Below are 57,099 nucleotides of genomic sequence, written 5' to 3' on the forward strand. Positions count from 1 at the left end.
GCTATTTTTCCTGATTATCGACCCGTGAAGCCGCGTCAGGCCTGAATCCGATGGCCGTTAAAATATCGCCGTCTTCTGCGGCATAATGAATTTCTTCACCGGTACTCAGCCACACGGACAGCGCTTCGCGCAGGTAATGCGCCGAACGGTCGAGAGCCTGGCCGGTCAGGAGTGCAGGGCGTTGAATAATCTCCATCAGTTCCAGATCAAGCGTGGCGGCCAGCTCAGCACCGTATACATGTATAAAGTCATTCAGACAGTTGCGGCTACTAATGCACTGCACCGCTTATGGGAGCAGATATAGAGCCCGGCAACCTGAGTCATCTCCCATTTTTTGACGTCGCTAATCTGGCGCAGTTCCTGCAATTGATCTCCTCCCTGAATTTGGGCCTGAGTCACCTGGAGTCGACGCACTTAATGATCCTAACCCCAATACACGGAGGAGATCATTAAATTAAATGTCCTTATCGCTGAGCCAGGGCATCAAAACTGCCATCACCGTTCAGAGATAGCTCCCCATGGACTTACTAGTACTCGATTATCCATGGCTCATAGCCCCGTTAAGAAAGTGGCTCGTCTTAATAAGATTTTCTATCCAGCCCCCCTGTTCAAACCATTAATCCAGTAATTTCATCTCCAGCGCTCGACTCATCGCTTGAGTGCGGCTATTCACTTTAAGCTTCGCGTAGATGTTTTTGATGTGCCATTTGACCGTCTCGGCAGAAATAGCGAGGGAGCGGGCGATTTCTTTGTTCATCTGACCTTCAGCGATCAGCTGTAATATCTGAAATTCTCGCTCGCTGAGTTCCCCATGAATATCGGGGCTTCCACTATTAAACGGTGTACTGTCTGCAGGCGCGCGCTTGTCTGCCCAGGGACCTTGCACTCCCCCTTCCTCTGTACAAGCCGAAGAGGTTTCATTCATACCGGCAAGCAAAGGTTGCAATGTATCGCCAGCGTCAAGAAAGAGGCCCTTGAGATGCTGTTGTTCAGCCAGCTGCAGCACTGGCTGAAATGTCATGCGCGCAGCGGCAGTTTTGCCGCTGTTCCACAAGGCTAATGACCAGAGCGTACGCAGACGCGCTGCGGTTAACCTGTCCCCCCGGCTTTCCTGATCGGAGACCATCTCAGCCAGTAAAATGCAGGCTTGCGGCGCCTGGCCTCTGGCGAGAAGAAGCCGGCTGCGGCTAAGAGATACAGACATAACAATGGCGCGTTGGCGGGGATGTTCGGCATCCATTCTGAAGCTGGCGGCCATTTGTTCAAGCTGCCGTTGCAGTTGCTCTGCGCCGGTGAAATTGCCGCGCTGCAAGCGCACCCTCACCTGCTCGGCTAACAACATGGCCTGGAGCCGTTGCCAGCCGCGAGACACCGCAAGGCGCTGCGCATGCTCCAGCAATCGCTCGGCCTCATAGGGCATATCGCTATCTAAGGCCTGATGCGCGAGATAGGTATAGCAACGACTCAGCGCGTCGGGTGGACTGAACCGGTCGATGAATTCGAGCCGGTCGGCTAACAGATGCTCGGGCGAGTCACCCCTCTGACATTCATATGCTATCTCCGCCAGCAGCGGCGCCAGCGTCGCACCACTGGTCGACTGGGTGCCGGTATAACATTCAGCCTGGCGCAACGTTTTCTCTGCGTACCACCCGGCTTTTCCCAGATCGCCCTGACAAAGATGGCACTGGGCAATGATAAACGCGCGATAAACCGAGACAAACAGATTATCTAAAGGACTTTCCGGAGAGGGCATATGCTGTTGAACCTCCAGCGCGTCGTGATAGCGCTGGTTAACAACATGGCAATAGCTGAGAATATTGCATATCAGACCATCAACCCAGGTGTCGCCGCAGGGCACTTCGGCCAGCAACGGCTGAACAATAGCCAGACTCTCCGGGATATTTTCAGCAAAGGCTTCGCAAATTGCCCGCACAACGCGCAATTTACACCAGGTACTGCGGGTTAAATCCTCACGATGATGAAGCACCATCTGATCGAGGTTATCAAGCAGCTGCCTCGACTCATCAAAGTGGAAATAATGCGCCAGTGCCCAGGCCAGGTTAATTTGCAGGTCAATGCGCGCAGGATCGGTGCTGGGCGGTAAATGATGCATCCATGAGATCAGGGTATCGATATCCCCTTCTTCCGCCAGTGACTGAGCGCTTGCGCCGTCCTGCCCGGGGCTATGCACCGGCTTGCCTGCGCTGAGCGCATGGCGTACCGCCTCAGACCACAGTTTCTGTTCGACGAACCAATGACTGGCTAATTCATGTAGCTGTTTGCGATCAATAGCGTTGTTCTGCTGCAGCATGGTCCGAAGATTTTCCTGCAACAGAGGATGGTAGCGGAACCAGTAGCCTTGTTCGTCAAGGGCTGACAAAAAAAGGTTGTGTCGCTCAATCCATGCCAGCATTGCTTGACTGTCATCTCGTCCTGTCACTGCATTGCATAGTTCGGCATTTAACCGACTGAGGAAGGACGTTTTCACCAGGAAATCAAGCACCTCTTCCGGCAGCGGGTCCAGGACCACCTCTTTAAGATAGCGGGCAATGGACCGTGTTCCTCCATGCATATTGCGCAACAGATGCTCGGGATCATGCTGTAATTCTGCCGACAAAGAAGCGATCTTCATCCCTGCGATCCAGCCCTCAGTCACGGACTGCAGCCGCTGTGCATGGTGGTTGCTGAGGGGTAGCGCAACCGTGCGGCTAAAATAGTGTTTCGTTTCTTCGAGCGTGAATTGCAGGTCTCGATCATAGATTTCCACCAGTTGGTCCTGGGCCTGCAGCTGGCTCAGCGCAAGATTGGGGTGGAAACGGCTGCCAATGACCAGATGCAAGGCGGCAGGCGCATGCTTGAGTAAATACCCCAGCGCTTCATAGACCCCACGATCGTTAATCACGTGAAAGTCGTCGATAATCAGGTATATGTCATGCGGGCAGTAGTGTAGCTGGTTAATGAGCCCGGCCAGCAGCTGCTCGGAGCTGGAGAGCTTTTGTTCTTCCATATCACGCCAGAAATCGGCGTCCCAGTCAGCATAGAGTGGACGCAATGCTTGCAGCAGGTAAGGAATAAACTGCCATACGTCATCATCATCCTCATCGAGGCTCAGCCAGGCGATACGTTCCCCCTGGGCGACCATCTGCTGATGCCATTGCGCCAACAGCGTGGTTTTGCCAAATCCAGCGCCAGCGCAAACGACGCCCAGCCGACACTGCTGAACGGGATTGAGAAGCTGAAGAAGCCGGGGGCGCTCCAGCAATTGTATCGAGGAGCGAGGCGGGACGAATTTGGTCAGGATTAGCGGCAAGCCTCGCGTCAGCCGCAATGGCCCGGAGACCAGTGATGGTGATTGGCGACTTTCAAAATCCGATGGCTTCATCCGTGGTTATCTACTCGCTTTGTTTTTTTTCAATTGTACGCCAGCCCCCGGGATGACATGGGGCCGCCAAACTTTATAGCTACACAAAATTTAGAAAGTTTGACCTCAAGCATGAAAACCCCCACCTACCCCCCCATGAAGGTGGCTTCGCACTCCCTATAACCGCTCGTAGATTCATTGCATGGGTGTGGCCAGGGTTATCCGCCCTGTCTGTTGGCCCCGCCTGGGTGACCTTTATTGAGGAGAATTAAATCATGCTCAGCAAACAGGCGTTATTGCAGGCTTACCGCAAGATGCGGGAGATCAGGACCTTTGAAGAGCGGTTGCATCAGGAAAATACCAGCGGTGATATTCCCGGCTTCATTCACCTTTACACCGGTGAGGAGGCCATCGCGGTGGGGGTCTGCGAAAATTTAACGAGCGCAGATTTTATTGGTTCAACACACCGTGGACATGGCCACTGTATTGCTAAAGGGTGCGACATTCACGGCATGATGGCCGAAATATTCGGTAAGGACAGCGGGTTATGTCGCGGTAAGGGTGGGTCGATGCACATTGCCGATCTGTCGAAAGGAATGCTGGGAGCGAACGCTATCGTTGGGGGAGCCCCTCCCCTGGCCATCGGCGCCGCGCTAACGGCAAAGACGCTAAAAACCGGCAACGTCGGTGTCTCTTTTACGGGCGATGGGGGTTCTAATCAGGGCCTGGTCTTTGAAGCCATCAATATGGCCGTCGTGCTCCAGCTTCCAGCGGTCTTTATTTTCGAGAACAACGGTTACGGCGAAGGGACCGGTCATGACTACGCCGTGGGTGGGCGTGATATCGCCCGACGCGCCGCTGGCTTCGGCCTGCCGGCAGTGACCGTTGATGGCACCGATTTCTTTGCCGTTTATGAGGCCACTTCAGAGGCAGTCAAACGTGCGCGAGAAGGCGGTGGCCCAAGCGTCATTGAGGCCAAAGCCTTCCGCTGGCACGGTCATTTTGAGGGGGATCCCGCGCTATACCGCGCGGAAGGTGAAGTGCAACGCCTGCGTGAACAACATGATCCGCTGAAGATTTTCACCGCTAAGGTCAAACAGCATATCACCCCGGAAGAACTGGCGGCGATTGACGAGGAAGTCGAAGCCCTTGTCAACGATGCGGTATTGAAGGCCCGCGCCGCTGCCTATCCGGCTCCGGAAGACCTGCTGACAGACGTTTATGTCTCATATTGAGGGTGATAACTATGGCGATTAAAACCTATCGTGAAGCGGTCAAGGAAGCCCTGGCTCAGGAAATGGAACGCGATGAACGCGTGGTGCTCATCGGTGAAGATTTGCGTGGCGGTCATGGCGGAAATGCGCCCGAAGAGGCGAAGATAGAAGCTTTTGGCGGTGTGCTCGGCGTCACTAAAGGGCTGTGGACGCAGTTCGGCTCCGATCGGGTGATCGACACGCCCATTACCGAGTCGGCCATCATCGGTATGGCGGCGGGCGCCGCAGCGACGGGTCTGCGGCCGGTCGCGGAATTGATGTTCATGGATTTTTTTGGCGTGAGTCACGATGCGCTGTACAACCAGGCGGCTAAGTTCCGCTACATGTTTGGTGGCAAAGCCAGAGCCCCGCTGGTGATGCGAGGTATGATCGGCGCGGGGTTTTCCGCCGCGGCCCAGCATTCACAGTCACCCTATAATATCTTTGCCACCACGCCAGGGCTGAAGGTGGTGGTGCCCTCGACGCCTTATGACGTCAAAGGTCTGTTAATCCAGTCAATTCGCGACGACGACCCGGTGGTTTTCTGCGAGCATAAAATGCTGTACGACCTCAAGGGCGAGGTACCGGACGAGAGCTATACCCTCCCGCTAGGTGTAGCCAACTATACCCGCGAAGGAGAAGACGTCACCATCATTGCGTTGTCGGCAATGGTGCATAAAGCCAATCAGGTGGCGGACAAACTGGCCAGAGAGGGGATCTCGGTCGAGGTGGTCGACCCGCGGACCATTTCGCCGCTGGATGAGGAAGGGATTCTGGAATCGGTGGCGTCCACGGGGCGGGTAGTGATTGTCGACGAATCCGCGGCACGCTTCGGTTTTGCTCATGATGTCGCGGCGCTGATCGCGTCCCAGGCATTCCATTTCCTCAAAGCGCCCGTTCTGCTGGTGACGCCGCCACACACGCCGGTCCCGTTCTCCCCTGCTCTCGAAAAACTCTGGATCCCTGGCGTAGAACGTATCGAAGCCGCCGTCCGTCAAGTGCTGGAGGATTAACCTATGAGCGAAATCAAGACGCTTGAAATGCCAAAGTGGGGGCTTTCCATGGAAGAAGGCTTGCTCGCTCGGTGGGCAATCCAGGAGGGTGACAGCTTCACCCCAGGGCAGGAAATCTGTGAGATTGAAACCAGTAAAATCGTCAATGTGCTGGAGGCCCCCTTTGCCGGTACGTTACGTCGGATACTCGCCCGAGAGGGTGAGACGCTTCAGGTAGGCGCCGTGCTGGCCCTGGTGGCTGACGCTTCGGTCAGCGATGCTGACCTGGACGAATTCGCTGCCACTCTGGCTACGGCGAAATCCGCAGCCCCTGGCACGGAGGCTGCCGCGCCGGACGTAGCGGCACAGGCGGGCGCTAAGCCACCTTCCGTTGTTTCGCCGCCATCCAACAGCCCCGAGCCCCCCGTTGGGCAGACCGACATCCCCGTCAGTCTGCAAGGCGTGACCGATGTGACTCAGGTTAATGCCACGCCCCATGCGTTACGACTCTCTGCCCGCTGGGGTGTCGACCTGAAAAAAGTCCGCGGCAGCGGGCGCGGGGATCGTATCTCTGTTTCTGATCTGGAAAGCGCGATCCTTGCCGCCGGCGGTCGCCTGGCCTCTCCGACGCCCCCTGTTCGTCGCAGCAAAGCGCCCCGCTCGCATGCCGATGACAGCCAGGTATCGGCCACCCCGCTGGCGCGCCGTCTGGCCAGCAAGCTGGGTATCAACTTGCATGACTGCCGAAGCAGCGGTTCACGCGGCCGGGTGAGTCGCGATGATGTGCTGGCCGCGGCGTTGTTACTCGACGAGCACCCGCAGACCAGCCCGGTACAGGAGAGTACCCCGGTACCCTTTGAGAGCATCCCCATGTCCGGTATGCGGCGGGCTATCGCCTCTCGCCTGCAAACGTCCAAGCAACAGTCTCCCCATTTCCGTTTGAGCGTCGATCTCGATCTGGAACGACTGTTAGCGCTACGTCAGGAAATTAACCGCGAAGTACCCGGCGTCAAGATTTCGGTTAATGACCTGCTGGTGAAGGCCTGCGCCCTGGCGCTGGTGGCCGTGCCTGACGTCAACATTCAGTTTGATGAAGCGACACAAAGTATCCGCCGCTTTGCGGATGCCGACATTTCGGTGGCCGTTGCGCTGCCTGCCGGGCTAATTACCCCTATTGTCCGCTCGGCGAACCGGAAATCGATTAGCGACATATCGAACGAAATTCACTCGCTGGTGACCAGGGCCAAAGCGGGCACGCTGAAGCCGGAAGAGTTCCAGGGGGGGACCTTTAGCGTGTCAAATCTGGGGATGCTTGGCGTCCGGCAGTTTGACGCCATCATCAATCCACCGCAAAGCGCAATCCTCGCCATTGGCGCCGGCGAAATGCGGGCGGTAGTACGCGACGGGCAAATCGTCGCGCGCCAGCAAATGACGGTATCGCTATCCTGCGATCACCGGGTTATCGATGGCGCGGCAGGTGCGGCTTTTCTCCGGGAACTCAGGCGACTGGCTGAAACCCCAACCTTGATGTTTATCCAGGAGACGAGCTATGCACGATAAATACGATGTGCTGATCATCGGCGGTGGTCCTGGGGGATATGTGGCCGCCATCCGTGCCGGCCAGCTAGGGCTTCGTACCGCATTAGTGGAAAAACAACATCTGGGCGGCATCTGCCTGAACTGGGGATGCATTCCAACCAAGGCGCTGTTGCATGGCGCTGAGGTCGCGCACAGTATCACCCATGCCAGTCAGCTGGGCATCAGCGTGGGTGAGGTGAACGTCGATCTGCAGAAACTGGTGCAGTTTAGCCGTACCGTATCGCAACAGCTCACCGGCGGGGTGGCGTACCTGTTGAAGAAAAATGGCGTGCAGGTCATTGATGGCACCGCGCGGCTGCGCGGCAAGGGGCAAATAACGGTCGAGGATGCCCGGGGGGAGATGCGCGATTACCGGGCCGATCACGTGATCCTGGCCACGGGCGCCCGACCACGCGCATTACCAGGCATCGCGCCAGATGGCGAATATATCTGGACCTATTTCGAGGCGCTGCGGCCTAAGCTATTGCCCAGGTCGCTATTAATCATCGGTTCAGGGGCGATTGGCGTCGAGTTCGCCAGCCTTTATAACGATCTGGGCTGTAAAGTGACGCTGGTCGAGCTAGCGTCGCAGATTTTGCCAGTGGAAGATGCCGAGGTGTCTGCAGCAGTGCGTAAGTCATTCGAAAAACGCGGTATTGAGGTCCATACCCAGACCCTGGTGACGCAAGTACAGCTCACCGGGACCGGGGTGCGCTGCACCATGAAAAACACCGGCGCCGAATATTCTCAGGACGTCGAACGCGTGCTGCTGGCGGTCGGCGTACAGCCGAATATTGAAGATCTGGGGCTGGAAACGCTGGGCGTCGAGTTAGACCGCGGTTTTATCAAGACGGACACCGCTTGTCGCACTAACGTATTCGGGCTTTATGCCATCGGCGATGTAGCCGGCCCGCCGTGCCTGGCGCACAAGGCCAGCCACGAAGGCGTGAACTGCGTTGAGACACTGGCTGGTGTCGAAGGCGCCCACCCGCTTGATCGCGACTATGTGCCCGGTTGCACATATGCCCGGCCCCAGGTTGCCAGTCTGGGCTTGACGGAATCGACGGCCCTGGCCAGGGGACGGCCCGTCAGGATCGGTAAGTTCTCCTGGCAGAATAATGGTAAGGCGCTGGCCAGCGGCGAGACAGAGGGCTTTGTGAAGACGATTTTCGATGCTGAAACCGGCGAGTTGCTGGGCGCGCATATGGTTGGCGCACAGGTCACGGAACTGATCCAGGGGTTTGGCATCGCCCGTCACCTGGAGGCCACAGATGAAAGTCTCCTGTCGATGATCTTCGCGCATCCAACACTTTCCGAAGCGATGCATGAATCCATCCTCGCGGCCTGCGATCAACCATTGCATCAATAAGAAATAAGGGAGGCGATAGCTGCGCGATACGGAGTACGTTGCCCGTTATCCCTCCCGCACGCCCCGGCAGAAGATCCACCAGAACGGTTACGGCAGGATCTATTGATCTGAAACGCTAAACGCCAGGCGTAAATTCTGTATGTTTAGTAGACAACTCAACGACAGGAGGAGCGCTCTATGACACAGCACGAACGGTTTTGCCAGGCCTGCGGAATGCCGATGTCCGCACCCGATGCGCAAGGGGCCAGCGATAAATATTGCGCGTATTGCAGCGACAGCGACGGTAATCTGAAATCCTGGGAAGAGGCCGTATCCGGTCTGGCGGCTTTTCTCGACTCCTGGCAAAAGGTGGGCGTAGCGGAATCACGGAAACGGGCAAAACGTTACCTGACGGCGATGCCTGCCTGGGCGCACAAAGCGGACGAGTAATTTGCCCGGGCGCCGGGAAGAAATCATTCCGGGGGACAGACCGCCATGCCGACAACGATGCTATAACGTTTTTGTACGCCATCCGGACGGGAATAAATGCGCGTTTGTGGATGGCGACCTGCAGGCAGGAGCATGCATGGATGGGTTCTTCATGCGGATGAAATAAACGCCTGGCGTTCTCCCTCTTGTCAGGATGCGTTATTGCATGGTTTTTTAAGGGTTCGGTTTCTGTATTTAACCCGGCACCTTTCACGTCATACAACATATTGATGTGATGAATCTCTCATTTCAACGACACCAACTGGACAGTAAGTTATCGCGTGTGTTAGTTATTTAATCACGCAAGAGAACAAATTTAATTTAAACAAAAGTTAAACCTTTCTCACTTTGCTAAAAAATTGCATTGATAATGCTTTGGATTCCCGAACCATTATCAAAAGGGTATGTGAACAGAAAGCCCTCAGAGACGCGAGTCTCTGAGGGCTTTTTTTTGTTTTTTATCTCAGGAGTAAATAAATGTCTAAAGAACGTCGTCTCTCAAGAATATTCGCAAAAGATGGTAAATCCGTGACCTTAGCGCTGGATGGCTACTATTTTTCCACGAAAACAAATGGTATTGATAATACGATAAATCAGCTCCCTGCTCTGGTGGAACACGGCCTGGATTGCGCGCTCGTCACGTACGGCATGTTGAAGAATTATCGTGAAGCGCTGAACAGCGTTCCCGTTGTGTTACGCGTCGACAGCACGGTCAGTATCTTTGACAATACCGTTCCCGATACTACCCCCGTTTTTTCCGTCGAAGATGCGCTTAAAGTCGCTGCCGAGGGAGTGGTCTGCATGACCTTCCCCGGCGCCTTCAATGAAGAAAAAACCCACATTATGGCGATGCAACTCGCGCAGGCAGCGGATCGCTGGAACGTACCGCTGATTGTCGAATCGCTCCCGTATGGTTATCCCGTCACCAGCGATGACTCTAACAATCCGGCCATCATCGCTGCATCGGCCCGCGCAGCGGTGGAGCTGGGCGCGGACGTCATCAAAACGCGTTTTACCGGTTCACCAGAGGACCGACTGATCGTTGAAGCTGCTGGCGTGCCGGTGCTTGCCTTAGGGGGGCCAAAAACCGGCATCGATGGTTACTTCAAATTTGTTCAGCACTGTATGCAGATGGGTGCGAAAGGCGTGGCTGTGGGACGAAACATTACCCAGGATCCGCAGCCGGCGAAAGTGGTAGCAGGTCTGAATGCCATCATCCATGAAAACGCAACAGCGGAAGATGCATACAGCCTCTACATGGCTAAATAACATCGGAAATTAATATGATTTTAAATAACACCATCATCCCTTCCATCAGGAAGTATAAATACTTTGAGAAAGCATTAACCTGCCAGTCAGAATATGTGCTGCTATCCGAAGCGAATATCGGCAACCTGCAGTCGCTGATTGGCAAATGCCATCAAAGCGGTAAGAAGGTCCTCGTTCACCTTGAATTACTGGGTGGTTTTAAACCGGATCAGGCGGGGATCAATCTACTGAAAAATTATTACAAGGTTGATGGTGTTATTTCTTCCAATCTCTCCGCGCTACGCTACGCCAAAAAAGAGGGATTGCTGACCGTATATCGGGTTTTACTTATCGATTCGCGATCGCTTGATCAGTCGCTCGATATTGTTAAACACAGTCCACCGGACGCAATTGAAATCTTACCTGCTGAATATGCCTGCCAGTGTCTGGAGTTGATTAGCCGAAATTTGAAAGGCTTTGATGTGGTATTCATCGCCGGAGGCTTTGTTAAGCGCAAATACCTTGTAGATAAAATATTCCATGCCGGATTTAAAGGGATAACCACCAGCGAGCCCGGCTTATGGTAACCAATAAGGAGTCCACGCGAATGAAAGATGAATACGTCATGGGCATCGACAATGGTGGAACCGTCACCAAGGCAGCCATCTATGACCGTAAAGGACAGGTGCTCGCGATCGCCTCAAAATCCACGCAGATGCTGACACCCCGGGAATTCCACACAGAGCGCAGTATCGATGAGCTGTGGGCCGCGAATGTCGAAGTGATTAAAAAAGCGATTGAGCAATCAGGTATCGATGCCAGCCAGATAAAAGGAGTGGCCGTCACCGGTCATGGTAACGGTCTGTATCTGGTTGACGAAGAAGGTCACCCGGTGCGTAACGGCATTATATCCACCGACAGCCGGGCAAAAGAGTACGTTGAGAGATGGCAACGCTCGCCAGAATTCCTTACCGACATTTTGCCAAAAACAATGCAGTCCATCTGGGCCGGACAACCTGTCGCCTTGCTGGCATGGCTGAAGGACTTCGAGCCCGAGACGCTGCAAAAAGCGCGTTATATTTTTATGGTCAAGGACCTGATCCGTTTTTACCTGACAGGAGAGGCTTTTCTTGAGCTGACCGATATCTCAGGCACCAACCTGATCAACGTACGTGACTGCAAGTATGACGATGAACTGCTGGCATGGTGGGGACTTGATGAACTGCGGGATAAATTGCCCCCCATCAAACGCTCAACGGAATGCTGCGGAAAAATCACTGACGATGTCGCCCGTCTGACCGGTTTATGCGCAGGTACGCCGGTTTCTGGCGGGGTGTTTGATATCTCGGCCTCTTCCATTGCCTCGGGGATCAACAGTCTCGATAAGATGGCGATCGTCACCGGCACCTGGAGCATAAACGAATACGTTACCGACCACCCGGTTATTGATAAAGATCTGTTTATGACCTCCATTTATCCCATTGAGGGTAAATGGCTCATCACCGAGGCCAGCCCCACCTCCGCGAGCAACCTGGAGTGGTTTATTAACAACTTCATGGAGAGCGATCGGAAAACCTCCGCCGAACAAGGATCGTCGGTCTATGACCTGTGCAATAAGCTGGTTTCGTCAACGACGCCGGATGAAAGCCACCTGCTGTTCTTTCCGTTCGTGTTTGGCTCTAACACCATTCCCGACGCCTCGGCCGGCTTTATCGGTGTAAACAGCTTTCATAAAAAAGCCCATTTTCTGCGGGCGATTTATGAGGGCGTGGCCTTTAGCCATCTCTACCACACCGAGCGCTTGCGCAATATTAACCCGAAGTTAAGCCGCACAATTCGTATTGCCGGCGGTGTCACGAACTCCCCGGTCTGGCTACAGATATTCGCCGATATCTTCCAGGCCACGCTGGAAATCGTTGACGTCAAAGAGCACGGGACCCTGGGTACCGCGATGACCGCAGCCGTCATGGTGGGCTGGTTTGCAGAGGTATTTGCTGCCTCAAACGAAATGGTCCATGTCTCACGCACCGTCTCCCCTAATCCGGAAAATCACCGGGTCTACCAGACCAAATACCAGCTTTATAAAAACCTGTTATCAGAAATGCAGTCGCCGTGGAAAAGCTGCAGCAACTACATTGCGCACTAAGTGAGGAAAAAATGGATCTGAATTTAACGAATCGTACGGCCATCGTGACAGGCGGCGCAACCGGCCTGGGGAAAGAGTTTGTTCTTTCTCTCGCCAAAGAAGGCGTCAATATCTGCTTTACCTATATGCGGGAAGAAGAGCATCCCGAACGGCTGATCGAAACGGTGAAGGCCAGCGCGAACGTAGAGATCATCGCGGTTAAAACCGATCTCTCTGACGAACAGAGCCGGGAAAATCTGTTTGCCACCTGTATCGACAGACTGGGCAAAGCCGACATTCTGGTGAATAACGCCGGGATCTGGCTGAGCGGCTACGTCACCGAGATCAGCCCGCAGGACTGGGATCTGGTGATGAATGTCAATCTGAAAGCCATCTTCCATCTCAGCCAGCTATTTGTAAATCACTGCCTGCAGCATGACCGGATGGGCAGCATTCTGAATATTACCTCGCAGGCCGCGTTCCACGGCTCCACGACGGGACATGCGCACTACGCGGCAAGTAAGGCCGGTCTGGTCGCCTTTGCTATCTCTCTGGCGCGGGAAGTCGCCAAACAAAAAATCAATGTGAACAATATCGCCGTCGGGATCATGGATACTGCGATGATCCGTAAGAACATTGAGCAAAACCCTGACTATTACGTCAGTCGTATTCCGGTGGGCCGCGTGGCTCAGCCTCAGGAAATTGCCGACATCGGTGTCTTCATGGTTTCTCCTAAGACCAGCTATATGACGGGAGCAACTCTGGACGTTACCGGCGGTATGTTGATGCGTTAATCGAGGGAGAATCATTATGAAATGTCTGGCAATTGCCGATCTGTTTATCAATGCAGCAATGATGGAATCAGGACTGAAAGCGCTCAGGGATAACGGGATTGAAGTCGAAGTACGCGAGTGGTCACATGACTCCATTGAGAAACTTCAGGAAGATAATCTGCGGGTTGAACAGGAAGGCGCGGAAGCCGTGGCCTTACCGGAAGATCTGCTTCAGGGAGCGGGTGATATTGACATCCTGATCACTCAGTTTGCCCCCGTCAATACTGCGGTGTTCGATAAACTACCCACGCTGAAATATGTAGGCGTACTCCGCGGTGGCGTGGAAAACGTGAATCTTGAGGTGGCGAACGCCCGGGGCGTTGAGGTGATGAACACCCCGGGGCGTAACGCTCGCAGCGTCGCTGAATTCACGGTCGGCATGATCCTGGCGGAAATGCGCAATATCGCCCGGTCACACGATGCCCTGCGTGATAAATACTGGCGTAAAGACAGCCCGAACCATCAGGCGATCCCGGAGCTTGGCGGAAAAGTCGTGGGGCTGGTTGGCCTCGGCCATATTGCCCAACTGGTCGCGGGATTTCTCAGCGGCTTTGGCACGGAGATTATCTTTTACGATAAGTACGTTGCAGGCCATGAACGTTATGAGAAAGTCGATTCACTGGACGAACTGGTACAACGCGCCGACGTTATCTCGTTACATGCTCGCCTGACGCCGGAAACCGAAAATCTGATTAACGCACACCATTTCGCGCTGATGAAGCGCAGTGCCATCATTGTTAACACGGCACGCTCCGGGTTAATCAATGAAAAAGAGATGATTGATGCGCTCAGATCCGGGCAAATTATGGGCGCCGCGCTTGATACCTTTGATGACGAACCGCTTCCTGACGACAGTGCATTCTATACCCTGAATAACGTGACCATTACGCCGCATATTGCCGGGAGTACCATTGACGCATTCAGTAATTCGCCCAAACGCTTCGCTGAGATCCTTTTAAAGAAACTCAGTTAAATACTAAAAGAACCATTAAAGGTATTAACAGGGCCCAATGGGCACGGGTTAACTCGTGCCCAATTCGCCCGCCTTTTAAGGAATCATTATGGATATTATCAACAGCATTATTAGTCTGGGGGCATCAGTAATGATGCCAGTAATATTCTTTATTATCGCGCTTTGCTTTGGCGTTAAAATCGGTACGGCATTTAAAGCAGGGATGCTGGTCGGCATTGGTTTTGAAGGGGTGGGGCTGGTGATTGGCCTGCTGCTGACAAACCTGGGCCCGGCATCGCAGGCGATGGTTGAGCGTATCGGCCTGCAGTTAACGGTCGTTGATACCGGTTGGCCTACCGCATCGACTATTGGCTGGGGTTCGCCGCTGATGCTGCCCGTCGTGGTGGGCTTTATCGTCATCAACCTGGCCATGCTTCTGTTGAAATTAACCAAAACGGTGAATATCGATATTTTTAATTACTGGATTTTCCTGATCATGGGGTCTGTGGTCTATGCCGGAACGGGAAATTACTGGCTTTCTGTCGGTATTACTTTCGCTATTTTTGTGTTGACGCTATTGGCCGCAGATTTAACGGCGCCGTATTTACAAAAAAACTATAATCTTAAAGGGATATCATTCCCACATCTTACCTGTATAGCTTACGTGCCGTTTGGCATTGCCTGTAATTACATCATTGATAAGATCCCGCTCATCAATAAAATCAATTTCGATCCGGAAAGTATTAATAAAAAATTCGGCGTTTTTGGCGAGCCTCTTACCCTGGGGTTTGTGCTGGGACTGCTGTTGGCTTTCCTGGCTGGATATGACATTTCCGCTGCCGTTTCACTGGCCATTAAGGTTTCAGCCGCCATGCTGCTGCTGCCGAAAATGATTGAAATTCTGGTGCAGGGATTGTTGATTGTTCGTGATGCAGCTGAAGCAAAACTGAAGGCTAAATTTCCGGGGCGCGATTTTTACATCGGGATGGATACGGCGTTATTGATCGGTGAACCTTCGGTACTGGCGACCGGTCTGCTGTTAATCCCTATGGCTGTGGTGCTGTCTATCATTCTGCCCGGCAACCGCGTACTGCCCTTTGTCGATCTGGCTTCGTTAATGTTCCTGCTGGCAATGGTCACGCCGTTCTGTAAACGAAATATGTTCCGCATGTTCATAACCGGAACCCTGATCGTGACCTGCATCCTGTATGTCGGGACGGACATTTCGCAAGAATATACTCAGGCGGCGGTGAACTCACATATTCCGGTACCGGAAGGGATGGCCGAGATCACCAATATCGTCGGCGGCGCCACGACGCCTGTCGGCTGGCTGGCCGTCAAATTTGGCGAGTTTTTTAGCGCCACACCTTAGTACAAGACCACTTAAGTAAACAGAGGGCAAACTGTTGCCCTCTGTTTCTTCCTCTCATTCTGTGCGCTGAATAGCTGGCTCAGCGACGCCCCTGGTTTGAACATCTGACCAGCGCGTCCGCCCCCTGCGCGGCGAGGTGGCTCATTTCTTTTGTGACCCCTCCCGTTTTCAACCCTACCTGCTATGCTCCTTCTTTCCCTGTTCACAGGAGATCCCGATGCTGACTATCTGGGGCCGAAAAACTTCCTCTAACGTGCAGGCGCTGATGTGGTGTGTTGGCGAGCTTGGGCTGGACTATCTCCGGTTCGACGTGGGCCATCGCTATGGCGGTACCGACAGCGAGGCGTTTTATCAGCTCAATCCCAATCGTACGGTGCCAGTGCTGCAGGATGGCGATAATCCGCCGCTGTGGGAAACCGGCGCGATCCTTCGCTATTTAGCCAGTCGCTACGCCGACGACGCCTTCTGGCCGGGCGACCTGCTGGCTCGTACTGAGGTTGATCGCTGGGCCGAGTGGTCAAAGCAGAATATTGCCCTCGGCTTTACGGCGCCGGTGTTCTGGCGCGTGGTGCGCACGCCTGCCGCCGAGCGGGATCCGCAGGCCATCGCCGCGGCGGTGACGGCCCTGGAGCAAAAGCTGGCGATTGCCGAGGAACGTCTCGCCGGCGGTCGCTATCTGGTGGGCGATACGCTCACCCTGGCCGACATCCAGTTTGGTCATGTGCTGTACCGCTACTTTGCAATCGATATCCCCCGTCGTCCCCTCCCCCATCTTGCGGCCTATTATGCACGGCTAACCGCACGGCCCGCCTTTCGCCAACACGTCATGGTCAGCTACGACGAGCTGAGGGTCTGAAGATGGTCGGTAGCGCCTCCCGACGCTACCGACACGCTGGTTAACGCGCCATCAGGACAAACACGCCCCAGCCGAGATATTCCCGGGTCCAGGTGACATGGTGCAGCGGCGCGGTGGTCAACTGCTGGCGAACCTCCGGCGCGAAGTCATCGTGCGGATTGGCCTCCAGCCAGCGGCGCATCGTCAGCCATTTCGCCGCTTCATAACGATCCCAGCCCTCCTGGTCCGCCAGCACCATCTCCACTACGTCATAGCCCAGTTCGCCGAAGTGGGCGACCAGCGCCGGCAGCGTCAGGAAGTCGTCGGGAGAGTGCGCGCCGCAGGCAACCGCCTCTTCCGCCGTGGCAGGGCGTTTGCGCCACCATGGCTCGCCAATCAGCAGCATGCCGCCTGGGTTAAGGCTCTGCTTCAGCAGCGCAATCGTGCCTGCCACGCCGCCGCCGATCCACGTTGCCCCCACGCAGGCGGCAATATCGCACGGCTGACTGGCGACATACCCGCTGGCATCCTGGTGCACAAAGGTCACCCGGTCGCTCACCCCGAGCGCCTCTGCCCGGGCGGCCGCCTGCTGGCTGAACAGCAGGCTCATGTCCACCCCGGTGCCGACGATCTGATGATCGCGCGCCCAGCTACAGAGCATCTCTCCGGAGCCGCTGCCGAGGTCAAGAATGGAGGCGCCCGGCGCCATTCGCAGCGCCCGCCCCAGCGTGGCGTACTTTTCCGGGGTAAAAGGGTTATGAATACGGTGTTCGCTTTCACTGATAGTAAAAATGCGAGGGATATCGATCATGGTTTTTTCTCCTTGAGAGCCATACGCCCGGGCAGCGACCCTGCCCGGGTCGCTGTATCAGCGGTTGTCCGCCTGCGCGCGAACGTTGGTCAAACCGGTGATGTTGATCCGGTACGGCTGGCCATTCACCGACTTAATCAGCTTTTTGGTTTTGAGCTTTTTGAAGACCGCGAGGGTGCAGTCGCTCAGCAACAGCCCTTCCCGGGTGTAGCATTCGACGGCGGTAATGCGGCCGGAGGTATCACGGACGTGCGCAATACGGCCACCTTTGGCGAGTACGTGTAAGGTCCGTTGTTCCTGACGGGATAAATTCATACTGAAACCTGTTCATTATCATGTGCGAAAACATGCCTACACCCGCAGGTGTGTGCGTAAGGTTTAAGCGCAGCGATAATCAGTCCGGCCTGGGCAGGTCGGGAAGCTGATTATCTGATAATGACATTCTCCAGCATCGAAGCCTCGGTGAGCATTGAAAGGTATTTACCGGCTGAATGTTAACACCTTCATCTGGTAAGGGTATTACACAGATTAAAAACTGTGATCGGCGTTATGATTTACCCTCAGCCTCCCCGGCATTTTGCCTTTTCCGCCACCCGCTTTGTTCCTCAACGTTAACCACCGACTTATCTCTCTCGCATTGTTAAATAATTGTTGGCAGATCACAAAATAGAAACAAAAAGGCCATTTCGTACGCATTTTATAAAAATGTAGATATTTTTAATTTATGGCTACGAAATGAACATCACCCTGACCTTCCATTCCATTGCGAGGAACGATCCTGATGAACGCCCTGACCGCAGTAAAACCGACATCCGCGCCGTTAGCTCAACACTTCCCTGGCTTTACCGTCGCCCCTTCCGCCCAGTCGCCGCGCCTGCTGGAGCTCACCTTTTCCGCCGACACCACCGCCCAGTTTCTGCAGCAGGTCGCGCAGTGGCCGGTGCAGGCGCTGGAGTACAAATCTTTCTTACGCTTCCAGGTGGGCAAGATCCTCGACGATCTGTGCGGCAACCAGCTGCAGCCGCTGCTGATCAAAACGCTGCTCGACCGCGCGGAAGGCGCGCTGCTGATCAACGGCGAAGGGATCGATCACGTCAGCCAGGCCGAGGAGATGGTCAAGCTGGCCACCGCCGTGGCGCACCTGATTGGCCGTTCCAATTTCGACGCCATGAGCGGCCAGTATTACGCCCGTTTCGTGGTGAAAAACGTCGATAACTCCGACAGCTATCTGCGCCAGCCGCACCGGGTGATGGAGCTGCACAACGACGGCACCTACGTCGAAGAGCAAACCGACTATGTGCTGATGATGAAGATCGACGAGCAGAACATGCAGGGCGGCAATTCCCTGCTGCTGCATCTCGACGACTGGGAGCACCTCGACGAATTCTTCCGCGACCCGCTCGCCCGCCGCCCGATGCGCTGGGCCGCGCCGCCGAGCAAAAACGTCAGCAAAGATGTCTTCCACCCGGTATTCGACGTCGACCAGTTGGGTCGCCCGGTGATGCGCTATATCGACCAGTTCGTCCAGCCGAAAGATTTCGAAGAAGGCACCTGGCTGAGCCGCCTCTCCGACGCGCTGGAAACCAGCAAAAACATTCTTTCTGTACCGGTTCCGGTAGGCAAATTTCTGTTGATAAACAACCTGTTCTGGCTGCACGGCCGCGACCGCTTTACGCCGCACCCGGACCTGCGCCGCGAGCTGATGCGCCAGCGCGGCTACTTTGCGTATTCCACGAATCATTACCAGACTCATCAATAAGGGTTTTCAGGCGAAGGAATTGAGCGGATGTATGATTTCGTGATTATCGGCGGCGGCATCATCGGCATGTCGACCGCCATGCAGTTAATTGAGATTTACCCGGACGCCCGCATTGCGCTGCTGGAAAAAGAGGCCGGCCCGGCCTGCCATCAGACCGGCCATAACAGCGGCGTTATCCACGCCGGGGTGTACTACACGCCCGGCAGCCTCAAGGCGCAGTTTTGCCTCGCCGGCAACCGCGCTACCAAGGCCTTTTGCGAGCAGAACGGCATCCGCTACGACGTCTGCGGCAAGATGCTGGTCGCCACCTCGCCGCTGGAGATGGAGCGGATGCGCGCCCTGTGGGATCGCACCGCCGCCAACGGCCTGCAGCGGGAATGGCTGAGCGCCGGGGAGCTGCGCGAGCGCGAACCGAACATCAGCGGACTCGGCGGGATCTTCGTCCCTTCCAGCGGCATCGTCAGCTACCGCGACGTGGCGGCGGCGATGGCGAAGAACTTCGAATCGAAAGGCGGCGCCATCGTCTACAACGCCGAAGTCAGCGCCCTGAAAGAACATGCCAGCGGCGTGGTCGTCCACACCCGCCAGGGCGGCGAGTATGAGGCCTCGACGCTGATTACCTGTTCCGGGCTGATGGCCGATCGACTGGTGAAAATGCTCGGCGTCGATCCCGGGTTTATCATCTGCCCGTTCCGCGGGGAGTATTTCCAGCTCGCTGCGCAGCACAATCAGATCGTCAACCATCTGATCTATCCGATCCCCGATCCGGCGATGCCGTTCCTCGGCGTCCACCTGACCCGCATGATCGACGGCAGCGTCACCGTCGGCCCCAACGCCGTGCTGGCCCTGAAGCGCGAAGGCTATCGCAAACGCGATATTTCGCTGGCCGATACCCTGGAGATCCTCACCTCGCCCGGCATTCGCCGGGTACTGCAAAACAACCTGCGCTCCGGGCTGGGCGAAATGAAAAATTCGCTGTGCCGAAGCGGCTATCTGCGGCTGGTGCAGAAATACTGCCCGAGCCTGACATTGCGCGATTTGCGCCCGTGGCCGGCCGGCGTGCGGGCGCAGGCGGTATCGCCGCAGGGCAAATTGATCGACGATTTTCTCTTCGTCACCACCGCGCGTTCCATTCACACCTGTAACGCGCCGTCACCCGCGGCGACGTCGGCTATCCCGATCGGCGCGCATATCGTCAGCAAGGTGCAGACCCTGCTGGCCAGCCAGAGCAATCCCGGACGCACGCTGCGTGCGGCACGTAGCGTGGAGACACTACACGCCGCTTTTACCCGTTAACCCCCTGAAGACAGGAAGCGATTATGCAACTCAACGATATGACTCTGTTTCGCCAGCAAGCGCTGATTGATGGTCAGTGGCGCGATGCGCCCAACGGCGACGTGATTGCGGTGACCAACCCGGCCAACGGCGAGCAGCTCGGCAGCGTGCCGAAAATGGGCGCTGACGAAACCCGACAAGCGATCGAAGCCGCTAACCGCGCCCTTCCCGCCTGGCGCGCCCTCACCGCCAAAGAGCGGGCGAATATTCTGCGCCGCTGGTTCGATCTCATGCTGGAGAACCAGGACGATCTCGCCCGTCTGATGACCCTCGAACAGGGGAAACCGCTGGCGGAAGCCAAAGGCGAAATCAGCTACGCCGCCTCCTTTATTGAATGGTTCGCCGAAGAAGGTAAACGCATTTACGGCGACACCATTCCGGGCCACCAGGCCGACAAGCGCCTGCTGGTGATTAAGCAGCCCATCGGCGTCACCGCCGCCATCACCCCGTGGAACTTCCCGGCGGCGATGATCACCCGCAAAGCGGGCCCGGCGCTGGCCGCGGGCTGCACCATGGTCCTGAAACCGGCCAGCCAGACGCCGTTTTCCGCGCTGGCGCTGGCCGAACTGGCGAATCGCGCCGGGATCCCCGCCGGGGTGTTCAACGTCGTCACCGGCTCAGCCGGCGCGGTCGGCGGCGAACTGACCAGCAACCCGCTGGTACGCAAGCTCTCCTTTACCGGCTCGACCGAGATTGGCCGCCAGCTGATGGAGCAGTGCGCGAAAGATATCAAAAAAGTCTCCCTGGAGCTGGGCGGCAACGCGCCGTTTATCGTCTTCGACGATGCCGATCTCGATAAAGCCGTCGAGGGGGCGCTGGCGTCGAAGTTCCGCAACGCCGGGCAAACCTGCGTCTGCGCCAACCGCCTGTACGTCCAGGACGGGGTGTATGACCGTTTCGCCGAGAAGCTGCAGCAGGCGGTGGAAAAACTGCGCATCGGCGACGGCCTGCAGGAGGGCGTCACGACCGGCCCGCTGATCGACGAGAAAGCCGTCGCCAAAGTTGAAGAACACATTGCCGACGCCATCGCCAAAGGCGCAAAGGTGGTCACCGGCGGCAAACCGCACGCCCTGGGCGGCAACTTCTTCCAGCCCACCATCCTGGTCAACGTGCCCGACAGCGCCAAAGTGGCGAAAGAGGAGACCTTCGGCCCGCTGGCCCCGCTGTTCCGCTTTAAAGATGAAGCCGACGTCATTGCCCAGGCCAACGATACCGAGTTCGGTCTCGCCGCCTATTTCTACGCCCGCGATCTGAGCCGTGTGTTCCGCGTCGGCGAAGCGCTGGAGTACGGCATCATCGGCATCAATACCGGAATTATCTCCACCGAAGTCGCTCCGTTCGGCGGCGTTAAGGCCTCCGGCCTCGGCCGCGAAGGGTCGAAGTACGGCATAGAAGACTACTTAGAAATCAAATACATGTGTATTGGCCTTTAACAGGAGTGACGGATGAACAGCAATAAAGCAATGATGGCGCGTCGCAACGACGCGGTCCCGCGCGGCGTCGGCCAGATCCATCCTGTCTTCGCCGAGCGCGCGGAGAACTGCCGGGTGTGGGACGTCGAAGGGCGGGAATATCTCGATTTTGCCGGCGGTATCGCGGTGCTCAATACCGGCCACCTGCATCCGCAGATTGTCGCCGCCGTGGAGGACCAGCTGAAAAAGCTGTCCCATACCTGCTTCCAGGTGCTGGCCTACGAGCCCTACCTGGCACTGTGCGAAAAGATGAACCAGAAGGTGCCTGGTGATTTCGCCAAGAAAACCCTGCTAGTGACCACCGGGTCGGAAGCGGTGGAGAACGCAGTGAAGATCGCCCGCGCGGCAACCGGGCGCAGCGGCGCGATCGCCTTCACCGGCGCCTATCACGGCCGCACTCACTACACCCTGTCGCTGACCGGTAAAGTGAATCCATACTCCGCCGGTATGGGATTAATGCCGGGTCACGTCTATCGCGCCCTCTATCCGTGCGCGCTGCACGGCGTCAGCGATGACGAGGCGATCGCCAGCATCCATCGTATCTTCAAAAACGATGCCGCGCCGGAAGATATCGCCGCCATCATTATCGAGCCGGTGCAGGGTGAAGGCGGATTCTATGCCGCCTCCCCGGCCTTTATGCAGCGCCTGCGCGCCCTGTGCGACGAGCACGGCATTATGCTCATCGCCGATGAAGTACAGAGCGGCGCGGGTCGCACCGGTACCCTGTTCGCCATGGAGCAGATGGGCGTCGCGGCGGATATCACCACCTTCGCCAAATCCATCGCCGGCGGTTTCCCGCTGGCGGGCGTCACCGGCCGCGCGGAGGTGATGGACGCCATCGCCCCGGGCGGACTGGGCGGCACCTACGCCGGCAACCCCATCGCCTGCGCCGCCGCCCTGGCGGTATTGCAGATTTTCGAGCAGGAGAATCTGCTGGAAAAAGCCAACCAGCTCGGCGATACCCTGCGCCAGGGCCTGCTGGCGATCGCAGAAGATCATCCGGAGATCGGCGACGTGCGCGGTCTGGGAGCGATGATCGCCATTGAGCTGTTTGAAGAGGGCGACCACAGCAGGCCGAACGCCAGGCTGACGGCGGATATTGTCGCCCGGGCGCGCGACAAAGGTCTGATTCTGCTCTCCTGCGGGCCGTACTACAACGTGCTGCGCATCCTGGTGCCGCTGACCATCGAAGAGGCGCAGATCGAGCAGGGGCTGAAGATCATCGCCGACTGCTTTACCGAGGCGAAACAGGCATAGCACACCAGACATGCGGACACGAAGTACGTTAGTAAGGGAATAAAGACGAGACCTGCAAAACAACAATAATACGCGTGCCCCGGCGCGGGAATGTCGGGGCGCTCTCCCAGGTGACACACTTCGAGAGGGTAAATGATGGGGCAACTGTCGCAATCACAGGATTTAGGGGCGGGGCTGAAGTCGCGCCACGTCACGATGTTATCTATCGCCGGGGTGATCGGCGCGAGTTTATTTGTCGGATCCAGCGTCGCCATTGCCGAGGCGGGCCCGGCGGTGCTGCTGGCCTATCTGTTTGCCGGGCTACTGGTGGTGATGATTATGCGTATGCTGGCCGAAATGGCGGTCGCCACGCCGGATACCGGCTCCTTTTCCACCTATGCCGATAAAGCCATCGGCCGCTGGGCGGGGTATACCATCGGCTGGCTGTACTGGTGGTTTTGGGTATTGGTTATTCCGCTGGAAGCCAATATCGCGGCGATTATTTTGCATTCATGGGTGCCGGGCGTCCCGGTGTGGCTGTTCTCTCTGGTCATCACCCTCGCCCTCACCGGCAGTAATCTGCTGAGCGTCAAAAACTACGGCGAATTCGAGTTCTGGCTGGCGCTGTGCAAAGTGGTCGCTATTCTGGCGTTTATCATACTGGGCGCGGTCGCCATTACCGGCTTTTATCCGTATGCCGAGGTGAGCGGCATTTCGCGTCTGTGGGATCACGGCGGCTTTATGCCCAACGGCTTCGGCGCGGTGCTGAGCGCGATGCTGATCACCATGTTCTCGTTTATGGGCGCGGAGATTGTCACTATTGCCGCCGCCGAATCGGATACCCCGGATAAACATATCGTGCGCGCCACCAACTCGGTGATCTGGCGTATCTCTATTTTTTATCTGTGCTCGATCTTTATCGTCGTCGCCCTCATCCCATGGAATATGCCGGGGCTGAAGAGCATCGGCTCCTACCGCTCGGTGCTCGAGCTGCTGCATATTCCCTATGCCAAGCTGATTATGGACGGCGTGATCCTCCTGTCGGTCACCAGCTGTCTGAACTCGGCGCTGTATACCGCCTCGCGGATGCTCTACTCCCTGAGCCGCCGCGGCGATGCGCCGGCCTTCATGGGGCGGACCAACCGCAGCAAAACGCCGTACGTGGCGGTGCTCCTCTCCACCGGCGCGGCGTTCCTCACCGTGGTGGTGAACTACTACGCGCCTGCCAAGGTGTTTAAATTCCTCATCGACAGCTCCGGCGCCATCGCCCTGCTGGTCTATCTGGTGATCGCCGTTTCGCAACTGCGGATGCGTAAAATCCTTCAGGCGCAAGGCGGCGAGATCCGTCTCAGAATGTGGCTCTATCCGTACCTGACATGGCTGGTGATCGCCTTTATCACCTTCGTGCTGGTGGTGATGCTGTTCCGTCCGGCGCAGCAGCTGGAGGTGATCTCTACCGGCCTGTTAGCATTGGGAATTATTTGTACGGTACCGATTATGTCGCGCTGGAAAAAGCTGGTATTGTGGCAAAAACTGCCGCTGCAAAATACGCGTTAACCCTGTTCCCGGCCCCCGCCGGGAAGAGTATTCAGGAGTAAGATCATGACCGCCATTTCCCAGGCGACGGCCATTGACGGGTACCGTTGGTTAAAAAACGACATCATCCGCGGGGTCTACCAACCCGATGAGAAGCTGCGGATGAGCCTGTTGACCTCGCGCTATGCCCTGGGGGTCGGTCCGCTGCGCGAGGCGCTTTCGCAGCTGGTGGCCGAGCGGCTGGTGACGGTGGTCAATCAGAAAGGCTATCGGGTGGCGCCCATGTCGGAACAGGAGCTTCTCGATATCTTCGACGCGCGCGCCAATATGGAAGCCATGCTGGTGCGCCTCGCCATCGAGCGCGGCGGCGATGAGTGGGAGGCGGAGCTGCTGGCCCGCGCCCATCTGCTCAACAAGCTGGAGTCGTGCGAGGCAAGTGAGCGCTTACTCGATGAGTGGGACCAGCGCCACCAGGCGTTTCACACCGCCATCGTCGCCGGCTGCGGTTCGCAGTATCTGCTGCAAATGCGCGAGCGGCTCTTCGATCTGGCGGCCCGCTACCGTTTTATCTGGCTGCGCACCACCGTCCTGTCGGTAGAGATGCTGGAAGATAAGCATGTCCAGCATCAGACCCTGGTGGACGCTATTCTGGCGCGCGACGCCGAGCAGGCCAGCGCGCTGATGCGCGAGCACTTACTGACGCCGATCCCGATTATTCAGCAGGCGATGGCCGGCAAGCTGCAGCCGCAGGCAGTGTGAGTCAGGTGGCGGGGTGGAGAGTGCGGGTGGGGCGGCAAAGCCTTCGTCACGCTCCTCCACGCCGCACGGGCGTGGAGAAATCGTATCTGTAGATCAATCAGGCGCGCAGGCGAACCGGCTCGCTGAAATCGTCGGCCGGTTCCAGCTTCAGATTAAAGGTGGTCAGCAGCGCTGCGGCGCGCTCGTGAAACTCGCGCAGCGTTTTTTCCAGTCTGTCGCTCACTTCCGGGTCGTCAATGTCGACAGCCTGCCATGACCCTTCTTTATTGAACAGGCCAAACTGGTAGCTATAGGTGAAACGTGACTCTTGTGCTTCCATTTCCATCCACCAGCCCCAGAATTCACGCTTCTCCGGTGCGGGCTTAACGTTGACGCAAACTGCCAGGCAATCGAAAAAGAAACGGTTGTCATGGCACTGCTCTTCGCGAATGTAAGGCCCTAGCGCCGTGAATTTCTTGATCAACTTACTTTTCAGGTGTCCACTCGGTAACGTCATTGCGATCTCCTTTAGTGATGCAACTGTTTTACCAAACCAATAGAATTTAGCAATAAATTAACCAAATCTATGGTTGATCCAGCGGGCGATCTGTCGCAATGCGTGATCAAAATTGCGATACACCGGGTTAAACGGGATCTCCAGCAGTTTGCCATCGGCAGATGACGAGGTGATTAACCGCGACTCCTCTTCGGGGCTGAACGGATCGTCCTTCCAGAAGCCGGAGAGCATCGGCGTCGGGCAACGGCGTCCCAGCAGTCCCTGGGTTTTTAACGAGTAGCGGTTGAGCTCCACGCGCAGCGCTTCATCGGACGCGTCATGCATGCCCAGCCGCGAGGCCAGCACGTCGAGGTACATCTCCGGCACGCGCCCCTGATGCAGAGGATCCACCAGCAGACCGTGGACCACCGGCCCCAGACAGGCTACGGCCTTCAGCCGCTGCGGTTCCAGGTAACCGAGACGCACCGCGATATTGGCGCCAAAACGGAAGCCGAAGGCGGCGACCCGGGTATGGTCGATCCATGGCACATTTTCCAGATGGCGCAGCGCGTGCTGATGCAGCAGGCTGGTGTCCTGATTCAGCGTCCATTTTGACGAGAAGCCGATGGAGGGCATATCAATGGTCAGCATGGCAATGCCGAGCGGTGAGAAGTAGTTCTCATACAGGTTGTAATAATCCGTCTGCAGCGAGTCCAGCCCCCCGCACATCAGCACCGTCGGAAACGGCCCCTCGCCTTTCGGCATATGCAAAAAGCCGGTGATCGGCGAACCGCCAGGGATGGTGAACTCCAGCTCGCGCAGGGCGCCAGGCAGCCGCTGGGCGGCCTCTTCATACGCCCGGTTGGCTAAAGCCTGCGCCTGTTCCGCCAGCTCATCGCCTTTAATATGCGGATAAGCGGCAATGCTGTACAGGTTCGAAGCATGCAGCCAGTGGCGGCCGCTCAGCAAAGGATCGGCTTCCTGGCCGGCCTTTTGCTGCCACTGCATCGCCTCTTTCGCCCACTCAAAGATCCAGTTGCCGCCGCGATAGCCGATGACGGTATCGAACAGCTCGGGATCAGTTCGTTCGGCCTCGCTCATCACAATGCGCGCTTGCACATCAAGGATCTCCTGCGGGGTTACGCCGCGCCAGATCCACATTAAGCGATTGATCAGACGGTACCAGTGTTCGACGTGATTGCCGCTCAGCGCTGACTGCATCGCCTGGGGTTTTCCGGCAGAAAACCGGCGCACCAGCGTAGAGGTTTCGGGATGTTTGAAGCGAGGTTTAAACAGCGTTTCGCTGAGGTTAGCCTGTGACATGTGCAGTCTCCGTCGTAGTGCCACTCCGGATATTGTAACCTGCTAGAGGATAAAAAAAACCACGCCCGGCAAGCCGGGCGTGGTAAATAGCACTGTCCTGAAGAATTAACGACCTGCGATAGGCGGTACAAACACCACGCCCATATCCCACGGCTGTTCAATCCAGGTATCCTGCGGAATATCAACCACGTAATCATCCACCAGCGGACGGCCTGCCGGTTTGGCGAAAATGGTGACGAAGTGCGCTTTGGGATACATTTCGCGGATCGCCACGGCGGTCCCGCCGGTATCCACCAGATCGTCGATAACGATAAAGCCTTCGCCATCGCCTTCCGCACGTTTCAGTACTTTCAGCTCGCGCTGGTTATCATGGTCGTAGCTGGAGATGCATACGGTATCAACATGACGAATGCCCAATTCACGCGCCAGTAAGGCTCCCGGTACCAGTCCACCGCGGCTAACGGCAATAATGCCTTTCCATTGCTCAACCGGCAGCAGACGGCTGGCCAGTTTGCGGGCGTGAATCTGCAACATGTCCCAGGTGACGACGTATTTTTCGCTCATGTGAAGTGTCCCAGCCTGTGTAATACGGCTTAAATAATGTTCGAGGGGGAAAATGGTTGCGCGAGATTATAGAGATCTGACGCACTAAAAACCAGTGTTAAGCGGTTTGCGCAACGCTTTTTGCGTTGTTTACACTACCTGCGGCGGTGGAAAGTGGTATTCTCACCCCCATCGCGCAAGCCCGGGCTTGTTGTGTATTTTAACGCTAACCCTCGTCCTGCAACCGCTGTATGCAGGAGTCTGTAAGGAGACTTACCGTGTCTGAACTGTCTCAACTATCCCCGCAGCCGCTTTGGGATATTTTCGCCAAGATTTGCTCCATCCCGCACCCGTCCTATCACGAAGAACAGCTCGCCGAGCACATTATGGGTTGGGCAAAAGAAAAAGGCTTACACGCGGAACGCGACCAGGTTGGCAACATTCTGATTCGTAAAGGCGCGACTGCCGGTATGGAAAACCGTAAGCCGGTAGCGCTGCAGGCGCACCTCGATATGGTGCCGCAGAAAAATAACGACACCGTCCACGACTTCGCCAAAGATCCGATCCAGCCGTACATTGACGGCGAATGGGTGAAAGCGCGCGGCACCACGCTGGGCGCGGACAACGGTATCGGGATGGCGTCCGCACTGGCGGTACTGGCCGACGACAGCGTCGCTCACGGCCCGCTGGAAGTGCTGCTGACCATGACCGAAGAAGCCGGTATGGACGGTGCCTTCGGTCTGCAGGCCAACTGGCTGCAGGCCGATATCCTGATCAACACCGACTCCGAAGAAGAAGGCGAAATCTATATGGGTTGCGCCGGCGGGATCGATTTCACCTCTAACCTGGCGCTGACCCGCGAAGCGATTCCGGCCGGTTTCCAGAGCTTTAAAGTGACTTTAAAAGGGCTAAAGGGCGGCCACTCCGGCGGTGACATCCATCTCGGTCTGGGTAACGCCAACAAGCTGCTGTCGCGCTTCCTTGCCGGTCATGCCGATGAGCTGGATCTGCGTCTGGTCGATTTCAACGGCGGTACGTTGCGCAACGCCATCCCGCGTGAAGCGTACGCTACTGTCGCCGTCGCCGCGGATAAAGCCGATGCGCTGAAAGCGCTGGTGAATACTTACCAGGCGCTGCTGCAAAACGAGCTGGCGGCCAAAGAGAAGAACCTGGCGGTGCTCCTGGAAGCGGTAGAGAACGACAAAGCGGCGCTGACTCAGGCCTCCCGCGACGGTTTCATCCGCCTGCTGAACGCCACGCCGAACGGGGTTATCCGCAACTCTGACGTGGCGAAAGGCGTAGTAGAAACCTCGCTGAACGTCGGCGTCGTCACCATGACCGATGACAACGTGCAGATCCACTGCCTGATCCGCTCGCTGATCGACAGCGGCAAAGACTATGTGGTCAGCATGCTGGAATCTCTGGGTAAACTGGCGGGGGCGAAAACCGAAGCCAAAGGCGCTTACCCTGGCTGGCAGCCGGACGCCAACTCGCCGGTGATGCACCTGGTGCGCGAGACTTACCAGCGTCTGTTCAACAAGACGCCGAACATCCAGATCATCCACGCCGGTCTGGAATGCGGTCTGTTCAAAAAACCGTATCCGGAAATGGACATGGTCTCCATCGGACCAACCATTACCGGTCCGCACTCCCCGGATGAGCAGGTCCATATCGAGAGCGTCGGCCAGTACTGGACGCTGCTGACCGAGCTGCTGAAAGCCATTCCGGCTAAATAAGCACCACCACCGGCGGCAGCCCGCCGCCGGTTTCTCCCCCTCACCTTAGCGTCCCGCGCTTTCCATCCGGTAGTTAATAAACCACTCCTCGCGCGCCGCCACCCGCTGCTCAGCCACCACCTTAAAGCCATGGGCCGTAAAACAGGGTCTCGCGGTAATGCTGGCGTCCACCGTCAGGATTTGCGCAGGATACTGAGCGCAGAGCGCCTCGATAAGCGCGCCGCCGATACCCTGCCGGCCGTGATCCGGCGAGACAAAGAGCAAATCGATATGCGTCCCGATAGCGGTGATAAAGCCAACCGGTTGATTCTCTATCTCCGCCACCAGCCCGTTTGCATCAGCCAGCTTTTGCCGCCAGCGCGTCTCATCCACCTGCGCCCAGGCCGCGATCTGCGCCGGAGTATAGTCCCGGCAGGCCGTTTCCCGCACCGCGCGCAGGAATATCCGACAGAGCAGTGGTAAATCGTTGTCGCGGTAAGGACGAATGTGCATGGTTAAATCCCTAATAAAAGCTGCCTTTCCAGCTGCGGATCGAGCAGCGTCACGTGGAGCCCAACCAGGCGCACGCCACGTCCGCCGCGGCGCTCATCCCAGGCCTTGTGCGCGGTGGCAATCAGATCCGCTTTGTTCAGCTGCGGCCAGACGTGCTCCTGGGTGGTCAGCTGGAAGTCATTGAATTTCAGTTTAATACCCTGACGGGCGATCAGCAGGTCCGGTTTGACCTTCGCCAGCCGGCGCTCCAGTTCGGGATAGAGATTTTCGATAATCGCTTCGCAGTCTGACCATTCATGGATATCTTCCGCTAACGTCCGCTCCACCCCCACCGACTTGCGCTGCCGGTCGTTATGGATTTCCCGCTCATCAATCCCGTGGCTGCGCTCCCACAAAATACGGCCGAATTTACCGAAGCGCTTAAGCAGCATGGCCAGATCGCTGTTCTGTACATCGCCACAGGTACGCAGGCCCATATTTTCCAGCTTCGCCGCCGATACCTTCCCGACGCCGGGTATTTTCGCCAGCGGCAGCGCCCGTACAAACTCAGCCACCTGATGGGGAGCGATAACGAACTGGCCGTTGGGTTTATTCATGTCGGAGGCGATTTTGGCAAGAAACTTTACCGGCGCTACCCCCGCCGAGGCGGTGAGGCGCAGCTCCCGTTCGATGGTTTCGCGGATCTCCTGGGCGATCAGGGTGGCCGACCCGTGACAATGCACGCTGTCGCTGACGTCAAGATAGGCTTCATCCAGCGACAGCGGCTCAATGCGCGAGGTATAGCGGGAGAAAATTTCGCGGATATGGTTCGAGGCTTCTTTGTAGGCATCAAAGCGGCCGGGAAGCAGCGTGAGATGCGGGCACAGCTTGAGCGCCGTCGCCGTCGGCATGGCGCTACGCACGCCAAACTTACGCGCAGGATAGTTCGCGGTACTAATCACGCCACGCTGTACCCGACTGCCACCTATCGCGAGAGGTATATCGCGCAACGCCGGGTTGTCGCGCATCTCCACCGCCGCAAAGAAACAGTCCATATCGACATGGATAATTTTACGCATCGTCAGACTCAACACTGTATACCCATACAGCATAGCAAAACTCGCTGCGAATTTTATGCTTTTTTTATTTCATCGCCCAGAAAAGCGGTTAAAACATAAAACTGCAATAAATTATGTTTATTTTCATAAAGTTAACCGATAAATCTGGAAGATATAATCATGAAGAAAATACTTACCGCACTTTGCCTGCTGGCCTCCGCCGGCGCCTGGGCCGCCCCGCAGCTGATTGCCCATCGCGGCGGCACCGGCGATGCGCCAGAAAATACCCTGCCGGCCATTAAGCTGGCGCTGGAGAATAACGCCGAGGCCATCTGGGTCACGGTGCAGTTAAGCCACGACGGCGTGCCGGTGCTCTACCGGTCAAGCGATCTTTCCGCATTGACCAATAGCGAGGGCAACGTTTCCAGTTTGACCGCCGCCGAGCTGGCGAAAGTCGATGCCGGCTGGAAATGGGGTGATGACAGCCACCCCTGGCGCGGCAGGCAGGCCACCATTCCCACGCTGCAAGCCGTTTTGCAGCAATGGCCGCACACGTTCTTCTACATCGACATTAAATCTCCGGATGCCGACCCGACCGTGATGGGCGAGCGCCTGCTTGCGGTGTTAAAAGCTACGCACAGCCTCGATCGCGTGCGGGTCTATTCCACCGAAGACCGCTATATCGCCGCGCTGCCGCCGGCTATTCCCCGCTTCGTCACCCGCAGCGAAACCCGCACCAGACTTGCCAGTATTTCGCTCAGCCATCAGTGCCAGCCTGCCAGCCAGCGCGAAGGCGAGCAATGGTATGGGCTGGAGCTGAAGCGCAAGGTAGAGGTGGTGGAGAAATTCACCCTTGGGGAAGGGGTCTCCCCGGCGACGCTCACCTGGGATAAAGAGGCGATGGATTGCTTCCGCTCGCAGGGTAAAGCGCACATTATCTTCTTCGGCATCAACAGCGCGGAAGATTACCGCACGGCGAAAGAGCTGGGCGCTGACGGCGTGATGGTCGATTCCCCGGCGCAGGCGAAAAGCTGGCAGTAAGGGAGTCAATGGCTAAAAAAAGCCGCGAAAGCGGCCTCACGTTGCTGGCATGTTGTTGCCGGGTGGCGGCTACGCCTTACCCGGCCTACCCTTCCAGGACTGGCTGTTAACTCACCGCCGGGCCTGGGGCAGTTGAAACTGCCGGTGCTGGCCGGAGCCCGGGGGCGGCGGCGACTGGCCGCCCCCGGTGCGCTCCCTGCGCCATGAGTGGCATCACGCAAAAGAAATATCGGGAGCGTAATCTGCCCGGAAACCTCACAGATTACAAAATGCGCCGCTGCTGGCGCTGCGCCTCGCGGGCGAGACGTTTCTTACGCGCGTCGCAGGGCTCAGGACAATCGCAGACTTTCTCCAGTCCCAGCGAGGAGATCCCGCCGCAGCTGCCCTGAATGCTCTTGCGCTTCACCAGGTAGCCCAGCGACATCCCGAGGATCACCAGCGCAAAAATCACAAAGGTTGCGACAAACACCGTCAGCATCGTCAGCCTCCAAAGTCGTCGAGCAGAATATTCTCGTCCTCGACGCCCAGATCCTTCAGCATCTTAATCACTGCGGCATTCATTACCGGCGGCCCGCACATGTAGAACTCGCAGTCTTCCGGCGCCGGATGATCGCGCAGATAGTTCTCGTACAGAACGTTATGGATAAAGCCGGTATGCCCCGTCCAGTTATCTTCCGGCAGCGGATCGGAGAGCGCAACGTGGAAGGTAAAGTTCGGGTTATCCCGCGCCAGCTGTTCAAACTCATCATCGTAGAACATCTCGCGCAGCGAGCGCGCTCCGTACCAGAAGCTGATTTTGCGTGTGCTGTGCAGGCGCTTGAGCTGGTCGAAAATATGCGAACGCATCGGCGCCATCCCGGCGCCGCCGCCGATAAACACCATCTCCGCGTCGGTCTCTTTGGCAAAGAACTCGCCGAACGGCCCCGAAATCGTCACCTTATCGCCCGGCTTCAGCGACCAGATATAGGACGACATGATCCCCGGCGGGGCATCCGGCACCTTCGGCGGCGGCGTCGCAATGCGCACGTTGAGCATAATGATGCCCTTCTCTTCCGGATAGTTAGCCATCGAGTAGGCGCGCAGGGTCGGCTCTTTCACCTCAGAGACGTAGCGGAACAGGTTGAACTTGTCCCAGTCCGAGCGGTATTCATCCGGGACATCGAAGTCAGCATAGGCCACTTTATGCGGTGGGCATTCGATCTGAATATAGCCCCCGGCGCGGAACGGCACCACCTCCCCCTCGGGGATCCGCAGCTTGAGCTCTTTAATGAAAGTGGCTTTGTTATCATTGGAGATAACTTCGCATTCCCATTTTTTGACGCCGAAGATTTCTTCCGGTAGCTCAATCTTCATGTTTTGCTTCACCGCGACCTGGCAGGCCAGACGGCAGCCGGCTTTGGCTTCGCGTTTGGTAATATGCGAAAGCTCGGTCGGCAGGATATCGCCGCCACCCTCTTTGATAGTCACCCGACACTGGCCGCAGGAGCCGCCGCCGCCGCAGGCGGAGGAGACAAAAATCCCGTTGCTGGACAGCGTGTTCAGCAGCTTATCCCCCGCCGGGGTACGGATCTGCTTATCCGCTTCGTTATTGATCTCAATAACCACGTCGCCCGCGTTCACCAGCTTTGAGCGCGCTGCCAGGATAAGCCCCGACAGCACCAGCACAATCAGCGTGAACATCACGACGCCAAGAATAATTTCCATACTTATTCGCCCTTATAGCTGCACGCCGGAGAAGGACATAAAGCCCAGCGCCATCAACCCGGTAGTGATAAAGGTGATCCCTAACCCGCGCAAACCGGCAGGCACGTTGGCGTACTTCATCTTTTCGCGGATCCCCGCCATCGCCACGATCGCCAGCATCCAGCCGATGCCGGAGCCGAAGCCGTAAACGATGGATTCCGGGAAGTTGTAATCACGCTGCACCATGAACGACACACCGCCGAAAATCGCGCAGTTAACCGCAATCAGCGGCAGGAAGATCCCCAGCGCGTTGTATAGCGCCGGGAAGTACTTATCGAGGATCATCTCGAGGATCTGCACCAGCGCGGCGATCACCCCGATAAAGGTGATGAAGTTCAGGAAGCTGAGGTCTACCCCCTCCACCAGCGCGCCGTCGCGCAGCACCAGGTTATACACCAGGTTGTTGATCGGTACGGCAAGACCCAGCACCACCGTCACCGCAACGCCGAGGCCGAAGGCGGTGGAGACCTTTTTCGACACCGCGAGGAAGGTACACATCCCGAGGAAAAAGGCCAGCGCCATGTTCTCAACAAACACCGCGCGGACAAACAGGCTAATGTAATGAGCCATCATCGATTACTCCTTTTCCTGCTGTTCAGGCTTCCAGCTACGCAGGGCCCAAATCAGTAAACCGATAATGAAGAACGCGCTCGGCGCCAGCAGGAACAGGCCGTTCGGCTGATACCAGCCGCCGTTCTGCACCGTCTCCAGCACCGTGATACCGAACAGCTTGCCGCTGCCGATAAGCTCGCGCAGGAAGCCGACGATAATCAGGATCGCGCCGTAGCCGAGACCGTTGCCGATACCGTCCATAAAGCTGGCCAGCGGCGGCGACTTCATGGCGTAAGCTTCGGCGCGGCCCATCACGATGCAGTTGGTGATGATAAGCCCGACGAATACCGACAGCTGCTTGGAAGTCTCATAGGCGAAAGCCCGCAGTAGCTGATCCACCACGATAACCAGCGAGGCGATGATCGCCATCTGCACGATGATGCGCACGCTGTTGGGAATGTGGTGGCGGATCATCGAGATAAACATGCTGGAGAACGCCGTCACCAGGGTCACCGCAATGGTCATCACGAAGGCGGTTTCCAGCTTAGTGGTGACCGCCAACGCGGAGCAGACGCCCAGCACCTGCAGGGCGATGGGGTTATTGGCGATGAGCGGCCCTACCAGCACGCGCTTCACCTCTTTCATCTCGCTCTGTTCAGCCATTGTTCAGCCCTCCTTCACGCACCTTTTTCAGGAACGGACCAAAGCCCAGTTCACCCATCCAGAAATCAAAGCTGTGCTGTACGCCATTTGACGTCAGCGTGGCGCCCGATAAGCCATCAACCGCATGCAGGTCACCAGCGCGCGCGCCGCCTTTGACCACTCTCAGCGCCGGCATGCCGTTGTCATCCAGCACCTGCTTGCCGACAAACTGCTGGCGCCAGTTCGGGTTCTCCACTTCGCCGCCCAGCCCCGGGGTCTCCCCCTGGTCATAGTAGGTAATGCCTTTCACCGTGCGGCCATCGACGTCCAGCGCCACGAAGGCGTACATCATCGACCACAGGCCATTGCCATAAATGGGCAACACCACCTGCTCAATCTTCTGCTGCGCGTCGCGCACCAGGTAGATTTCCGCCAGATTGCTGCGGCGTTTAATCCCCGCCGGATCCTGGCTGGCATCCAGCGCCATACTCTGCTGCGGATCCTTCAGCGCCTGGGCCTGATTGAATTTTGCCGGGTCTTTCTCCAGCAGCTCGCCGGTCGCCAGATTCACCAGTCGCGGCGAAATGCGCGCCGCGAAGGTGTCGGCGACCGCATCAGCATCCATGCCGGGCTGCATCAGGCCGGACACCGCCAGGATATTACGCTGCTTATCCAACGCCCGCTGCGCCTGCTGGCGGGATTTCAGCCCCACGGCCGAGCCCGCTACCACGATGGAGCAGACCAGACAAAGCACCAGCACCACCAGCAGCGTTTTGCCGATGCTATCGTTACTTTTCTTCTCAGCCACGCGACTTCCTCCGCTTAATATTGGCCTGCACCACCAGGTAATCGAACAGCGGTGCGAAGAGGTTGGCGAAGAGGATCGCCAGCATCATCCCTTCCGGATAAGCCGGGTTCACCACGCGGATCAGCACGCACATCACGCCGATCAGCACGCCGTAACTCCATTTCCCTTTATCGGTAAACGAGGCGGATACCGGGTCCGTCGCCATAAACATCATGCCGAAGGCGAAGCCGCCGAGTACCAGATGCCAGTACCATGGCATAGCGAACATCGGGTTGGTGTCGGAGCCGATAACGTTAAACAGGGTAGCGGTGGCGACCATACCGATCATCACCCCGGCGACGATGCGCCAGGACGCGACGCGGCCAAAGAGGATGATCGCGCCGCCGATCAGGATCATTAGCGTGGAGACTTCGCCAATCGAGCCCGGAATATTGCCGAGGAAGGCGTCCATCCAGCTCACCGGGATGCCGGTAGCGACGTTAACCAGCGCTTCACCGCCGCCGCTGGCCCACTGGGAGAGCGGCGTAGCGCCGGAAAAACCGTCCGCCGCCGTCCACACCAGGTCGCCGGAGATTTGCGCCGGATAGGCGAAGAACAGAAACGCGCGCCCCGCCAGCGCCGGGTTGAGGAAGTTGCGCCCGGTACCGCCGAAAATCTCTTTAGCGATCACCACCCCGAAGGAGATCCCCAGCGCCGCCTGCCACAGCGGCAGCGTGGGCGGGACGATCAGCGCGAACAGAATCGAGGTGACAAAGAAGCCTTCGTTGATTTCATGCTTGCGCACGATAGCGAACAGCACTTCCCAGAAGCCGCCGACGATAAAGACGGTGATATAGATCGGCAGGAAGAAGACCGCCCCCAGAGTCATCATGCTCAGCCAGCCGGCGTCGGAGCTGAAGCTCACCCCTAACCACTGGGCGACGCTATAGTGCCAGTTGTTGGCGATCGCCTGCTGCAGTTGTTCGGCGCCGTAAAGCTTATGCAGCGCCGGTATGGTCTGCAGCCCGACGTTATACATCCCCCAGAACATCGCCGGAAAGACGGCAAACCACACGAGGATCATCAACCGCTTGAGGTCGATGGCGTCGCGCACATGCGCCGCGCCGCGGGTGACCTGGCCTGGGGTGTAGAAGATGGTCGCCGCCGCTTCATACAGCGGATAATATTTTTCCAGCTTGCCGCCGTGCGTGAAATGCGGCTCAATTTTTTCAATCAGATGCTTTAAGCCCATCTCTTATCCTTCCTGCTCAATCCGGGTTAATACGCTGCGCAGCGCAGGGCCATATTCATACTTACCGGGGCAGACGTAGGTGCACAGCGCCAGATCTTCTTCATCCAGCTCCAGACAGCCCAGCGCCTGAGCGCTGTCGGTATCCCCGGCCAGCAGATCGCGCAGCAGTACGGTCGGCAGGATATCCAGCGGCATCACCCGCTCGTAGTTGCCGATCGGCACCATCGCCCGCTCGCCGCCGTGGGTATCGGTAGAGAAATGAAAGCGCTTGCGCCTGAAGAAATGGCCCAGCGTGGTGCGGGTAATCGAGAACTTCTCTTTGCCCGGCATCACCCAGCCGAAGAGCTCTTTTTCCCGTCCTTCTTTAACCACGCTCACCTGCAGATGGAAGCGCCCGAGGAAGGCGTGAGGGCCATGGGCGCGGGTGCCGCTGAGCACCGAGCCGGAAATGACCCGGTTTTCCCCCTCCTGCAACTCGCCTGCAAGCAGATCGTCCAGGCTGGCGCCCAGCGTCGTCTTGACCAGTCGCGGCGATATCACCTGCGGGCCGCCGAGCGCGATCACCCGTTCGCAGTAGAGCTCCCCGTCGAGGAAAAGCTTACCAATGGCGATCGCGTCCTGATAATTGAGGTGCCAGACCTGCTTATTCAGGCTCACCGGCTCGAGGAAATGAATATGCGTTCCCGGCAGCCCCGCCGGGTGCGGCCCGCTAAACTGGTTAAAACTGACCTGGCCGACAGGATGACCGCCGAGCTTGCCGCCGCTGGGCTGGCAGACGTGGACTTTCCCGTCGGTCAGACGCGTAAGCACGGTAAGGCCAGCGTCGAAAGCGGCCCGTTCGGCCAGAATAATCGGCTGCGGCTCCGCCGCCAGCGGATTGGTATCCATGGCGTTGACAAAGATGGCGGCCGGCACGCTGCCCGGGAGCGGCGTTTTACTGAATGGTCGTGTGCGCAGCGCGGTCCACTGGCCCGACGCCAGCAGCTGCTGCTGCACGGTGTCGCGCGGCAGTTCAGCCAGCGCGTCCGCGGCGTAACGCGTGAACGCCACCGCGTCATTGCCCTCGATATCAATCACCACCGACTGCAACACGCGCCGTTCACCGCGGTGGATCGCGCTGACGACCCCGCTCGCCGGGGCGGTAAAGCAGACGCCGGGGTTCTTTTTATCTTCGAACAGGATCTGACCTTTTTTGACCCGATCGCCTTCTTTGACCGCCATGGCGGGACGCATGCCGACGTACTCTTCGCCGAGTAGCGCGACGCGCTTCACCGCTGGCGCGGGAGAAATCTGCTGTAATGGCATGCCAGCTATGGGCAAATCCAGCCCTTTTGTGATTTTAATCATATCGTTAGCAGGTATCCGTAACCTCAACCCCGACGCAGGCCGGGGCCAGCTTATTGACAGAATGGCAGAGAAGAAAGGGCGAAACGGCGCCAGATGCGCTCAGGACGGAAGAGAAGCATCCTTTCTTACTCTGGTGATGAACCGGCGCAAGTGTAACATTTCGTGAGCGTCGGCTGTAGCGCGAGAGGCAATAAGTGCTTCTAAAATGCGAGCTATTGCGCAAAGTTCTCACTGTGTTTTCGTCGCTGGCAGGGTATAAAGTGAGGCGGAATTGTAAACGCCGCCACGTCGCCCTTGCGAAAAAATGCCGTGATGCTAATGTGAGCGCTCTAAATCCAGAAAACTCTGATTTCGGGTCTCTCTTGCCGTCCTGGCAATGTGGCTATTTTGTTTTATCAAGGAACAAGCAGTATGCGCAAAATCGCATTATTTATTGCGATGCTTCTGCTGCCGTGCATGTCATTTGCCGGGCTGCTCAGCAGCAACAGCCCGACGACGCCGGTTAGCAAAGAATATAAGCAGCAATTAATGGGTTCACCGGTTTACATTGAGATCTTTAAAGAAGAGCGCATGCTCGACCTTTACGTCAAAATGGGTGAGACCTACCAGCTCCTCGACAGCTATCGGATCTGCAACTACTCCGGTGGCCTGGGCCCGAAACAGCGCCAGGGCGATTTCAAGAGCCCGGAAGGGTTCTATAACGTCACCCGCAGCCAGCTCAAACCCGACAGCCGCTTCTATAAAGCGATCAATATCGGCTTCCCGAACGCCTACGATCGCGCCCATGGTTATGAAGGGAAATACTTGATGATCCACGGCAACTGCGTCTCTGTCGGCTGCTACGCCATGACCGACAGCGGGATCGATGAGATCTTCCAGTTCGTGACCGGCGCCTTAGTCTTCGGTCAGCCAAGCGTGCAGGTGAGTATCTATCCGTTCCGCATGACCAACGCCAATATGGAACGCCACAAATACTCTTACTATGCGGATTTCTGGAAGCAGCTGAAGCCTGGCTATGATTATTTCCAGCAAACCCACAAACCGCCGGTCGTATCAGTGACCGACGGTCGCTATGTGGTGAGCAAGCCGCTCAGCCACGAGGTTGTCCAGCCGCAGCTGGCCTCAAACTATACGCTCCCCGAGACAAAATAACGCCCACTCGCCTGGCATGATCTTATGCCAGGTCTCATTGGCCGTCAGCGGCTGCGTGGCGATAACCGTGACGACATCGTTGGGTGTGGTCTCGCGTTGAAAGTCGATCTCCACATCCTGGTCCAGCAGTTTTGCCACGCCGAACGGCGCCCGCCGGGTGATCCAGTGCAGGTTGGTCGAGCAGAACGCCATCACATAGCGTCCGTCCGACAGCAGCATGTTGAACACCCCTTTCTCACGCAGTTCCCCCGCCAGGGTGGCGATATACTTAAATACTCCAAGCATATTGCCCGGCGTACGCGGGTAGCGCTCGGTTAAGCGGTGCAGCAGCCAGCAGAAGGCCTTTTCACTGTCGGTTTCACCTACCGGGTGGAAATTGCCGGTTTTCAGCGATTTATAGCCTTTGAGCTGCCCGTTGTGCGCGTAGGTCCAGTTACGCCCCCACAGCTCGCGGGTGAACGGATGCGTATTCTCCAGGGCCACCATCCCGCGATTGGCCTGGCGGATATGCGCGACGACGGAACAGGACTTAATGGGGTAATCCTGGACCAGTTTCGCGATCGGCGACTGAAAGCTCGGCTGCGGATCTTTGAATGTGCGACAGCCTTTGCCTTCATAGAAGGTGATGCCCCAGCCGTCTTTATGCGGCCCCGTCCCGCCTCCGCGCTGTACCAGCCCGGTAAAGCTAAAACAGATATCGGTTGGCACATTGGCGCTCATCCCGAGCAGTTCGCACATAGATCACCTCACCATCACAAATCACGACGGCGCCGAAGCGAGGCCGCCGTCAACAGTACACACTCACCTGCCTGTTAGCCTTTCGCCATCTCTTTTTCGATCAGCATAATCAGGATATGGATCACTTTGATGTGGATTTCCTGAATGCGGTCGGCGTAGCCAAAGTGCGGCACGCGAATTTCCACATCGGCGCTACCGGCCATTTTACCGCCGTCCTTACCGGTCAGGGTGATCACTTTCATCCCCTGCGCCCGCGCGGCCTCAATGGCCTTGATTACGTTGCCGGAGTTGCCGGAGGTGGAGATGCCGAGCAGCACATCGCCCGCGCGGCCGACGGATTCAACGTAGCGGGAGAAGACATACTCATAGCCAAAATCATTGCTCACGCAGGAGAGATGGCTGACGTCGGAGATCGCAATGGCCGGATATCCCGGGCGGTTTTCGCGATAACGTCCGGTCAGTTCTTCCGCAAAATGCATCGCATCGCAATGGGAACCGCCGTTGCCGCAGGACAGCACTTTACCACCCGCCTTAAAGCTATCCGCCAGCAGGACAGCGGCACGCTGGATAGCATGGATATTGGCTTCGTCCTGCAGAAAGTTAGCCAGCGTTTCCGCGGCTTCGTTCAGTTCGTTACGAATAAGATCCTGGTACATGAGGATAATCCTTCAGTATGAGTGGAATAACCCTGGCAGTGTACCGGATAGCCGCCGAAGCGAGAAGCAGCAGGCTGCGTTATCCCCCGCCCTTTTGATTTTATGTGCCGCTTTTGCATACAACAATGTGAGCAAGGTTGTAATTATTTTGTAAACACATTGCTAAATAAAAAGGCATGCACTACAACCAATACATCACAAGTGGTCAGACCTCCTACAAGCACAGGGAGCATTTCTCTATGATGATTTTGAGTATTGTTGCAACCGTTGTTTTACTCGGTGCGCTCTTCTATCACCGGGTCAGCCTGCTGCTCAGCAGCGTGATCTTGCTCGCCTGGACCGCAGCGCTCGGCGCGGCCGGTCTGTGGAATATCTGGCTGCTGCTGCCGCTGGCGATCATTCTGTTGCCGTTTAACTTTGCGCCTATGCGTAAATCCATGATTTCCGCACCGGCATTTCGCGCCTTCCGCAAGGTCATGCCGCCGATGTCGCGTACCGAAAAAGAGGCCATCGACGCCGGGACTACCTGGTGGGAGGGGGATCTGTTTCGCGGTAATCCTGACTGGCATAAGCTGCATAACTATCCGCAGCCGCGTCTGACCGCCGAAGAGCAAGCCTTCCTCGACGGCCCGGTGGAAGAAGCCTGCCGGATGGCTAACGACTTCGCCATCACCCACGAAATGGCCGATCTGCCGCCGGAGCTGTGGGCGTATCTGAAAGAACACCGCTTCTTCGCGATGATCATCAAGAAAGAGTATGGCGGGCTTGAATTCTCCGCTTATGCCCAGTCGCGGGTGCTGCAGAAGCTCTCTGGCGTCTCCGGCATTCTGGCGATCACCGTCGGCGTCCCGAACTCACTGGGCCCGGGCGAGCTGCTGCAGCATTACGGTACTGAAGAGCAGAAAAACCATTACCTGCCGCGTCTGGCGCGCGGGCTGGAGATCCCCTGCTTCGCACTCACCAGTCCGGAAGCGGGCTCCGACGCCGGCGCCATCCCGGATACCGGCGTGGTCTGCATGGGCGACTGGCAGGGCCAGCAGGTGCTGGGTATGCGCCTGACATGGAACAAACGCTACATTACGCTGGCGCCTATCGCCACCGTGCTGGGATTGGCCTTTAAACTTTCTGACCCGGATCGTCTGCTGGGCGGGGAAGAAGAGCTGGGCATCACCTGCGCGCTGATCCCGACCTCCACCCCGGGCGTGGAAATTGGCCGTCGCCACTTCCCGCTTAACGTCCCGTTCCAGAACGGCCCAACCCGCGGCAAAGATATCTTCGTGCCGATCGATTACATCATCGGCGGGCCGGGGATGGCCGGTCAGGGCTGGCGCATGCTGGTTGAATGTCTGTCGGTGGGCCGCGGTATTACGCTGCCGTCCAACTCCACCGGCGGCCTGAAATCGGTGGCTATGGCGACCGGGGCTTACGCCCATATTCGCCGCCAGTTCAAAATCTCGATCGGTAAAATGGAAGGCATTGAAGAGGCGCTGGCGCGCATTGCCGGTAATGCTTATGTGATGGATGCTGCGGCGTCGCTGATCACCTACGGCATTATGCTCGGCGAGAAACCGGCGGTGCTCTCCGCGATCGTGAAATATCACTGCACCCACCGCGGCCAGCGCTCCATTATCGACGCAATGGATATTACCGGCGGGAAAGGCATTATGCTGGGCGAAGGCAACTTCCTCGCCCGGGCATATCAGGGCGCGCCTATCGCCATCACCGTGGAAGGTGCGAACATTCTGACCCGTAGCATGATGATCTTCGGTCAGGGTGCGATTCGCTGTCATCCGTACGTGCTGGAGGAGATGGCTGCCGCGCAGAACAACGACCTGAACGCCTATGACAAGCTGCTGTTCAAACATATCGGCCATGTCGGCAGTAACAAAGTACGGAGTTTCTGGTTGGGCCTGACCGGCGGACGCACCAGCAGCGCGCCGACCCGCGACGTCACCCGCCGCTACTATCAGCAAATGAACCGTCTGAGCGCTAACCTGGCGCTACTGTCAGACGTCTCGATGGCGGTGCTGGGGGGCAGTCTCAAGCGTCGCGAACGTATCTCCGCGCGTCTGGGGGATGTGTTAAGCCAGCTGTACCTGGCCTCGGCGGTGCTGAAACGCTATGACGATGAAGGACGCAATGAAGCCGATCTGCCGCTGGTTCACTGGGGGGTGCAGGATGCGCTGCATCAGGCCGAGCAGGCCATCGACGATCTGCTGAAAAACTTCCCCAATCGTCTGGTGGCTGGCGCAATGCGCCTGGTCATCTTCCCGACCGGTCGTCATCATCATGCGCCGTCGGATAAGCTGGACCATAAAGTCGCTAAAATTCTACAGGTGCCCAGCGCCACCCGCTCCCGCATCGGTCGCGGTCAGTACCTGACGCCGAGCGAGCATAACCCGGTCGGCCTGCTGGAAGAGGCGCTGCTGGAAGTGATGGCGGCCGATCCTATCCACCAGCGTATCTGCAAAGAGTTGGGTAAAAATCTGCCGTTCACCCGTCTCGACGAACTGGCCGCCCATGCCCTGGCGAAAGGCTTAATCAGTCAGGATGAAGCCGCCATTTTGACCCGAGCAGAGCACAGTCGCTTGCGCAGCATTAATGTTGACGACTTTGCGCCAGAGGAGCTGGCAACCCAGCCGGTAAAGTTGCCGGAAAAAGTTCGCAACGTTGAAGCCGCATAATAAAACAACAACCACATCACACGCCGGGCGGGGAATTTTCCCCGCCTTTTTTTCGTCTCTCCTTCCCCCGCCGTTCCTGTTAGTAGCATTTTTTTAACAAAATATTCCGCGGACCGCCGCGAGGCTGATAAGGTGTTACAGTTAACCTAACCCCCTCATGAGAATGGAGTTGACCATTGTGCCTGGCCTGAAAATTACGCTGTTGCAACAACCGCTGGTCTGGATGGACGGCCCTGCTAACCTGCGCCATTTTGATCGCCAACTGGAAGGGATTGTCGGGCGCGATATCATTGTTTTACCTGAGATGTTTACCACCGGCTTTGCGATGGAAGCGGCAAAACAGTCTTTACCCGAGGCCGAGGTGGTGGCGTGGATGCATGCCCGGGCGGCGCAAACCCAGGCGCTGATCGCCGGCAGCGCGGCGCTGCAAACTGAGCGCGGGGCCGTTAACCGCTTCCTGCTGGTCGAGCCTGACGGCACGGTCCATCATTATGATAAACGTCACCTGTTTCGTATGGCGGATGAACACCATCACTATGAGGCCGGAGACAAGCGCGTGGTCTTTGAATGGCGCGGATGGCGGATCCTGCCGCTGGTCTGTTACGACCTGCGCTTTCCGGTATGGTCGCGTAACCTTAACGACTATGATTTGGCGCTGTATGTGGCGAACTGGCCAGCGCCGCGCTCGCTGCACTGGCAGTCGCTGCTGGTCGCCCGCGCGATTGAGAACCAGGCCTACGTCGCCGGCTGTAACCGGGTCGGCACCGACGGCAACGGTCATCATTACCGCGGTGATAGCCGGATTATCAGTCCCCAGGGGGAGATTGTCGCCACCGCCGATCCGCATCAGGCCACTCGTCTTGACGCCGAACTGTCGCTGAGCGCCCTCCAGGAATATCGTGAAAAATTCCCCGCCTGGCGCGATGCCGATCCTTTTACTCTGGATTAATCCCCCTCCGCTTTCTTCCCCCTTCTGCGGGAAAAGAAAGCGGAATTTCCTCTTGCCGCACCCAGCAGAATATTTACAAGGCGCCCTTCATTTCTGTTCTACACTCATTAACAGGCCCACAACCAAACGGGCGGAGATCATTTTCAATTCACTTCTGCGTTGTAAACGCATGACTTTTCTGTTGCCAGCTTGTTTTGTTGAACCCGGCTGAGCGTTGGCGTATGCATATTTTATGAGCGTAATGGAAAATGGATAATAATAATCTTCAGTTAATAGAAAAACGGCTGGTCACCCGCTTTCTCGATATGTTTATTCGGTTCAGTCTTATTCTGGCGCTGGCCTCATTCTGTTTTACCGTCTTTTCTCCCTTCGTCAATATGATGCTCTGGGCGTTGATTCTGGCCGTGGCGCTCTATCCTTTACATCAATATTTTGCCGGGCTTTTCGCCGGTAAACAGGGGCTGGCGTCGGTGGTGCTGGTGCTGTTAGGTATTTTACTGATTATTATCCCCACGGTGCTGATGATCACCTCGCTGGCGGAAAGCGCCAGCGCGATGATCGACCGGTTGGGCAGCCAGAGCTTTACCATTCCCCCACCCTCTTCACGAATTGCCTCTTTACCGATCGTTGGCGAACGGCTTAGCGCTCTGTGGATGCGGGCGTCCGTGGATCTGCCAGGAGTGCTCAGCAATTACCGTTCGCAAATTGGCGATATTGCCAAACAGTTCCTCAGCATATTAGCCAGCATGGGCGGCGGGCTGATTGGCTTTATTATTTCGTTTATCGTCTCGGGTATTATGATGGCCTGGGGCGCGGCGGGCGCCATCAGCGCGCAGCGTATTGCCATCCGTATTACCGATGAGAATAAAGGCGTGACCCTCACCCGCCTGTGCACCAGCACCATCCGCGCGGTCGCCCAGGGCGTCATCGGGGTGGCACTGATCCAGGCGCTGCTGGTCGGGGTGATCATGCTGATGGCCAGCATCCCCGCCGTCGGGATCTTCTTTATACTTGCCCTGATCCTCGGCATTGCACAGGTGCCGGTGATCCTGGTGACGGCCCCGGCCATCGCGCTGATGTGGAGTCTCGGCACCCACAGTACCGGAATGGATATCTTCTACACTGTCCTGCTGATCGTCGCCGGTATGGCCGATAACGTCCTCAAACCACTGCTGCTGGGGCGCGGAGTCGATGCGCCAATGCCGGTGGTGCTGCTGGGCGCCCTTGGCGGAATGGCCTCTAACGGCATTCTCGGTATGTTCCTCGGCGCCACCCTGCTGGCCATCGGTTACCGGATCTTTATGACCTGGGTAAATGAAGGGCAACCCGCCCTGACGCAGGATAAATAACCTCAAGGGAGCGTTACGCTCCCTTAATTCATTCCATAAACATTCGTACCGCGCACCAGACCAACAGCAGCGCCAGCAGCAGATTTAACCCTCTTCCATGGCGTTCGAACACCGGCTCAAACAGCTGACCGGCCAGCGCCCAGCAAAGATTGCCGGCAACGCCTATTACTGATAGCAACAGGCTTATCATCACCAGCCAGAATGGCTCGCGAGTCACCGGCAGAACAAAGGTCGACAGGGCCGTGATGCCGTACAGGATAATTTTTACATTCACAAACTGCAGCCCCAGGCTGGCCCAGAAGCTGACAGGCCGCTCCTCCTGCCCACCGCTGGCCGGGTCGCTGCGGGCAATATGCCAGGCCAGCCACAGGATATACCCCGCGCCGACCCAGCGTAGCAGGGAGGTTATCCCCTCATCCAGGGTAACGAGAGTGAACGTCAGCCCGGCACAAATCAGCATGATGATCACAAACCCCAGGCTCATGCCGGCCAGAACCCGCATGCTCCGTCGAAAGCCGTGCGCGGTGACGCTGCTCAGCGCCAGAATATTATTCGGCCCGGGCGTCAGAGCGGTGATCAGGGTGTAAGTTAAAAAGGCGCTAATCAGGGTAGGTGTCACGTGTTTTCTCCTCTTGACTGGCAGACAGTACCCGAAGCTGATAATTTAAAAAAATGAATGTTTTTTCATTCTGAATTCGAGAATGTCGATATAAAGAGGAAATATGGATCTGCGACGCTTTATCACCTTCAAAACGGTTGTCGAAGAAGGATCCTTTCTGCGCGCCTCGCAGAAACTGTGCTGCACCCAGTCCACCGTAACCTTTCATATCCAGCAGCTTGAGCAGGAGCTTGCCATCCCGCTGTTTGAGAAAATTGGCCGACGAATGTGTCTCACCGCCGCGGGTAAAAATGTCCTGCCGCACGTCTACGATCTGACCAAAGTGATGGCGTCGATTCGCCAGGCGGCGCGCCAGGACGATGAACCCGGCGGCGAACTTCGCGTCGCCACTGGTGAAACCCTGCTGGCGTACAAAATGCCGCCGGTGCTGCAGCGTTTTAAGCAACGCGCCCCGAAGGTCCGCCTGTCACTGCAGTCGCTCAATTGCTACAGCATCCGTGATGCGCTGCTCGCTGACGAAGTCGACCTGGGGGTGTTTTACCGGGTTGGCAACGATGATGCGCTCACCATGATGGAACTTGGCCCGCAGCCGCTGGCGCTGGTCGCGTCAGTCGATCAGGCGCCGGTCGACTTCCTGCGCCCGCGGCAGCATATCCCATTGAGCTTTATCATCAACGAACCCCAGTGCGTGTTCCGGCAGATTTTTGAAAGTACCCTGCGCCAGCGCGGCATTACCATGGAGAACACCATCGAACTGTGGAGTATTGAAAGCATCAAGCAGTGCGTGGCGGGCAATCTGGGGGTGAGTTTTCTGCCGCGCTTTGCGGTAGAGGAGGAACTCAAACGCGGGACGCTGGTCGAGCTGCCGTTCAGCGAGACGCCGCTGACGATCCATGCGCTCTGCGCCTACCACGCCGGGAAGGCAATCAGTCCGGCGATGCGGGTATTCATGCAGTGTATGCAGGAGGAACAAGAGGCGCGCTGAAATTCGGCGACGAAAACGACGAAAGCCTGAATCATTGCTGATTCAGGCTTTCTGAATAGTGGCGGAACGGACGGGACTCGAACCCGCGACCCCCTGCGTGACAGGCAGGTATTCTAACCGACTGAACTACCGCTCCGCGTTGTTGTTCCGTTGGGAACGAGGAGAATATTACGGATTCCCCTCTACCCCGTCAACGCTTTTTCTACCGTTTTGAATCGTTTGCTGCAAAAATCGCCCAGCCGCCTACTTTTAATCCATTTTAGTGGTTATCAGGCACGCCACAGGCAGCTTCCGCCTTTCTTTTGTACCAGATCGAGGCGGGATTCATGGTTCACCAGCTCTTCATCAGAGGCATAAACCACCCGTAACTGACTGGCGGCGCGAACGACGCGCTGAATCCCCATCTCGCCTGCCTGCTGCTGGCTTTCGCCTTCCATAGAGAACGCCATCGACGTCTGGCCGCCGGTCATCATCAGATAGACATCGGCAAGGATCTGGGCATCGAGCAGTGCCCCGTGCAGCGTACGCTTGCTGTTGTCTATTTCGTAGCGCGAACATAGCGCATCCAGACTGTTGCGCTTGCCGGGAAACATTTTCCGCGCCAGCGCCAGACTGTCGGTGATTTTACAGAAGGTCTCGGTTTTCCCGATCCCGCGGTTCAGCTTACCGAACTCATAATCCATAAAACCGATATCGAACGAGGCGTTATGGATCACCAGCTCCGCGCCGCGGATGTAATCCATAAATTCATCGGCCACGTCGGCAAAGGTGGGTTTATCCAGCAGGAATTCGTCGGCGATCCCGTGCACGCCGAACGCCTCCGGATCCACCAGCCGATCGGGCTTGAGATAGACGTGGAAATTGTTACCGGTCAGGCGGCGGTTAATCACCTCCACGGCGCCGATCTCAATGATCTTATGTCCTTCGTAGTGCGCCCCGATCTGGTTCATACCGGTGGTTTCGGTATCGAGAACAATCTGGCGCGTAATTGCAGTGCTCATCGCGGTCATTTATGTCAGACTTATCGTTTACAAATCGATTTCAATTACAGGAAGTCTACCAGAGATGCTCAAACAGGTAGAAATTTTCACCGACGGCTCTTGCCTGGGAAATCCAGGACCCGGCGGTTACGGCGCCATTATGCGCTACCGCCAGCACGAAAAAACCTTTAGCGCCGGCTACCGTCTGACCACCAATAACCGCATGGAACTGATGGCGGCGATCGTCGCCCTCGAAGCGTTAAAAGAGCATTGCGAGGTGGTGCTCAGCACCGACAGCCAGTATGTCCGCCAGGGGATCACCCAGTGGATCCACAACTGGAAAAAGCGCGGCTGGAAAACGGCAGAGAAAAAACCGGTAAAGAATGTCGACCTCTGGCAGAGGCTGGACGCCGCGCTTGGCCAGCATAAGATCAAATGGGAGTGGGTGAAGGGCCACGCCGGCCATCCAGAAAACGAACGCTGCGACGAGCTGGCCCGCGCTGCGGCCTCCCATCCCACTCAGGACGACATCGGCTACCAGCCGGAGAGCTAATTCTCCCCCTTGCGCCACTGCCGGGTGGCGCCTACTGCCGGCCGCAGCTGGGTTTTCGCTTTCCCTGACTTCATCGGATTAAGGGTGAGCGGAATAGTCCGTTTGCGGGCGACAATCAATTGCAAACAGCCCAGCGCTGGCAGATGGGTGCTCAGCAGTTTGCCGCCCTGCCGCGACCAGGGTAAAACCTGATAACGCCCATAATGCAGCACTTCAAAGTTGAGCAGCGACAGCCAGTCCAGCTGGCGCATCAACGTAAACATACGGCTGTTGTACGGCGTGCCTTTGCGCAGCACCGGCACCAGTTTACGCAATCCCATCAGGCTCACCGGATTAAACCCGGTCAGGATCATCCAGCCATCATCGATCAGGACGCGATCGGCCTCCCGTAGCAGGCGATGCGGATCGCTGCACCACGGCAGGGTATGCGCCAGCAGGCAGGCGTCGACGGACTTTTCGGCAAAGGGCAAATGCAGCGGGTCGGCCCGGACCTGCATTGGGTTTCCCGCCAGCGAGACATTCACCTGATGCGAGATGGCGCAAGCTTCGGTATTGATTTCCGCGCTCAGATTGCCAATCTTAAGCAGATGAAAGCCATATAATTTAGCCAGCCACGGCTTCATCTGCTGCTCCAGCGTTTCGCGATAGTATTCGCCCCACGGCATACTGGACCAATGCTCAGGCGCTGTCACTGTATGAGGTATCCTTGCCGGCTTCATTGCCACCTTCCGCTACGCTTTAGAGGTAATTTATGAATCTTATCAGTATTCCCGCGTTTCAGGACAACTACATCTGGGTTCTCACTGAGAATCACGGCCGCTGCATCATCGTTGACCCGGGCGAGGCCGCGCCGGTTCTGGCGGCAATCGAAGAAAACCAGTGGCAGCCCGAGGCCATTTTACTGACCCATCACCATCAGGATCACGTCGGCGGCGTAAAACAATTACGTGAAAAATACCCCTCTCTGGTGGTTTACGGGCCGGCAGAAACCCAGGATAAGGGGGTTACTCAGGTAGTAGACGATGGCGATCGGCTGTCAATTCTCGGGGTCGATTTTTCCATTTTCTCCACGCCAGGTCACACATTAGGACATATCTGTTACTACAGCGAACCTTATCTGTTTTGCGGCGACACGATGTTCTCCGGCGGCTGCGGAAGGCTGTTCGAAGGCACTGCAGAGCAGATGTATCAATCATTTATGAAGATTAACGCCCTTCCTGAAGAAACCCTTATATGTTGCGCACATGAATATACGTTAGCGAATATGAAGTTTGCGTTGAGTATCCTGCCTGATGATAGGGACATAAACGATTACTATCATAAAGTTAATGAGTTACGTGCAAAAAAACAAAAGACACTACCCGTAATTCTGAAAAACGAGCGGCGTATAAATTTATTTTTACGGGTAAATGATGTTGATTTAATTGACAAAATTAACAAAGAAACAAAATTGCAACACTCTGTGGCGCGATTTGCGTGGTTAAGGTCAAAGAAAGACGAATTCTGATATTTAATTCTTGTCATCGGCTAACTTCGCCGTTATCCTTGGTCGTCTTTTAAGCAACTATTGACACACACATGAAGGCACGAGCGATATTATTCGCCTCTGTCCTGCTGGTGGGGTGCCAGGCGTCTAAGCACGATGGCACCGTCGAACAGCGAGCACAGAGCCTTTCTGCGGCTGGTCAAGGGGAAGCAGGCAAGTTCACAAGTCAAGCGCGCTGGTTAGATGATGGAACCTTCTACGCGCAAGACCAGGATCTGTGGACTTCCATAGGCGACGAGCTAAAGATGGGAATACCGGATAACCCCCGGATTCGCGAGCAAAAACAGAAGTACTTAAGAAATAAGAGCTATCTCCACGATGTAACTTTACGGGCAGAGCCGTATATGTACTGGATAGCCGGGCAGGTTAAGAAACGTAACATGCCAATGGAACTGGTATTACTACCCATAGTGGAGAGCGCTTTTGACCCACACGCGACGTCTGGCGCCAATGCCGCAGGCATCTGGCAGATCATTCCGAGCACAGGGCGCAATTATGGTTTAAAACAGACCCGCAGTTACGATGCGCGTCGTGACGTTGTCGCATCGACTACCGCGGCGCTGGACATGATGCAACGTCTGAACAAAATGTTCGACGGCGACTGGTTGTTAACGGTCGCGGCATATAACAGCGGCGAAGGTCGGGTCATGAAGGCAGTGAAAGCGAACCGTTCGCGTGGCAAACCCACCGATTTCTGGTCGCTGTCTCTGCCGCATGAAACGAAAGTCTACGTACCGAAAATGCTGGCATTGAGCGACATCCTCAAAAACAGCAAACGTTACGGCGTAAAGTTGCCTACGGCTGATGAAAGCCGTGCGCTGGCGCGCGTTCGCCTCGACAGTCCGGTTGATATTTCTCAGCTCGCGGATATGGCCGGTATGCCGGTCAGCAAGCTGAAGACCTTCAACGCCGGCGTAAAGGGGTCAACGCTGGGCGCTAGCGGGCCAAAGTACGTCATGGTGCCGCAGAAACACGCAGCCCAGCTGCGTGAATCGCTGGCCTCTGGCGACATTGCCGCCGTACAGCCAACGCAGCTCGCGGATAATACGCCGCTGACCAGCCGAAGCTATAAGGTGCGTTCCGGCGATACCATTTCCGGGATTGCTTCCCGTCTCGGCGTCACGACCCGCGATCTGCAGCAGTGGAATAACCTGCGCGGCTCTGGATTGAAGGTTGGACAGAACCTGGTTATCGGCGCCGGCAGCAGCGCGCAGCGTCTGGCGAATAACAGCGATAGCATCACCTATCGCGTTCGCAAAGGTGATTCGCTGTCGAGCATCGCCAAACGTCATGGCGTTAATATTCGCGACGTCATGCGCTGGAACAGCGATACCGACAATCTGCGGCCTGGCGATCAGCTAACGCTGTTTGTGAAAAACAGCGATCGACCAGAGTCCTGATACGTCAGGGTTCGATAAAAAGGCACCGACTTCCCCCGGTGCCTTTTTTGTTGTCCGTATTAAACCGCTTTATGCGCTTCAAACATGATGGTATCGCTGGTAAAGGAACCATCCTGCTGTAACTCAAAGTAGGCTTTCACCTCCGCCGAGGCGCTCTGCTGGTATAAACGAATCGCCTCCACCAGCGGCTCAGGGGTACGCATCCGCGCCACCCACGAACTGAACTCCAGCGGCAGGCGATCGGTCAACAGCTGATTAATCACCAGCCCCGCCTCCGTCGCCAGCGTCAGCCACTCGCCGCTGGAATAATTACGCACGTGCGAGGTATCGCGCAAGGCTTCCACCGTCTGCAGCCAGACATCACGCACCACATGGCCCGGCGACATCACGTCCATCACGATCATCACCCCACCCGGCTTGAGGACACGTTTCACCTCGCGCAGCGCCTGGCCAACGTCATGCCAGTGATGAGCAGAATAGCGGCTGATAACGATATCAAAGCTGGCATCAGCGAACGGCAGCGTTTCGGCATACCCCTGCTGGGTCACGATATTGCTAAAACCTTTCTCCTTTGCCGCGGCGGCAACGACCTCCAGCATCTGGCTCGATAAATCATAGGCGGTCACCTCGGCAACCTGTCCCGCCGCGGTAAAGCTGGCGTGCCCTGCCCCGCAGCCCATATCCAGCACTTTCGCCTGAGGAAAATCAGCCAGTCGTTCCGCCAGCCGCTGCAGATCGCGACCAGAGGCGTGCACGGCGCTGGTCAGATAGGCGCTGGCCTGGGAGCCGAACTGCTTTTCGACGTTGTCATGGTGAGAGCGTGTTGTCATGTTGTCTTGTCCTTACGGTTTTTTGAGTAATAAAAGGCAGCACCATGCATGCGCAGGCCTGCCCCATGGCAGGCCTGACCAACCTTAAATTAATCAGGCTTGCCGGGACTGAATTCGACTAGTAGCGGGTTGTGGTCGGAGGCGCGGGTTACCAGCACGGAAGCATCGTGCACGCTTAACCCACGGTAGAACACAAAATCGAGCGGGCGACCAAACGCGCGGCGGCGCTGATCGTCCGGGAAACGAACTTCACGCAGCGACATCTCGCGTGCAAAGCGGTACAGGGCGTTCATCCGCGGGCGGCTCCAGGCATTGAAGTCGCCGGCCATGATCACCGGCCCGCTGTGATGGGCGATCTGATCGCCAATCGGCAGCAGCTGTTTGCTGTAGACGTCGACGCCAAGGCTGAAGTTAACGGCATGGATATTGACCACCATTAACAGCCGCGCATCGGGCAGCGGATAGACAGTCACTAATGCTGATTTAGGCAGACGCAAAATAGGTTCACGTTCGCGCAATGGGCAGCAATAGATAGGATGGGCGGAAGCCAGCGTCATCACGCCGGAAGGATGCTGCGGCAGCACCAGCGCAGGCACCTGATCGGCGGCCAGATAGTTGGTGGTCGCGAACCTGACCAGCTCCGGCGTCGTCTGCGCCTCCTGCAACAGGACTAAGTGCGCGTCTTTGCCAAAATTCTTAAGGACCGACTGCCACTCTGCGCGCTGCTGTTTGAAGATATTCCACACCAGCACGCGGATTTTCTCATCGCTGCTTAACGGCGTGCCGGCGGGATAAACCGGACTCACGCCCGCAAACGCCCCCGGAGGCAATATTCTCTCCGCAGGTTGTCCGGCGACATAGCGCATGGCGTAGGTGTTCTTTCGCAATTTGGGCATTAATCCTCGATAACAGAAACCAGCCCGACGACGACTGGTTATTCTGTTATAGGGATTTTCCCATACACTTTCAATGCAAATTGCGAGAAACCCTTAGCCTTCGGGAGAAAGCGCTGCCGAACGGCGTGGCAATTTATCTAAACGTCCGCTCAGGACCACCAACAGCAAAGCGACCAGCACAATCACCGCGCCAATCCACGGCGTCTGCGCCAGACCGTACCGCTCGACCGTCTGTCCGCCGACGATCGACCCCAGCGCGATGCCGACGTTGAAGGCGGCAATATTCAGGCCGGATGCGATGTCGACAGCCCCGGGGGTGTACTGCTCTGCTTTTTGCACCACGTACACCTGCAGGCCCGGCACGTTGCCGAAGGCGAAAACGCCCATCACCAGCACCGTTGCCAGCGCGGCATAGTGAATGCTGGCGGTCAGCTGGAACACCAGCAGCAGCACAACCAGCGCGGCGAAGATAAACTTCAGCGCGGAGACGGCGCCATGCCTATCGGCCAGTTTGCCGCCCCATACGTTGCCAATAGCCACCGAGACGCCATAGCCCAGCAGGATCCAGCTCACGGCTGACGGGCTGAAGCCGGCCAGCTCCTGCATCATCGGCGCAAGGAAGGTAAAGGCGGTAAACACGCCGCCATAGCCCAGCGCGGTAATGGCATAGATCATCAGCAGGCGCGGATGGGTTAAGACTTTCAGCTGATCGCGCAGGCTGGCGCTGGCGCGGCCCGGGATATTATTCGGCACCAGAATCAGACTGCTGATAAGCGCAATCACCCCCAGAATCGATACCGCGAGGAACGTTTCCCGCCAGCCAAAATGCTGACCGATGAAAGTCCCGAATGGCACCCCGGTTACCAGCGCGACCGTCAGGCCGCCGAACATAATGGCGATAGCCGAGGCTGCTTTCTCTTTTGCCACCAGGCTGGTGGCGATTGTCGAGCCAATAGAAAAGAACACGCCGTGTGCCAGACCGGTCAGCAGGCGCGCCAGGATCAGCGTTTCATATCCCGGGGCCTGCCAGGCCAGCACATTACCCGCCGTAAACAGGACCATCAACGCCAGCAGCAGCTGTTTACGCGGCATACGCCCCGTTAACGCCGTCAGCACCGGGGCGCCGATCGCCACGCCCAACGCGTAGATAGAAACCAGCAGGCCTGCCGACGGCAGCGAAATAGAGAGTTGTTGGGCAATCGTCGGGACCAGGCCGACAATCACGAATTCAGTGGTGCCAATTGCGAAGGCACCGATGGTTAAGGCAAATAGCGCCAGTGGCATAATTTACTCCGTAGCATCAGGATTAAGATGACACGTAGTATGAAGGGTTGTATAAATAACAAAAACTATCAAAGTATCAATAGAATTTTGCTACAGGTGCAATAATGAGAGCCACATCCGAGGAGATCGCCATCTTTGTGGCGGTAGTGGAAAGCGGGAGTTTCAGCCGGGCGGCCGAACAGCTGGGTCAGGCCAACTCTGCCGTCAGCCGGGCAGTCAAAAAGCTCGAGTCAAAGCTTGGTGTTAGCCTGCTCAATCGGACCACCCGTCAGCTCAGTCTGACAGAGGAAGGCGAGCGCTATTTTCGCCGGATGCAGGTGGTATTACAGGAGATGGCGGCGGCAGAAAACGACCTGCTGGAAACGCGCACGACGCCGCGAGGCCTGCTGCGGGTGGATGCCGCGACGCCGGTGATGCTGCATTTTCTCATGCCGCTGGTGAAGCCATTTCGCGAGCGTTACCCGGAAATGACGCTGTCGCTCGTGTCGTCAGAAACATTTATTAATCTGATTGAACGAAAAGTGGATGTGGCTATTCGGGCCGGAACCTTAACCGATTCCAGCCTGCGCGCCCGACCGCTGTTCACCAGCTATCGGAAGATCGTCGCCTCGCCAGAGTATGTTTCGCGCTACGGCGTGCCGCAGCATCCGTCAGATCTGAAACAACATCAATGTCTGGGCTTCACTGAACCCGTCTCTCTGAACACCTGGCCGGTATCCTGTTGCGATGGTCAGTTGTTAGAGATTGAGGCGGCGGTATCATCGAACAGTGGGGAAACGCTCAAGCAACTGTGTCTGACCGGGAACGGTATTGCCTGCCTGTCGGATTATATGGTGGATAAAGAGATAGCCAGTGGGGAGTTTGTTGAACTACTGGCCGACAAACGTTTGCCGGTGGAGATGCCCTTCAGCGCGGTGTACTACAGCGATAGAGCCGTCAGCACACGTATCAGGGCGTTTATTGATTTTCTGAGCGAACACGTAAAACAGCTCCCGAAGGAGCTGTCGTAGTACCCTCTGATGGGCATACCGGAAGCAGGAGATTAATCCCACTGCGGCGCCAGACCTTCCGGGCTCACCAGCCGATCGTTGCAATCCAGCGCGGCGATCGCCTGGCGATCTTCATCATCCAGCTTCAGATCCAGCGCATTCAGGTTGCTGGCCAGGTTCTCACGCTTCGTCGAGGACGGGATCACCGCGTACCCCTCGCCCATCGCCCATGCCAGGATAACCTGCGCCGGAGTCGCATTATGTTTCGCCGCGATACGGGCAATCACCTCATCTTTCAGCGCCTTACCGTAGGCCAGGGTCATGTAGGAGGTGATATGGATACCGTGCTCATGCGCCCAATCGACGACTTTACGGTTTTGCAGATACGGCGAGAGCTCAATCTGATTGGTAGCAATGTTTTCAGCGCCAACGGCGGCAATCGCGCGCTCCATCAGTGGAATAGTGAAGTTGGAGATACCGATCTGACGGGTCAGGCCGAGCGCCTTCGCTTCCATCAGAGCAGCCATAAACTCTTCAACAGCTACCGCATCATTCGGTGACGGCCAGTGGATCAGCGTCAGATCAACATAGTCAGTGCGTAGCTTCTGCAGGCTCTCTTGCAGGCTGGCGATCAGCTTGTCTTTGCTCAGGTTTTCGATCCAGATTTTGGTTGTGATGAACAGCTCATCACGCGGCACGACGCTCTCAACGAGAGCCTGACCCACCGCGGCTTCGTTGTCGTAGATTTGCGCGGTGTCGATAGTACGATAGCCCAGCTCCAGCGCGGTTTTTACGGATGCGATAACAACATCATCTTTCAGACGGAAGGTGCCAAGACCAAATGCAGGGATTGCCATGTTTTTCCTCGTTATTTGTTCATTTCGGTTAACGAATGAAATTATGGCTGATGGTGTGGTGGGGAAAAAGAGCGATTAATGCAGAGGATTTTTGCTGATTTAGCAATAATCGGAAACAGATAAAACAAAAAAGCCCTGAGCAGATGCTCAGGGCTCTTATTAAGTGGCGGAACGGACGGGACTCGAACCCGCGACCCCCTGCGTGACAGGCAGGTATTCTAACCGACTGAACTACCGCTCCACCGAATTTTTTCGCTTTATTACCACCGGTTGTCACCCCGGCTTACTGCAATTTGATGCCTGGCAGTTCCCTACTCTCACATGGGGAGACCCCACACTACCATCGGCGCTACGGCGTTTCACTTCTG

Annotated in this window: 53 protein-coding genes, 2 tRNA genes and 1 pseudogene; 29 read left to right on the forward strand and 27 right to left on the reverse strand. The window is 56.9% G+C overall.

Annotated features, from left to right (window positions below):
• Position 1: 1 nt before the first annotated feature.
• Together QLG03_RS24140 and QLG03_RS24145 are read right to left on the reverse strand one after the other, a co-directional pair.
• Positions 2 to 366, reverse strand: a pseudogene (locus QLG03_RS24140) (phage polarity suppression protein); the annotation flags it as partial.
• A gap of 250 nt (positions 367 to 616) precedes the next feature.
• Positions 617 to 3,382, reverse strand: a complete 2,766-nt coding sequence (locus tag QLG03_RS24145) for a LuxR C-terminal-related transcriptional regulator (protein ID WP_338019608.1) — start codon at positions 3,380 to 3,382, stop codon at positions 617 to 619.
• Between the two features lie 254 nt (positions 3,383 to 3,636).
• Between QLG03_RS24145 and QLG03_RS24150 the strand changes: the two genes are divergently transcribed.
• The 12 genes from QLG03_RS24150 (at position 3,637) to QLG03_RS24205 (ending at position 16,407) form a co-directional block, all read left to right on the forward strand.
• Positions 3,637 to 4,596, forward strand: a complete 960-nt coding sequence (locus QLG03_RS24150) for a thiamine pyrophosphate-dependent dehydrogenase E1 component subunit alpha (protein WP_072422525.1) — start codon at positions 3,637 to 3,639, stop codon at positions 4,594 to 4,596.
• An 11-nt stretch (positions 4,597 to 4,607) separates the two neighbouring features.
• Positions 4,608 to 5,627, forward strand: a complete 1,020-nt coding sequence (locus QLG03_RS24155; RefSeq protein ID WP_023288531.1) for an alpha-ketoacid dehydrogenase subunit beta — start codon at positions 4,608 to 4,610, stop codon at positions 5,625 to 5,627.
• 3 nt (positions 5,628 to 5,630) lie between these two features.
• The gene (locus QLG03_RS24160) at positions 5,631 to 7,166 is read left to right on the forward strand and encodes a 2-oxo acid dehydrogenase subunit E2 (protein ID WP_255988486.1); all 1,536 of its coding nucleotides are present in this window, start codon (positions 5,631 to 5,633) and stop codon (positions 7,164 to 7,166) included.
• Complete coding sequence (gene lpdA, locus QLG03_RS24165; RefSeq protein ID WP_282473675.1) at positions 7,156 to 8,553, forward strand: dihydrolipoyl dehydrogenase; 1,398 nt, start codon at positions 7,156 to 7,158, stop codon at positions 8,551 to 8,553. Before QLG03_RS24160 ends, lpdA begins: the two co-directional genes overlap by 11 nt.
• A 177-nt stretch (positions 8,554 to 8,730) precedes the next feature.
• A complete protein-coding gene (locus QLG03_RS24170; protein WP_023288528.1) occupies positions 8,731 to 8,982 on the forward strand; it encodes a zinc ribbon domain-containing protein in 252 nt (83 codons plus the stop codon).
• Positions 8,983 to 9,498: 516 nt separating this feature from the next.
• Entirely contained in the window at positions 9,499 to 10,290 is a 792-nt protein-coding gene (locus QLG03_RS24175; protein ID WP_002889868.1) for a phospho-2-dehydro-3-deoxyheptonate aldolase, read from the forward strand.
• 14 nt (positions 10,291 to 10,304) lie between these two features.
• Positions 10,305 to 10,856, forward strand: coding sequence for a glycerol-3-phosphate responsive antiterminator (locus QLG03_RS24180; RefSeq protein WP_023288526.1), 552 nt, complete (start codon positions 10,305 to 10,307; stop codon positions 10,854 to 10,856).
• 20 nt (positions 10,857 to 10,876) lie between these two features.
• Positions 10,877 to 12,415 carry an FGGY-family carbohydrate kinase gene (locus tag QLG03_RS24185; RefSeq protein WP_048296783.1) on the forward strand — a complete coding sequence of 513 codons (1,539 nt, stop codon included), beginning with the start codon at positions 10,877 to 10,879 and terminating at the stop codon, positions 12,413 to 12,415.
• A gap of 11 nt (positions 12,416 to 12,426) precedes the next feature.
• Entirely contained in the window at positions 12,427 to 13,188 is a 762-nt protein-coding gene (locus tag QLG03_RS24190; protein WP_023288524.1) for an SDR family oxidoreductase, read from the forward strand.
• Positions 13,189 to 13,204: 16 nt separating this feature from the next.
• Positions 13,205 to 14,200 (forward strand): 2-hydroxyacid dehydrogenase, encoded by a 996-nt coding sequence (locus QLG03_RS24195; RefSeq protein ID WP_044521147.1) that lies wholly within the window; start codon positions 13,205 to 13,207, stop codon positions 14,198 to 14,200.
• Positions 14,201 to 14,288: 88 nt separating this feature from the next.
• Positions 14,289 to 15,551: a PTS transporter subunit IIC gene (locus tag QLG03_RS24200; RefSeq protein WP_023288522.1), complete on the forward strand. Its 1,263-nt coding sequence runs from the start codon at positions 14,289 to 14,291 to the stop codon at positions 15,549 to 15,551.
• 217 nt (positions 15,552 to 15,768) lie between these two features.
• Positions 15,769 to 16,407: a glutathione S-transferase family protein gene (locus QLG03_RS24205; RefSeq protein WP_240247322.1), complete on the forward strand. Its 639-nt coding sequence runs from the start codon at positions 15,769 to 15,771 to the stop codon at positions 16,405 to 16,407.
• Between the two features lie 40 nt (positions 16,408 to 16,447).
• On the opposite strand, the gene QLG03_RS24210 is transcribed toward QLG03_RS24205, so the two are convergent.
• Entirely contained in the window at positions 16,448 to 17,197 is a 750-nt protein-coding gene (locus QLG03_RS24210) for a class I SAM-dependent methyltransferase (protein ID WP_050533125.1), read from the reverse strand.
• Between the two features lie 57 nt (positions 17,198 to 17,254).
• Positions 17,255 to 17,512, reverse strand: coding sequence for a YjhX family toxin (locus tag QLG03_RS24215; RefSeq protein WP_044521137.1), 258 nt, complete (start codon positions 17,510 to 17,512; stop codon positions 17,255 to 17,257).
• Between the two features lie 466 nt (positions 17,513 to 17,978).
• Here QLG03_RS24215 and glaH point away from each other — a divergent pair, with 466 nt between their 5' ends.
• The 6 genes from glaH (at position 17,979) to csiR (ending at position 25,294) form a co-directional block, all read left to right on the forward strand.
• The gene (gene glaH, locus QLG03_RS24220) at positions 17,979 to 18,956 is read left to right on the forward strand and encodes a glutarate dioxygenase GlaH (protein ID WP_048334107.1); all 978 of its coding nucleotides are present in this window, start codon (positions 17,979 to 17,981) and stop codon (positions 18,954 to 18,956) included.
• A gap of 27 nt (positions 18,957 to 18,983) precedes the next feature.
• Positions 18,984 to 20,252: an L-2-hydroxyglutarate oxidase gene (lhgO, locus tag QLG03_RS24225; protein WP_117135886.1), complete on the forward strand. Its 1,269-nt coding sequence runs from the start codon at positions 18,984 to 18,986 to the stop codon at positions 20,250 to 20,252.
• Between the two features lie 23 nt (positions 20,253 to 20,275).
• Positions 20,276 to 21,724, forward strand: coding sequence for an NADP-dependent succinate-semialdehyde dehydrogenase (gene gabD, locus QLG03_RS24230; RefSeq protein ID WP_023288516.1), 1,449 nt, complete (start codon positions 20,276 to 20,278; stop codon positions 21,722 to 21,724).
• 12 nt (positions 21,725 to 21,736) lie between these two features.
• Positions 21,737 to 23,020, forward strand: coding sequence for a 4-aminobutyrate--2-oxoglutarate transaminase (gene gabT / locus QLG03_RS24235; RefSeq protein ID WP_032453043.1), 1,284 nt, complete (start codon positions 21,737 to 21,739; stop codon positions 23,018 to 23,020).
• A 135-nt stretch (positions 23,021 to 23,155) separates the two neighbouring features.
• The gene (gene gabP / locus QLG03_RS24240; protein WP_032453065.1) at positions 23,156 to 24,556 is read left to right on the forward strand and encodes a GABA permease; all 1,401 of its coding nucleotides are present in this window, start codon (positions 23,156 to 23,158) and stop codon (positions 24,554 to 24,556) included.
• Between the two features lie 45 nt (positions 24,557 to 24,601).
• On the forward strand, positions 24,602 to 25,294 hold the full coding sequence (gene csiR / locus QLG03_RS24245; protein ID WP_023288513.1) for a DNA-binding transcriptional regulator CsiR: 693 nt from the start codon (positions 24,602 to 24,604) through the stop codon (positions 25,292 to 25,294).
• Between the two features lie 97 nt (positions 25,295 to 25,391).
• Here the strand turns inward: csiR and crl are convergent, their stop codons facing one another.
• The 3 genes from crl to gpt form a co-directional block, all read right to left on the reverse strand.
• Positions 25,392 to 25,790 carry a sigma factor-binding protein Crl gene (crl, locus tag QLG03_RS24250; protein WP_002889793.1) on the reverse strand — a complete coding sequence of 133 codons (399 nt, stop codon included), beginning with the start codon at positions 25,788 to 25,790 and terminating at the stop codon, positions 25,392 to 25,394.
• Between the two features lie 57 nt (positions 25,791 to 25,847).
• Positions 25,848 to 27,092 carry an esterase FrsA gene (frsA, locus tag QLG03_RS24255; RefSeq protein WP_023288512.1) on the reverse strand — a complete coding sequence of 415 codons (1,245 nt, stop codon included), beginning with the start codon at positions 27,090 to 27,092 and terminating at the stop codon, positions 25,848 to 25,850.
• 105 nt (positions 27,093 to 27,197) lie between these two features.
• The gene (gpt, locus tag QLG03_RS24260) at positions 27,198 to 27,656 is read right to left on the reverse strand and encodes a xanthine phosphoribosyltransferase (protein ID WP_002889733.1); all 459 of its coding nucleotides are present in this window, start codon (positions 27,654 to 27,656) and stop codon (positions 27,198 to 27,200) included.
• Between the two features lie 257 nt (positions 27,657 to 27,913).
• Here gpt and pepD point away from each other — a divergent pair, with 257 nt between their 5' ends.
• Complete coding sequence (gene pepD, locus QLG03_RS24265; protein ID WP_023288511.1) at positions 27,914 to 29,371, forward strand: cytosol nonspecific dipeptidase; 1,458 nt, start codon at positions 27,914 to 27,916, stop codon at positions 29,369 to 29,371.
• A 45-nt stretch (positions 29,372 to 29,416) separates the two neighbouring features.
• Here pepD and QLG03_RS24270 read toward each other — a convergent pair whose 3' ends face one another.
• A complete protein-coding gene (locus QLG03_RS24270; RefSeq protein ID WP_255988496.1) occupies positions 29,417 to 29,863 on the reverse strand; it encodes a GNAT family N-acetyltransferase in 447 nt (148 codons plus the stop codon).
• 2 nt (positions 29,864 to 29,865) lie between these two features.
• Positions 29,866 to 30,921 carry a DNA polymerase IV gene (gene dinB, locus QLG03_RS24275; RefSeq protein WP_255988498.1) on the reverse strand — a complete coding sequence of 352 codons (1,056 nt, stop codon included), beginning with the start codon at positions 30,919 to 30,921 and terminating at the stop codon, positions 29,866 to 29,868.
• A 159-nt stretch (positions 30,922 to 31,080) separates the two neighbouring features.
• Between dinB and QLG03_RS24280 the strand changes: the two genes are divergently transcribed.
• On the forward strand, positions 31,081 to 31,941 hold the full coding sequence (locus QLG03_RS24280; RefSeq protein ID WP_032453039.1) for a glycerophosphodiester phosphodiesterase family protein: 861 nt from the start codon (positions 31,081 to 31,083) through the stop codon (positions 31,939 to 31,941).
• A gap of 262 nt (positions 31,942 to 32,203) precedes the next feature.
• Here the strand turns inward: QLG03_RS24280 and nqrM are convergent, their stop codons facing one another.
• From nqrM to QLG03_RS24315, 7 genes are read right to left on the reverse strand one after another with little or no spacing between them, the layout of a single operon-like run.
• Complete coding sequence (gene nqrM, locus QLG03_RS24285; RefSeq protein WP_004204638.1) at positions 32,204 to 32,419, reverse strand: (Na+)-NQR maturation NqrM; 216 nt, start codon at positions 32,417 to 32,419, stop codon at positions 32,204 to 32,206.
• Positions 32,420 to 32,421: 2 nt separating this feature from the next.
• The gene (nqrF, locus tag QLG03_RS24290) at positions 32,422 to 33,645 is read right to left on the reverse strand and encodes an NADH:ubiquinone reductase (Na(+)-transporting) subunit F (RefSeq protein WP_004204637.1); all 1,224 of its coding nucleotides are present in this window, start codon (positions 33,643 to 33,645) and stop codon (positions 32,422 to 32,424) included.
• Positions 33,646 to 33,657: 12 nt separating this feature from the next.
• Positions 33,658 to 34,254 carry an NADH:ubiquinone reductase (Na(+)-transporting) subunit E gene (nqrE, locus tag QLG03_RS24295; protein WP_004177335.1) on the reverse strand — a complete coding sequence of 199 codons (597 nt, stop codon included), beginning with the start codon at positions 34,252 to 34,254 and terminating at the stop codon, positions 33,658 to 33,660.
• Positions 34,255 to 34,260: 6 nt separating this feature from the next.
• Positions 34,261 to 34,899, reverse strand: a complete 639-nt coding sequence (locus tag QLG03_RS24300) for an NADH:ubiquinone reductase (Na(+)-transporting) subunit D (RefSeq protein WP_023288507.1) — start codon at positions 34,897 to 34,899, stop codon at positions 34,261 to 34,263.
• On the reverse strand, positions 34,892 to 35,686 hold the full coding sequence (locus tag QLG03_RS24305; RefSeq protein WP_032453038.1) for a Na(+)-translocating NADH-quinone reductase subunit C: 795 nt from the start codon (positions 35,684 to 35,686) through the stop codon (positions 34,892 to 34,894). Before QLG03_RS24305 ends, QLG03_RS24300 begins: the two co-directional genes overlap by 8 nt.
• Positions 35,679 to 36,917: an NADH:ubiquinone reductase (Na(+)-transporting) subunit B gene (locus QLG03_RS24310; RefSeq protein ID WP_087849223.1), complete on the reverse strand. Its 1,239-nt coding sequence runs from the start codon at positions 36,915 to 36,917 to the stop codon at positions 35,679 to 35,681. The genes QLG03_RS24305 and QLG03_RS24310 overlap by 8 nt, the downstream gene beginning before the upstream one ends.
• Positions 36,918 to 36,920: 3 nt before the next feature.
• Positions 36,921 to 38,264 carry a Na(+)-translocating NADH-quinone reductase subunit A gene (locus QLG03_RS24315; protein WP_049013284.1) on the reverse strand — a complete coding sequence of 448 codons (1,344 nt, stop codon included), beginning with the start codon at positions 38,262 to 38,264 and terminating at the stop codon, positions 36,921 to 36,923.
• A 411-nt stretch (positions 38,265 to 38,675) separates the two neighbouring features.
• Between QLG03_RS24315 and dpaA the strand changes: the two genes are divergently transcribed.
• Positions 38,676 to 39,416: a peptidoglycan meso-diaminopimelic acid protein amidase gene (gene dpaA, locus QLG03_RS24320; RefSeq protein ID WP_255988504.1), complete on the forward strand. Its 741-nt coding sequence runs from the start codon at positions 38,676 to 38,678 to the stop codon at positions 39,414 to 39,416.
• Here the strand turns inward: dpaA and QLG03_RS24325 are convergent.
• Both QLG03_RS24325 and lpcA read right to left on the reverse strand, forming a co-directional pair.
• Positions 39,387 to 40,154 (reverse strand): class II glutamine amidotransferase, encoded by a 768-nt coding sequence (locus tag QLG03_RS24325; protein ID WP_004204630.1) that lies wholly within the window; start codon positions 40,152 to 40,154, stop codon positions 39,387 to 39,389. The two genes, dpaA and QLG03_RS24325, sit on opposite strands and share 30 nt — an antisense overlap.
• A 74-nt stretch (positions 40,155 to 40,228) precedes the next feature.
• A complete protein-coding gene (gene lpcA / locus QLG03_RS24330; RefSeq protein ID WP_004145825.1) occupies positions 40,229 to 40,810 on the reverse strand; it encodes a D-sedoheptulose 7-phosphate isomerase in 582 nt (193 codons plus the stop codon).
• 239 nt (positions 40,811 to 41,049) lie between these two features.
• Here lpcA and fadE point away from each other — a divergent pair, with 239 nt between their 5' ends.
• The 3 genes from fadE (at position 41,050) to QLG03_RS24345 (ending at position 45,792) form a co-directional block, all read left to right on the forward strand.
• Positions 41,050 to 43,494: an acyl-CoA dehydrogenase FadE gene (gene fadE, locus QLG03_RS24335; protein WP_032453035.1), complete on the forward strand. Its 2,445-nt coding sequence runs from the start codon at positions 41,050 to 41,052 to the stop codon at positions 43,492 to 43,494.
• 178 nt (positions 43,495 to 43,672) lie between these two features.
• Complete coding sequence (locus QLG03_RS24340) at positions 43,673 to 44,443, forward strand: amidohydrolase (RefSeq protein WP_023288501.1); 771 nt, start codon at positions 43,673 to 43,675, stop codon at positions 44,441 to 44,443.
• A 248-nt stretch (positions 44,444 to 44,691) separates the two neighbouring features.
• Positions 44,692 to 45,792 (forward strand): AI-2E family transporter, encoded by a 1,101-nt coding sequence (locus tag QLG03_RS24345; protein ID WP_255988505.1) that lies wholly within the window; start codon positions 44,692 to 44,694, stop codon positions 45,790 to 45,792.
• Positions 45,793 to 45,820: 28 nt separating this feature from the next.
• On the opposite strand, the gene eamB is transcribed toward QLG03_RS24345, so the two are convergent.
• On the reverse strand, positions 45,821 to 46,411 hold the full coding sequence (gene eamB / locus QLG03_RS24350) for a cysteine/O-acetylserine transporter (RefSeq protein ID WP_180264139.1): 591 nt from the start codon (positions 46,409 to 46,411) through the stop codon (positions 45,821 to 45,823).
• A 103-nt stretch (positions 46,412 to 46,514) separates the two neighbouring features.
• Between eamB and QLG03_RS24355 the strand changes: the two genes are divergently transcribed.
• On the forward strand, positions 46,515 to 47,396 hold the full coding sequence (locus QLG03_RS24355) for a LysR family transcriptional regulator (RefSeq protein WP_117135893.1): 882 nt from the start codon (positions 46,515 to 46,517) through the stop codon (positions 47,394 to 47,396).
• A 59-nt stretch (positions 47,397 to 47,455) separates the two neighbouring features.
• On the opposite strand, the gene QLG03_RS24360 is transcribed toward QLG03_RS24355, so the two are convergent.
• Together QLG03_RS24360 and dnaQ are read right to left on the reverse strand one after the other, a co-directional pair.
• Positions 47,456 to 47,532: transfer RNA gene (locus QLG03_RS24360), tRNA-Asp, on the reverse strand.
• 133 nt (positions 47,533 to 47,665) lie between these two features.
• On the reverse strand, positions 47,666 to 48,397 hold the full coding sequence (dnaQ, locus tag QLG03_RS24365; protein WP_004204621.1) for a DNA polymerase III subunit epsilon: 732 nt from the start codon (positions 48,395 to 48,397) through the stop codon (positions 47,666 to 47,668).
• 64 nt (positions 48,398 to 48,461) lie between these two features.
• Here dnaQ and rnhA point away from each other — a divergent pair, with 64 nt between their 5' ends.
• Positions 48,462 to 48,929: a ribonuclease HI gene (gene rnhA, locus QLG03_RS24370; RefSeq protein ID WP_004204620.1), complete on the forward strand. Its 468-nt coding sequence runs from the start codon at positions 48,462 to 48,464 to the stop codon at positions 48,927 to 48,929.
• Here the strand turns inward: rnhA and QLG03_RS24375 are convergent.
• The gene (locus QLG03_RS24375; RefSeq protein WP_255988506.1) at positions 48,926 to 49,648 is read right to left on the reverse strand and encodes a class I SAM-dependent methyltransferase; all 723 of its coding nucleotides are present in this window, start codon (positions 49,646 to 49,648) and stop codon (positions 48,926 to 48,928) included. The genes rnhA and QLG03_RS24375 overlap by 4 nt on opposite strands.
• Before the next feature lie 32 nt (positions 49,649 to 49,680).
• On the opposite strand from QLG03_RS24375, the gene gloB reads away from it, so the two are divergent.
• A complete protein-coding gene (gloB, locus tag QLG03_RS24380; RefSeq protein WP_255988507.1) occupies positions 49,681 to 50,436 on the forward strand; it encodes a hydroxyacylglutathione hydrolase in 756 nt (251 codons plus the stop codon).
• Between the two features lie 71 nt (positions 50,437 to 50,507).
• The gene (gene mltD, locus QLG03_RS24385; RefSeq protein ID WP_032453033.1) at positions 50,508 to 51,875 is read left to right on the forward strand and encodes a murein transglycosylase D; all 1,368 of its coding nucleotides are present in this window, start codon (positions 50,508 to 50,510) and stop codon (positions 51,873 to 51,875) included.
• 59 nt (positions 51,876 to 51,934) lie between these two features.
• On the opposite strand, the gene QLG03_RS24390 is transcribed toward mltD, so the two are convergent.
• The 3 genes from QLG03_RS24390 to QLG03_RS24400 all read right to left on the reverse strand — a co-directional run bounded on the left by QLG03_RS24390 (position 51,935) and on the right by QLG03_RS24400 (position 54,885).
• Entirely contained in the window at positions 51,935 to 52,705 is a 771-nt protein-coding gene (locus QLG03_RS24390; RefSeq protein ID WP_023288497.1) for a class I SAM-dependent methyltransferase, read from the reverse strand.
• Between the two features lie 89 nt (positions 52,706 to 52,794).
• Positions 52,795 to 53,592, reverse strand: a complete 798-nt coding sequence (locus QLG03_RS24395; protein ID WP_072096514.1) for an endonuclease/exonuclease/phosphatase family protein — start codon at positions 53,590 to 53,592, stop codon at positions 52,795 to 52,797.
• A gap of 102 nt (positions 53,593 to 53,694) precedes the next feature.
• Positions 53,695 to 54,885, reverse strand: coding sequence for an MFS transporter (locus QLG03_RS24400; RefSeq protein WP_048334092.1), 1,191 nt, complete (start codon positions 54,883 to 54,885; stop codon positions 53,695 to 53,697).
• A 104-nt stretch (positions 54,886 to 54,989) separates the two neighbouring features.
• On the opposite strand from QLG03_RS24400, the gene yafC reads away from it, so the two are divergent.
• Positions 54,990 to 55,895, forward strand: coding sequence for a DNA-binding transcriptional regulator YafC (yafC, locus tag QLG03_RS24405; protein ID WP_023288494.1), 906 nt, complete (start codon positions 54,990 to 54,992; stop codon positions 55,893 to 55,895).
• A gap of 32 nt (positions 55,896 to 55,927) precedes the next feature.
• Here the strand turns inward: yafC and dkgB are convergent, their stop codons facing one another.
• Positions 55,928 to 56,731, reverse strand: a complete 804-nt coding sequence (gene dkgB, locus QLG03_RS24410; protein WP_255988508.1) for a 2,5-didehydrogluconate reductase DkgB — start codon at positions 56,729 to 56,731, stop codon at positions 55,928 to 55,930.
• Positions 56,732 to 56,895: 164 nt separating this feature from the next.
• Positions 56,896 to 56,972, reverse strand: a tRNA-Asp gene (locus tag QLG03_RS24415).
• Positions 56,973 to 57,099: the final 127 nt, after the last annotated feature.

Origin of the sequence: Klebsiella sp. V115_8 (assembly GCF_029967715.1) — a bacterium.
GTDB lineage: Bacteria > Pseudomonadota > Gammaproteobacteria > Enterobacterales > Enterobacteriaceae > Klebsiella > Klebsiella quasipneumoniae.

Coding starts and splice junctions, on each gene's coding strand:
- QLG03_RS24190 (WP_023288524.1), top strand. CDS start 12,427: ATGGATCTGAATTTAACGAATCGTACGGCCATCGTGACAGGCGGCGCA.
- lpdA (WP_282473675.1), top strand. CDS start 7,156: ATGCACGATAAATACGATGTGCTGATCATCGGCGGTGGTCCTGGGGGA.
- QLG03_RS24310 (WP_087849223.1), bottom strand. CDS start 36,917: ATGGGCTTAAAGCATCTGATTGAAAAAATTGAGCCGCATTTCACGCAC.
- nqrF (WP_004204637.1), bottom strand. CDS start 33,645: ATGGAAATTATTCTTGGCGTCGTGATGTTCACGCTGATTGTGCTGGTG.
- rnhA (WP_004204620.1), top strand. CDS start 48,462: ATGCTCAAACAGGTAGAAATTTTCACCGACGGCTCTTGCCTGGGAAAT.
- QLG03_RS24280 (WP_032453039.1), top strand. CDS start 31,081: ATGAAGAAAATACTTACCGCACTTTGCCTGCTGGCCTCCGCCGGCGCC.
- dinB (WP_255988498.1), bottom strand. CDS start 30,921: ATGCGTAAAATTATCCATGTCGATATGGACTGTTTCTTTGCGGCGGTG.
- gpt (WP_002889733.1), bottom strand. CDS start 27,656: ATGAGCGAAAAATACGTCGTCACCTGGGACATGTTGCAGATTCACGCC.
- frsA (WP_023288512.1), bottom strand. CDS start 27,092: ATGTCACAGGCTAACCTCAGCGAAACGCTGTTTAAACCTCGCTTCAAA.
- crl (WP_002889793.1), bottom strand. CDS start 25,790: ATGACGTTACCGAGTGGACACCTGAAAAGTAAGTTGATCAAGAAATTC.
- QLG03_RS24375 (WP_255988506.1), bottom strand. CDS start 49,648: ATGAAGCCGGCAAGGATACCTCATACAGTGACAGCGCCTGAGCATTGG.
- lhgO (WP_117135886.1), top strand. CDS start 18,984: ATGTATGATTTCGTGATTATCGGCGGCGGCATCATCGGCATGTCGACC.
- QLG03_RS24145 (WP_338019608.1), bottom strand. CDS start 3,382: ATGAAGCCATCGGATTTTGAAAGTCGCCAATCACCATCACTGGTCTCC.
- yafC (WP_023288494.1), top strand. CDS start 54,990: ATGAGAGCCACATCCGAGGAGATCGCCATCTTTGTGGCGGTAGTGGAA.
- QLG03_RS24180 (WP_023288526.1), top strand. CDS start 10,305: ATGATTTTAAATAACACCATCATCCCTTCCATCAGGAAGTATAAATAC.
- dpaA (WP_255988504.1), top strand. CDS start 38,676: ATGCGCAAAATCGCATTATTTATTGCGATGCTTCTGCTGCCGTGCATG.
- QLG03_RS24270 (WP_255988496.1), bottom strand. CDS start 29,863: ATGCACATTCGTCCTTACCGCGACAACGATTTACCACTGCTCTGTCGG.
- QLG03_RS24355 (WP_117135893.1), top strand. CDS start 46,515: ATGGATCTGCGACGCTTTATCACCTTCAAAACGGTTGTCGAAGAAGGA.
- gabD (WP_023288516.1), top strand. CDS start 20,276: ATGCAACTCAACGATATGACTCTGTTTCGCCAGCAAGCGCTGATTGAT.
- gabP (WP_032453065.1), top strand. CDS start 23,156: ATGGGGCAACTGTCGCAATCACAGGATTTAGGGGCGGGGCTGAAGTCG.
- QLG03_RS24315 (WP_049013284.1), bottom strand. CDS start 38,264: ATGATTAAAATCACAAAAGGGCTGGATTTGCCCATAGCTGGCATGCCA.
- QLG03_RS24150 (WP_072422525.1), top strand. CDS start 3,637: ATGCTCAGCAAACAGGCGTTATTGCAGGCTTACCGCAAGATGCGGGAG.
- QLG03_RS24170 (WP_023288528.1), top strand. CDS start 8,731: ATGACACAGCACGAACGGTTTTGCCAGGCCTGCGGAATGCCGATGTCC.
- QLG03_RS24185 (WP_048296783.1), top strand. CDS start 10,877: ATGAAAGATGAATACGTCATGGGCATCGACAATGGTGGAACCGTCACC.
- QLG03_RS24200 (WP_023288522.1), top strand. CDS start 14,289: ATGGATATTATCAACAGCATTATTAGTCTGGGGGCATCAGTAATGATG.
- lpcA (WP_004145825.1), bottom strand. CDS start 40,810: ATGTACCAGGATCTTATTCGTAACGAACTGAACGAAGCCGCGGAAACG.
- QLG03_RS24205 (WP_240247322.1), top strand. CDS start 15,769: ATGCTGACTATCTGGGGCCGAAAAACTTCCTCTAACGTGCAGGCGCTG.
- fadE (WP_032453035.1), top strand. CDS start 41,050: ATGATGATTTTGAGTATTGTTGCAACCGTTGTTTTACTCGGTGCGCTC.
- nqrE (WP_004177335.1), bottom strand. CDS start 34,254: ATGGCTCATTACATTAGCCTGTTTGTCCGCGCGGTGTTTGTTGAGAAC.
- QLG03_RS24345 (WP_255988505.1), top strand. CDS start 44,692: ATGGATAATAATAATCTTCAGTTAATAGAAAAACGGCTGGTCACCCGC.
- QLG03_RS24300 (WP_023288507.1), bottom strand. CDS start 34,899: ATGGCTGAACAGAGCGAGATGAAAGAGGTGAAGCGCGTGCTGGTAGGG.
- QLG03_RS24215 (WP_044521137.1), bottom strand. CDS start 17,512: ATGAATTTATCCCGTCAGGAACAACGGACCTTACACGTACTCGCCAAA.
- QLG03_RS24210 (WP_050533125.1), bottom strand. CDS start 17,197: ATGATCGATATCCCTCGCATTTTTACTATCAGTGAAAGCGAACACCGT.
- mltD (WP_032453033.1), top strand. CDS start 50,508: ATGAAGGCACGAGCGATATTATTCGCCTCTGTCCTGCTGGTGGGGTGC.
- QLG03_RS24175 (WP_002889868.1), top strand. CDS start 9,499: ATGTCTAAAGAACGTCGTCTCTCAAGAATATTCGCAAAAGATGGTAAA.
- QLG03_RS24390 (WP_023288497.1), bottom strand. CDS start 52,705: ATGACAACACGCTCTCACCATGACAACGTCGAAAAGCAGTTCGGCTCC.
- csiR (WP_023288513.1), top strand. CDS start 24,602: ATGACCGCCATTTCCCAGGCGACGGCCATTGACGGGTACCGTTGGTTA.
- dkgB (WP_255988508.1), bottom strand. CDS start 56,731: ATGGCAATCCCTGCATTTGGTCTTGGCACCTTCCGTCTGAAAGATGAT.
- gabT (WP_032453043.1), top strand. CDS start 21,737: ATGAACAGCAATAAAGCAATGATGGCGCGTCGCAACGACGCGGTCCCG.
- QLG03_RS24400 (WP_048334092.1), bottom strand. CDS start 54,885: ATGCCACTGGCGCTATTTGCCTTAACCATCGGTGCCTTCGCAATTGGC.
- QLG03_RS24325 (WP_004204630.1), bottom strand. CDS start 40,154: ATGTGCGAACTGCTCGGGATGAGCGCCAATGTGCCAACCGATATCTGT.
- glaH (WP_048334107.1), top strand. CDS start 17,979: ATGAACGCCCTGACCGCAGTAAAACCGACATCCGCGCCGTTAGCTCAA.
- QLG03_RS24155 (WP_023288531.1), top strand. CDS start 4,608: ATGGCGATTAAAACCTATCGTGAAGCGGTCAAGGAAGCCCTGGCTCAG.
- nqrM (WP_004204638.1), bottom strand. CDS start 32,419: ATGCTGACGGTGTTTGTCGCAACCTTTGTGATTTTTGCGCTGGTGATC.
- QLG03_RS24195 (WP_044521147.1), top strand. CDS start 13,205: ATGAAATGTCTGGCAATTGCCGATCTGTTTATCAATGCAGCAATGATG.
- QLG03_RS24160 (WP_255988486.1), top strand. CDS start 5,631: ATGAGCGAAATCAAGACGCTTGAAATGCCAAAGTGGGGGCTTTCCATG.
- dnaQ (WP_004204621.1), bottom strand. CDS start 48,397: ATGAGCACTGCAATTACGCGCCAGATTGTTCTCGATACCGAAACCACC.
- gloB (WP_255988507.1), top strand. CDS start 49,681: ATGAATCTTATCAGTATTCCCGCGTTTCAGGACAACTACATCTGGGTT.